At 64.7% G+C, this 57671-nt stretch carries 49 protein-coding genes and 3 pseudogenes (2 of these 52 cut by a window edge); 20 read left to right on the top strand and 32 right to left on the bottom strand.

The window, feature by feature from the left end:
• The 5 genes in view from ACIBVN_RS40875 to ACIBVN_RS40895 are tightly spaced (at most 60 nt apart) and all read left to right on the top strand, a layout consistent with a single transcriptional unit that may run on beyond the window.
• A protein-coding gene (locus ACIBVN_RS40875) for a DUF932 domain-containing protein (RefSeq protein WP_397145664.1) crosses the window boundary here: on the top strand, positions 1-743 show its 3' portion. Its footprint begins 262 nt before the window's first position; 743 of the gene's 1005 nt are visible here — the last part of the coding sequence; the start codon falls outside the window, past its left edge; it ends in the stop codon at positions 741-743.
• Between the two features lie 60 nt (positions 744-803).
• On the top strand, positions 804-1205 hold the full coding sequence (locus ACIBVN_RS40880) for a hypothetical protein (RefSeq protein WP_397145665.1): 402 nt from the start codon (positions 804-806) through the stop codon (positions 1203-1205).
• Positions 1206-1227: 22 nt separating this feature from the next.
• Complete coding sequence (locus tag ACIBVN_RS40885) at positions 1228-1779, top strand: hypothetical protein (RefSeq protein WP_397145666.1); 552 nt, start codon at positions 1228-1230, stop codon at positions 1777-1779.
• Positions 1776-2342, top strand: a complete 567-nt coding sequence (locus ACIBVN_RS40890; protein ID WP_397145667.1) for a hypothetical protein — start codon at positions 1776-1778, stop codon at positions 2340-2342. The genes ACIBVN_RS40885 and ACIBVN_RS40890 overlap by 4 nt, the downstream gene beginning before the upstream one ends.
• Positions 2339-2758, top strand: a complete 420-nt coding sequence (locus tag ACIBVN_RS40895) for a hypothetical protein (protein ID WP_397145668.1) — start codon at positions 2339-2341, stop codon at positions 2756-2758. Before ACIBVN_RS40890 ends, ACIBVN_RS40895 begins: the two co-directional genes overlap by 4 nt.
• Before the next feature lie 150 nt (positions 2759-2908).
• Here ACIBVN_RS40895 and ACIBVN_RS40900 read toward each other — a convergent pair whose 3' ends face one another.
• The 9 genes from ACIBVN_RS40900 to ACIBVN_RS40940 form a co-directional block, all read right to left on the bottom strand.
• The gene (locus tag ACIBVN_RS40900; RefSeq protein WP_397145669.1) at positions 2909-3610 is read right to left on the bottom strand and encodes a hypothetical protein; all 702 of its coding nucleotides are present in this window, start codon (positions 3608-3610) and stop codon (positions 2909-2911) included.
• Between the two features lie 106 nt (positions 3611-3716).
• Positions 3717-4658, bottom strand: coding sequence for a C40 family peptidase (locus ACIBVN_RS40905; RefSeq protein WP_397145670.1), 942 nt, complete (start codon positions 4656-4658; stop codon positions 3717-3719).
• 39 nt (positions 4659-4697) lie between these two features.
• The gene (locus ACIBVN_RS40910) at positions 4698-5588 is read right to left on the bottom strand and encodes a replication-relaxation family protein (RefSeq protein WP_397145671.1); all 891 of its coding nucleotides are present in this window, start codon (positions 5586-5588) and stop codon (positions 4698-4700) included.
• Positions 5589-5646: 58 nt separating this feature from the next.
• Complete coding sequence (locus ACIBVN_RS40915) at positions 5647-8172, bottom strand: type IV secretory system conjugative DNA transfer family protein (RefSeq protein ID WP_397145672.1); 2526 nt, start codon at positions 8170-8172, stop codon at positions 5647-5649.
• Positions 8169-9869 (bottom strand): VirB4 family type IV secretion system protein, encoded by a 1701-nt coding sequence (locus ACIBVN_RS40920; RefSeq protein ID WP_397145673.1) that lies wholly within the window; start codon positions 9867-9869, stop codon positions 8169-8171. The genes ACIBVN_RS40915 and ACIBVN_RS40920 overlap by 4 nt, the downstream gene beginning before the upstream one ends.
• Before the next feature lie 95 nt (positions 9870-9964).
• Complete coding sequence (locus ACIBVN_RS40925) at positions 9965-10918, bottom strand: PrgI family protein (protein ID WP_397145674.1); 954 nt, start codon at positions 10916-10918, stop codon at positions 9965-9967.
• Positions 10915-12372, bottom strand: a complete 1458-nt coding sequence (locus ACIBVN_RS40930) for a hypothetical protein (protein ID WP_397145675.1) — start codon at positions 12370-12372, stop codon at positions 10915-10917. Before ACIBVN_RS40930 ends, ACIBVN_RS40925 begins: the two co-directional genes overlap by 4 nt.
• Positions 12373-12617: 245 nt before the next feature.
• Positions 12618-13016 (bottom strand): pilin, encoded by a 399-nt coding sequence (locus tag ACIBVN_RS40935; RefSeq protein ID WP_397145676.1) that lies wholly within the window; start codon positions 13014-13016, stop codon positions 12618-12620.
• A gap of 306 nt (positions 13017-13322) precedes the next feature.
• Entirely contained in the window at positions 13323-14150 is an 828-nt protein-coding gene (locus ACIBVN_RS40940) for a hypothetical protein (protein WP_397145677.1), read from the bottom strand.
• A 643-nt stretch (positions 14151-14793) separates the two neighbouring features.
• Between ACIBVN_RS40940 and ACIBVN_RS40945 the strand changes: the two genes are divergently transcribed.
• From ACIBVN_RS40945 to ACIBVN_RS40960, 4 genes are all read left to right on the top strand, one after another.
• Positions 14794-15777 carry a hypothetical protein gene (locus ACIBVN_RS40945; RefSeq protein ID WP_397145678.1) on the top strand — a complete coding sequence of 328 codons (984 nt, stop codon included), beginning with the start codon at positions 14794-14796 and terminating at the stop codon, positions 15775-15777.
• Positions 15777-16667, top strand: a complete 891-nt coding sequence (locus ACIBVN_RS40950) for a TRM11 family SAM-dependent methyltransferase (RefSeq protein WP_397145679.1) — start codon at positions 15777-15779, stop codon at positions 16665-16667. The genes ACIBVN_RS40945 and ACIBVN_RS40950 overlap by 1 nt, the downstream gene beginning before the upstream one ends.
• A 311-nt stretch (positions 16668-16978) precedes the next feature.
• Complete coding sequence (locus ACIBVN_RS40955) at positions 16979-17257, top strand: helix-turn-helix transcriptional regulator (RefSeq protein ID WP_397145680.1); 279 nt, start codon at positions 16979-16981, stop codon at positions 17255-17257.
• A gap of 213 nt (positions 17258-17470) precedes the next feature.
• A complete protein-coding gene (locus ACIBVN_RS40960) occupies positions 17471-18880 on the top strand; it encodes a tyrosine-type recombinase/integrase (RefSeq protein WP_397145681.1) in 1410 nt (469 codons plus the stop codon).
• Between the two features lie 118 nt (positions 18881-18998).
• Here ACIBVN_RS40960 and ACIBVN_RS40965 read toward each other — a convergent pair whose 3' ends face one another.
• Together ACIBVN_RS40965 and ACIBVN_RS40970 are read right to left on the bottom strand one after the other, a co-directional pair.
• Entirely contained in the window at positions 18999-19226 is a 228-nt protein-coding gene (locus ACIBVN_RS40965) for a DUF397 domain-containing protein (RefSeq protein WP_355199345.1), read from the bottom strand.
• A complete protein-coding gene (locus ACIBVN_RS40970) occupies positions 19213-20034 on the bottom strand; it encodes a helix-turn-helix transcriptional regulator (RefSeq protein WP_397145682.1) in 822 nt (273 codons plus the stop codon). Before ACIBVN_RS40970 ends, ACIBVN_RS40965 begins: the two co-directional genes overlap by 14 nt.
• Before the next feature lie 240 nt (positions 20035-20274).
• On the opposite strand from ACIBVN_RS40970, the gene ACIBVN_RS40975 reads away from it, so the two are divergent.
• Positions 20275-20871 (top strand): ATP-binding protein, encoded by a 597-nt coding sequence (locus ACIBVN_RS40975; RefSeq protein ID WP_397145683.1) that lies wholly within the window; start codon positions 20275-20277, stop codon positions 20869-20871.
• 415 nt (positions 20872-21286) lie between these two features.
• Positions 21287-21580 (top strand): hypothetical protein, encoded by a 294-nt coding sequence (locus ACIBVN_RS40980; RefSeq protein WP_397145684.1) that lies wholly within the window; start codon positions 21287-21289, stop codon positions 21578-21580.
• Between the two features lie 39 nt (positions 21581-21619).
• Here ACIBVN_RS40980 and ACIBVN_RS40985 read toward each other — a convergent pair whose 3' ends face one another.
• Entirely contained in the window at positions 21620-21979 is a 360-nt protein-coding gene (locus ACIBVN_RS40985; RefSeq protein WP_397145685.1) for a hypothetical protein, read from the bottom strand.
• A gap of 754 nt (positions 21980-22733) precedes the next feature.
• On the opposite strand from ACIBVN_RS40985, the gene ACIBVN_RS40990 reads away from it, so the two are divergent.
• Both ACIBVN_RS40990 and ACIBVN_RS40995 read left to right on the top strand, forming a co-directional pair.
• The gene (locus tag ACIBVN_RS40990; protein WP_397145686.1) at positions 22734-22925 is read left to right on the top strand and encodes a helix-turn-helix transcriptional regulator; all 192 of its coding nucleotides are present in this window, start codon (positions 22734-22736) and stop codon (positions 22923-22925) included.
• The gene (locus ACIBVN_RS40995) at positions 22922-24286 is read left to right on the top strand and encodes a tyrosine-type recombinase/integrase (protein WP_397145687.1); all 1365 of its coding nucleotides are present in this window, start codon (positions 22922-22924) and stop codon (positions 24284-24286) included. The genes ACIBVN_RS40990 and ACIBVN_RS40995 overlap by 4 nt, the downstream gene beginning before the upstream one ends.
• A 199-nt stretch (positions 24287-24485) precedes the next feature.
• On the opposite strand, the gene ACIBVN_RS41000 is transcribed toward ACIBVN_RS40995, so the two are convergent.
• The 11 genes and pseudogenes from ACIBVN_RS41000 to ACIBVN_RS41050 all read right to left on the bottom strand — a co-directional run bounded on the left by ACIBVN_RS41000 (position 24486) and on the right by ACIBVN_RS41050 (position 39106).
• The gene (locus ACIBVN_RS41000; RefSeq protein WP_397145688.1) at positions 24486-25103 is read right to left on the bottom strand and encodes a hypothetical protein; all 618 of its coding nucleotides are present in this window, start codon (positions 25101-25103) and stop codon (positions 24486-24488) included.
• A 16-nt stretch (positions 25104-25119) separates the two neighbouring features.
• Entirely contained in the window at positions 25120-27144 is a 2025-nt protein-coding gene (locus ACIBVN_RS41005; RefSeq protein ID WP_397145689.1) for a DUF6571 family protein, read from the bottom strand.
• Positions 27141-27374 (bottom strand): hypothetical protein, encoded by a 234-nt coding sequence (locus ACIBVN_RS41010; protein ID WP_397145690.1) that lies wholly within the window; start codon positions 27372-27374, stop codon positions 27141-27143. The genes ACIBVN_RS41005 and ACIBVN_RS41010 overlap by 4 nt, the downstream gene beginning before the upstream one ends.
• A 186-nt stretch (positions 27375-27560) precedes the next feature.
• Positions 27561-28058 carry a hypothetical protein gene (locus ACIBVN_RS41015; protein ID WP_397145691.1) on the bottom strand — a complete coding sequence of 166 codons (498 nt, stop codon included), beginning with the start codon at positions 28056-28058 and terminating at the stop codon, positions 27561-27563.
• A 130-nt stretch (positions 28059-28188) separates the two neighbouring features.
• Entirely contained in the window at positions 28189-30069 is a 1881-nt protein-coding gene (drmB, locus tag ACIBVN_RS41020) for a DrmB family protein (protein ID WP_397145692.1), read from the bottom strand.
• Positions 30066-33494: a helicase-related protein gene (locus tag ACIBVN_RS41025; RefSeq protein WP_397145693.1), complete on the bottom strand. Its 3429-nt coding sequence runs from the start codon at positions 33492-33494 to the stop codon at positions 30066-30068. The genes drmB and ACIBVN_RS41025 overlap by 4 nt, the downstream gene beginning before the upstream one ends.
• Positions 33494-34591 (bottom strand): ATP-binding domain-containing protein, encoded by a 1098-nt coding sequence (locus ACIBVN_RS41030; RefSeq protein WP_397145717.1) that lies wholly within the window; start codon positions 34589-34591, stop codon positions 33494-33496. The genes ACIBVN_RS41025 and ACIBVN_RS41030 overlap by 1 nt, the downstream gene beginning before the upstream one ends.
• Before the next feature lie 237 nt (positions 34592-34828).
• Positions 34829-35200 (bottom strand): annotated as a pseudogene (locus ACIBVN_RS41035) (nuclease-related domain-containing protein); the annotation flags it as partial.
• Entirely contained in the window at positions 35188-36723 is a 1536-nt protein-coding gene (locus ACIBVN_RS41040) for a hypothetical protein (protein ID WP_397145694.1), read from the bottom strand. The gene ACIBVN_RS41040 and the pseudogene ACIBVN_RS41035, both read right to left, overlap by 13 nt.
• Positions 36720-37691 carry a hypothetical protein gene (locus ACIBVN_RS41045; protein ID WP_397145695.1) on the bottom strand — a complete coding sequence of 324 codons (972 nt, stop codon included), beginning with the start codon at positions 37689-37691 and terminating at the stop codon, positions 36720-36722. The genes ACIBVN_RS41040 and ACIBVN_RS41045 overlap by 4 nt, the downstream gene beginning before the upstream one ends.
• 140 nt (positions 37692-37831) lie before the next feature.
• On the bottom strand, positions 37832-39106 hold the full coding sequence (locus ACIBVN_RS41050) for a DNA cytosine methyltransferase (protein ID WP_397145696.1): 1275 nt from the start codon (positions 39104-39106) through the stop codon (positions 37832-37834).
• Positions 39107-39143: 37 nt separating this feature from the next.
• On the opposite strand from ACIBVN_RS41050, the gene ACIBVN_RS41055 reads away from it, so the two are divergent.
• On the top strand, positions 39144-39698 hold the full coding sequence (locus tag ACIBVN_RS41055; protein ID WP_397145697.1) for a very short patch repair endonuclease: 555 nt from the start codon (positions 39144-39146) through the stop codon (positions 39696-39698).
• Between the two features lie 68 nt (positions 39699-39766).
• Here the strand turns inward: ACIBVN_RS41055 and ACIBVN_RS41060 are convergent, their stop codons facing one another.
• Complete coding sequence (locus ACIBVN_RS41060) at positions 39767-40957, bottom strand: restriction endonuclease (RefSeq protein WP_397145698.1); 1191 nt, start codon at positions 40955-40957, stop codon at positions 39767-39769.
• Between the two features lie 140 nt (positions 40958-41097).
• Here ACIBVN_RS41060 and ACIBVN_RS41065 point away from each other — a divergent pair, with 140 nt between their 5' ends.
• On the top strand, positions 41098-41931 hold the full coding sequence (locus tag ACIBVN_RS41065) for an IS5 family transposase (protein WP_397145699.1): 834 nt from the start codon (positions 41098-41100) through the stop codon (positions 41929-41931).
• On the top strand, positions 41928-42377 hold the full coding sequence (locus tag ACIBVN_RS41070) for a hypothetical protein (protein WP_397145700.1): 450 nt from the start codon (positions 41928-41930) through the stop codon (positions 42375-42377). Before ACIBVN_RS41065 ends, ACIBVN_RS41070 begins: the two co-directional genes overlap by 4 nt.
• A gap of 119 nt (positions 42378-42496) precedes the next feature.
• Here the strand turns inward: ACIBVN_RS41070 and ACIBVN_RS41075 are convergent, their stop codons facing one another.
• Together ACIBVN_RS41075 and ACIBVN_RS41080 are read right to left on the bottom strand one after the other, a co-directional pair.
• Positions 42497-43480, bottom strand: coding sequence for a NaeI family type II restriction endonuclease (locus tag ACIBVN_RS41075; protein WP_397145701.1), 984 nt, complete (start codon positions 43478-43480; stop codon positions 42497-42499).
• Positions 43477-44205 carry an HNH endonuclease gene (locus ACIBVN_RS41080; protein ID WP_397145702.1) on the bottom strand — a complete coding sequence of 243 codons (729 nt, stop codon included), beginning with the start codon at positions 44203-44205 and terminating at the stop codon, positions 43477-43479. The genes ACIBVN_RS41075 and ACIBVN_RS41080 overlap by 4 nt, the downstream gene beginning before the upstream one ends.
• 212 nt (positions 44206-44417) lie before the next feature.
• On the opposite strand from ACIBVN_RS41080, the gene ACIBVN_RS41085 reads away from it, so the two are divergent.
• Positions 44418-45239, top strand: coding sequence for a hypothetical protein (locus ACIBVN_RS41085; protein ID WP_397145703.1), 822 nt, complete (start codon positions 44418-44420; stop codon positions 45237-45239).
• 66 nt (positions 45240-45305) lie between these two features.
• Here ACIBVN_RS41085 and ACIBVN_RS41090 read toward each other — a convergent pair whose 3' ends face one another.
• The 4 genes from ACIBVN_RS41090 to ACIBVN_RS41105 are packed head-to-tail and all read right to left on the bottom strand — an operon-like array spanning position 45306 to position 52984.
• Positions 45306-49997 (bottom strand): NaeI family type II restriction endonuclease, encoded by a 4692-nt coding sequence (locus ACIBVN_RS41090; protein WP_397145704.1) that lies wholly within the window; start codon positions 49995-49997, stop codon positions 45306-45308.
• Positions 49987-50988 (bottom strand): AAA family ATPase, encoded by a 1002-nt coding sequence (locus ACIBVN_RS41095; RefSeq protein WP_397145705.1) that lies wholly within the window; start codon positions 50986-50988, stop codon positions 49987-49989. The genes ACIBVN_RS41090 and ACIBVN_RS41095 overlap by 11 nt, the downstream gene beginning before the upstream one ends.
• An 8-nt stretch (positions 50989-50996) precedes the next feature.
• Entirely contained in the window at positions 50997-52661 is a 1665-nt protein-coding gene (locus ACIBVN_RS41100; protein WP_397145706.1) for a trypsin-like peptidase domain-containing protein, read from the bottom strand.
• Positions 52662-52663: 2 nt separating this feature from the next.
• The gene (locus ACIBVN_RS41105) at positions 52664-52984 is read right to left on the bottom strand and encodes a CU044_2847 family protein (RefSeq protein WP_397145707.1); all 321 of its coding nucleotides are present in this window, start codon (positions 52982-52984) and stop codon (positions 52664-52666) included.
• Between the two features lie 259 nt (positions 52985-53243).
• Between ACIBVN_RS41105 and ACIBVN_RS41110 the strand changes: the two are divergent.
• Together ACIBVN_RS41110 and ACIBVN_RS41115 are read left to right on the top strand one after the other, a co-directional pair.
• Positions 53244-53716 (top strand): annotated as a pseudogene (locus ACIBVN_RS41110) (transposase family protein); the annotation flags it as partial.
• Positions 53717-54091: 375 nt separating this feature from the next.
• Positions 54092-54241, top strand: a pseudogene (locus ACIBVN_RS41115) (IS256 family transposase); the annotation flags it as partial.
• A 160-nt stretch (positions 54242-54401) separates the two neighbouring features.
• Here the strand turns inward: ACIBVN_RS41115 and ACIBVN_RS41120 are convergent.
• Positions 54402-55178, bottom strand: coding sequence for a DUF4352 domain-containing protein (locus ACIBVN_RS41120; protein ID WP_397145708.1), 777 nt, complete (start codon positions 55176-55178; stop codon positions 54402-54404).
• Between the two features lie 1092 nt (positions 55179-56270).
• On the opposite strand from ACIBVN_RS41120, the gene ACIBVN_RS41125 reads away from it, so the two are divergent.
• Positions 56271-57089: a hypothetical protein gene (locus ACIBVN_RS41125; RefSeq protein ID WP_397145709.1), complete on the top strand. Its 819-nt coding sequence runs from the start codon at positions 56271-56273 to the stop codon at positions 57087-57089.
• A 148-nt stretch (positions 57090-57237) separates the two neighbouring features.
• On the opposite strand, the gene ACIBVN_RS41130 is transcribed toward ACIBVN_RS41125, so the two are convergent.
• Positions 57238-57671, bottom strand: the 3' portion of a protein-coding gene (locus ACIBVN_RS41130) for a hypothetical protein (RefSeq protein ID WP_397145710.1). 220 nt of this gene lie beyond the right edge of the window; the window shows 434 of its 654 coding nt (coding positions 221-654); its start codon lies beyond the right edge, outside the window — the gene reads right to left on this strand; it ends in the stop codon at positions 57238-57240.

Genomic DNA, 57671 nt, shown 5'->3' on the forward strand with positions numbered 1-57671 from the left:
TCGGCATGGTCGGCAAGGACTACAAGGTCGTACAGAACGAGGAGGTCACCGACTTCCTGCAGACCCTGGTGGACGAGTCCGGCGCGGTCTTCGACACCGGCGGTTCGCTGAACGGCGGACGGCGGGTCTTCGTCACCATGCGCCTGCCCGAGCCGCTCATGGTCGGCGGGTTCGACCAGGTCGACCTGTACCTGGCGGCGTTCTCCCGTCACGACGGCTGGGGCGCGTTCACCACCGTCGCGACCCCCGTCCGTGTGGTGTGCGCGAACACCGAACGCGCGGCGTTGCGTAACCACGCGGCCAAGTTCACGGTCCGGCACACCGGTCACATCGCCGGGCGCATCGCGGAGGCACGCGAGGCGCTCAAGCTGACGTGGCGACACGGGCAGGCCTTCGCCGCCGAAGCCGAGAAGCTTCTTTCGGTTCCGATGGACGTCAAGGAGTTCCGGCAGTTCGCCGCCGCCCTCCACCCCATGGACCCCAACGCCAAAGAGCTGCGGCGCAAGAACCACGAGATGACGATGCGCGAGCTGGAGTGGCTGTTCACCAGCGCCCCAACCCAGGAACCCATCAGGAACACCCGCTGGGCCGCATACAACGCCGTTACCGAGCGGCTCGACCACAAGAGCCCCGTCTTCGGCAGCCGTGACATCGGCACGGTGCGAGCCGAACGTGCCCTGCTCGACGACCACGACAACACCAAGATCAAGATCCGCGCGTTCAAGCTCCTCACCACCGCCTGAGCGTCCGACCGACCCGGTACGGCCCGCTCAGGGCCGTACCACAACCTCAAGGAGAAGATCATGGGACAGCTCGAGACCATGGCCGAGACGCATTACACCCGCACCTCGATCGAGGCGTGTGAGGCGATCGACAAGCTCACCTACGCCGCCGAGTTCGGCAAGGGCCTCGCCTCCGAGGACCTGGCCCGGCTCGCCGTCACCCAGTTCGTCTTCGGCTGGTGGCAGCAGGTCATGGACCTGATCAACAGTGAGGGGCTCGACGGGGCCGAGGCCGTCATGCGCACCCGCCACCAGGCCGAACAGCACCTCCTGAACGGCAGCCCGCTCCTTTACGCAGACCTGTTCGCGCAGGCGATGGCCCAGGCCCGCCGCCAGGCCGCGCAGGGGTTCCTGGCCACCACCCGGTCGTTGGCCGATGCCCTTGCCGGGCCTGTCATCCCGGCAAGCCACTTCGCGAAATAGCCCTCCAACCAAGGAACCCAGCATGACGAACATGCCCCCTGACCGCCGTCAGCCGTATGAGAAAGGCGGTGCGGACGTATCCGGCGCGCTCGATCAGCAACCCACGGTCACGCCCGACGCGCCACCCACCGAGACAGAAGACCAGCTCACACGGATCGAGTGGCGGGTAAAGCAGGTGCTCGCCGCTACCCAGCACGCCGCCTACGCCGCTGCCGCCGAAGTGGCGTACCTGTTGCAGCGCGGGCTCCGGCTGACGGGCGAGCCGCTCTACCAGGCCAGCTTCACCCACGCACTGCGCATGTGGTGGGAACTGGTGGACAAGCAGCTCAACCAGCACCACCTCGAAGCCGACCACGCGGTACGCCGGGTCCGCTCGTGGGCCCGTACGTACCTGACCGCCGAGCCCACCTCCACCAAGCCGGGAACCCTCTTGGACCACGGCCTCGCGCACGCATCCCGCGCCGCAGCCCGCCGGTTCCTGGCCGCCACCGGTGAACTGCTCGCCGAACACGCCACGCGCCAGGGACACACCCCGGCCCCGAACATCGAATCGACGCAGAGGAGCACCTCATGACCAGCCATCCCTCGAGCCCGAACCCGGCCGCGCCCGCCTCCCGAACGGAGTCGCTGCGCGCGGTGGCCGAGCGGGCGCGGCAGCTACACGAGGAGGTGGCGCGTGACCTGGCGCACCGCTTCGCACAGGGGCAACGCGTGACAGCCCGGCAGGTGACCATCGGGCTTCGCGCGCAGACCCTGCACATCTGGTGGAGCATGGTCCTGCGGCACGACGCCGCCATGAACCCCAGCGGTGGTGGGGACAGCATCCACGGACTGGAACGGTACGCGTCCTGGATCGCCAGCTACCTCACCCACCACCCTGCCGACGGCGCCGCCGCTCCCTCAACTCATGCGGTGGCCGAGCGGGGACTGGCGGAAGAGGACCTGGCCCTCATGCACATCGACTACGGATTTGCTCTCATCCTCCGTTCGTCCGCACGCGAGTTCCTCAAGGTAGCGGCGAGTATCTCGTCGGCCGTTCCGGCGGAGCGTCTCCGCGACCAAGACGGCCGTCGTGGAGACGTTCTCCTACGCGGATCCGCTTCTCCGGCGGCTGCATGGAGGGGGACGAGCCGATGAGCGCCAGCACCATCAGGACCGGTCAGTCCAGCGGCGACGCGGAGGCGGTCACGAACTCGGCCGAAGGCTCGCACAGTGAGATGTTCCAGCTCATGGCATGGCGGTGGAACGTCTCACACGCCAAGAAGCTGACGGCGGACCGTACTCCGGGCGGGCAAGTCGAGGTTGCTGCCTGGGCCGGGCTGCTGCAACTGATCCACATCGACGAAGAGCACGCCCAGCAGGTGGATCTGTCCGAGCCGCTGATCGTCGTACCGGTACCCAACGGTGGCCTCCTGGTCATCGACGGCTGGCACCGCATCCGCAAAGCGCTGACCAGCGGGGTGAAGCACCTGCTGGCTCACGTGCTGAGCGTTGAGGAAGAACTCGCCTGCCGCGTTCACGGCGGGGAGAAGGGTGAGGGCTGGATCCGGTAGTCCGGTCCGGTGGCGTAGGTGGCCTGCCCCGGCCAGCACAGGCGAATTGTGCTGGCCGGGGCAGACCTCCTGCACCACCGGCCCCGACCTCTCGATGGACACCGCCTGGGTGGCCGCAGGAACCGAGATCGTAGTGCTCACTCCCGCGTTCTACTCTGCGGCTTTGGCGCGGGCCCGCTCGATTCTGGCCTGCACCTCGGCAAGCTTCAGCTTCGCAGCGGCATCGGCTTCGCGTAGCTCTCGAGCTTCTGTCTGGTTCGTGTCCTTCTCGGGCTCCGGCTTGATCATCTGAAGAAGTGGTGTCCCGCCGTCGGCGGCCGAGGGAGGGCAGGGATGGAGGGTGTGGCCGAGGAGCCGCAATGTCCATGGAACCACCTGGAGGTATTCGACCAGGCTGGTTTCGTCCTCATCAGAGAGGGTGAGGTCGCGAGGGCGGTTTCGATTGTGCAAGTCGACCTGTGCGGCGTGGGCGAGGCCGTCGTAGAGCTTCCCTTCCAGCCATGCGGCCTCCCCGCTGTGCAACTGGTGGCCGCCTTCGCTCCGGATGAGCAGGGCGCGGTACCAATGATCACGTTGTAGCTGTTCGAGAAGGCGCTTGCGCAAGCCCGGCGTGGTGGCCTTGCCGACGTAGGCTCCCCATCGGCCCGTCGCGTCCGGTCGGTCCATGAGGAGATATACGCCCGGGACGTTCCAGTCTTCCGGCGTGCGGATGGCGTAGTCCCGGTCGACGACGAGCATGCCCGCGACCTTGTGCTTGGGCTGGATCTTCAAGGGGCCATTCAGATCGAGCGGAAGGCTCACGATGAGCGGCGGCGGGGCCAGGCGCAGCGCGTTCGTCTGAATCTCCTCCAATCGCACCTTCGTACGAGGCCTTCCCGGACAGTATTGAAGGTATACCTCAGCGTGACTGGCGAATTGGAGAAGAAGGCCTTGCAGCTCACCCGCTCCACAGCTCTTGTCATCGGGGGTCGGAACGGCTGAGGGGCCGGGTGAATCCGATCAGATCGCGTCGCTGGTAGGAGCTGATTTTGACGACTTCACGGCGGTTGGGTGCATGGATCATCTGACCATTGCCGATGACGAGGCCGACGTGTCCGGGACCGTCGGCTTGCATGTTGAAGAAGGCGAGGTCGCCGGGCTGTTCCTGGCCGATCGGGATGCGCTGACCGTGTCGCCATTGGTCAGCGGCCACGCGTGGGATGGCGATTCCGGCGGCTTGGAAAGCGCGCATGGTCAGCCCGGAGCAGTCGAAGGTATCCGGGCCCTCGGCTCCCCATACGTACGGCTTACCGAGCTGAGCCTGGGCGTAGGCGATGACGGCCGCCGCCTGCTCGCCGGGCATGACCGTGGCGCAGGAGCCGGTGAGGCCGTCCACGGTTCGCTGTGCGAGCGGCTCCCATGAGGCGTACGCGTTTGGGGTGTTGGAGCGTTGGACGGCTTGGGCCGCCTTGGTCAGCGGCAGCTGTACCCAGTCAGGGACGGCGACGAGGTGGGTGTAGAACTGGCGGGCCGCGTAGGTCGGGTTGAGGATCTGCTCGGGCGTTCCCCATCCCTGGCTGGGACGCTGCTGGAACAATCCCAGCGAGTCGAGGTGACCGTAGCGCAGGTTGCGGAGCTTGGATTCTTGGAGGGCGGTCGCTACCGCGATCACAGCTGCTCGGGAGGGAAGGCCAAGTTGGAAGCCGGTCTGCACGATGAGTGCGGCGTTGCTCTGCTGCTCCTCATCCAGACCGTCGAGGGAGGCCACGGCCGGACCGCCTTGCGAGCTGCTGTTCGTGGTCGTGATGACGCAGCCGATCCCTCCGGGCGTTCCGGAGCTGGTGAGGATGCTCGTGATGGCTGCGATGAGCGCGAAGACGATGAGCAGCAGGAGGGCGGCGCCGGCCGCGGCGTACTTCACCTCGTTATGCCTCCTCTCGGTGAGGCGATGTTCGGTGGGCTACGCGTCGATCTCGTCCTGCTTGGTGGCGGTGTGGGCCAGGTCAGGCCAGGCGTCAGCGAGTTCGGCCAGCCGGAGTCGAGGGCCGTCGTGGTTGACGGGTAGCCAGACAGGTCCAGCTGGGCCGTCGCCGAGGCTGGTGTGGATGGCGGTGGCGACCGGCACTTCTACGGTGGCCAAGAGCCTGCGCAGGTTCGTCTCTCGGGCGCGGCTGGGCAGCCATAGCAGCACGGGCGTCGTGATCTGGGTGGCGTCGGCGAGCTCGGCGTAGTCGGGCAGCTTGGCGGCGACCTTGTTCAGGGACTCGGTGCCGGTGTCGTGTTCGAGGAAGAAGTCGATCACTCGGCCGTTCTCGGCCCAGCGGCCGTAGGCGTCAGGGCGGGCCAGATCACCCCAAAGCTTGGCGCAGCGCTTCTCGGACCACCACGCCAGCACCTCCGCGCTGGCTTCGGCTCCAGCATGGCGGGCGTGGTAGTGCAGGTCGGCGAAGAAGTCGTTGACTCCGACCTGGTGGCCGGTCTTGGTCGAGACCGAGATGGACATGGCCAGGTCGGGGTGGTAGCCGAACTCCTTGACCGTCACGCCTTCGCGGATGGCGAGGAGCTCGGCACCGGCGCGGCCGAGGATCCAGTGATTGGGTGCGGAGCCGCCGTACGGGGTCCAGGGTCGGAATCGGGTGACGGTGTGCAGCTTGTGCAAGATCCCCATACGGCGGCGCGTGGACTGCGGGATAGCGAAGAAGATGCGTTGGATCTGATGGGTGGTCAGGACACGGTGCTCGTGCAGATGGGCGAGGATGTCGTAGTCGCGGGGCGTCAGGCGGGCGGCGAGTTCGGCCATGGCGGCGGCATCGAAGCGGGGCAGGCCGCGCGGGATGCGGGTGGTTGGCATGGGCTTCTCCTTGAGGTGAGAGCGGGGCGCGGATTGGAGCGGGTGGTGATGTGTTGAGTCATGACTCCGGTGCTTTGACCGGTGGCGCCACGGCGGTCTGAGCGCGGGGGCGTGGGTCGGTGCCGGAGGCGCTCGCGCGTCGCCTGTGTCCCGCTCTGGGCGTCGCAGGGTCGGTGGATGGCGAGGTGAAGCGTTCACGGGATGCCTCTCGGATGGCTTCCTCGCGCCCTGCTGTTACGGGTGGCAGCGGTCGGGTGCGCAGGGTGAAGGCGGGTGCCTGCTGGCCGTCGATGATGAGGCGGGCGGCGGCTTGGTAGGCGCCGAGGTGGGTGAGGTCGTGCGGGGTGATCAGTGGCGAGGTGTGGTGTTTGAGGTCATTGGCGTCTTTAGGCGAAGCGGTGAAGTAGATCTTGTTGCGGGCGTCCGCTGAGAGCGCTTCGCGGAGGTCCGCTGGAAGCTGGTCGAGATGCTGGTGGGCCAGAACGAGGGAAAGCCGGTAGCCGCGCGCCTCGGCCAGGACGTCGTTGATGTGGCCTGGCAGGTTGAGGAAGTTGTGGCATTCGTCGATGACCAGCGAGGCGTCAGGGCGGCTGGCTTCGGCAAGGTGGGCGCGGCGAGTGGCGGCCTGCCAGGTGTGAGCGAGCAGGATCGAGCCGAACAGGCGGGCGGCGTCATCGCCGAGGATGCCTTTCGGCAGGCGGGCGAGGACGAGGCCGCCGTCGCTAAGGAGCTGGCCGATGGGAACCGTGGTGTTCGGGCTGGCCAGGGCCTGCCGGACGAACGGGCGCAGGAGCACGGCGCGCAGCTTGTTCATGACGGGGCCGATGACCGTGGCTTGTCCGGCTGGGGTGAGTGCTTGGTAGGAGTCCCAGAAGCCGGCCAGAAGTTCGTCGTCGAGCCGTTTGGTGACACGGGCTCGGAAAGCGGAGTCAGTCAGCAGCCGGGGAACCTCGCCCAGAGTCGCCTTCTGACCGAGCACCTTCGTCAACGTCAGGCAGGTCGAACGGAGGAGGTCATCCACGCGTGGTCCCCAGGCCGAGGAGAAGCAGCGGTGGAAGATGGTGACGACCGAATCGACGGCGAAGGCGGGATCGTGTCCGGCCAAGATGTTGATGGAGGGCGGCCGGGCCGGGTCTTGCGGGTCGAACACGACCGTCTTGCCGATCGCCCGACGGGGCAGGCGGGCGAGAATGTCGGTGATGAGGTCGCCTTTGGGGTCGATGACCAGGGAGCCTCGACCGGCCTGTGCGTCGGCGAGGACGAGGTTGGCGAGCAGGGTGGATTTGCCGACACCGGTGCCGCCGAGGACGTGGGTGTGGTGGCGGCCGTCGGCGATGGGCATGGCGACGGGCCGCGTGTGGCCGCTGTCGCTGTCGCCCAGCACGCGGACCGGCCCGGAATCCGACCCTCGTGGTACGTCCGGTGGCGGGGCTATGGGGCGCGCCCCGGCGCGGGTGATGCCGGGAGCGTCAACGTCCCAGGGCAGGTGGGCGAGCGCGGCCAGCTCGCCGACGGAGAGCAGGTAGCCGGTATCGAACCGGCGGGAGCTGGTCCGGGCGTGGGGCCGGAAGAGTCGGGCTCTGCGCAGGTACTGGTGACCGGAGGTGAACAGGGCGAAGACGCCGGCGAGGGTGTGTGCTTGGCCTCGCAGCCAGCCGCGGACCGAGTCCGGGTGGGGATGGGAGCCGTTGGCACGGCTTGTGGCCACGGCGTAGTGGATGGCGACGGTGTAGCGGGGCTGGCCTGCCTTGGCGAGAACAGCACGTACCTGCTCGGCTCGTTCGGGGAACATACGGGCCAGTTCGCCGAATCGATGATGGCTGGAGACAGGCGCGAGTTCGTCGAGGACGTGGCCGAGCGTGGTCTGAGTGCGAGCGCCGCGCAGGGCGGCTGCCGCTCGATAGGCGTGACGCAGGCGTTTGCCAGTGGTGGGGCGCGCCAGAACCTGGACAAGCGCGTGTTCGCCCTCGCGGAGAGTGCTCATGGAGGTGAGCAGCGAGCGGATCGGGTCGCTGTTGTGGTCGGTTTTGAGCGGGTAGTGCTCGGGCCTTCCCAGGACGAGCCTCCCGCCAGCGGCCCTGGCATCCGAGGGTAGCGGTGGAGAGGCAGCATGGGTGGTGGTGGTCGCGCCAGGCCAGGCGGCCTGGACGGCCTTCTCCACGGTGCCGGGCGGGATGACGCCGGGCACCCACAAGCGGATCCGTACACCGGATTCGCTGGCGAGGTATTCCCAGGCCAGGTGCGGTTGGCCGATGAAGAGGCGCTTCCATGCGGGTCGGAGAAGTCCGATCAGCTGGCTCCACAGCACGACCGCGCCCTGTGGGTCGCTGGTGGGCGGTGAAGAGATTTCGATCAAGCGAGCGTTCGGAACGAGTTCGGCGTGGTGGAGCCAGCCCAGCAGGTAGCGAACGACGTCTGTCGCCACGCACAGCACTAGAACGTAGAGAGCCAGACGAGGTCCGTAGGCGAGCAGAAACTCAGGCAGCCGCGCAGGTAGCTCGCGCAGGAAGTCCAGGATGGTCTGCACGTCGTGGTCGTCGATGTCGCAGAGCAGGCACGGCGCAGCAGAAGCGGTTGACGTCATAGCGGGTCGCCTTCGTCGTCGTGGTGATGATCGGCCGCAGGCTCGGGAGCCTGTGGCGTACGGCGGTCGATCTCGGCCAGCTCGGCGGGGTCGGTCGTGATCAAGTCGTTTTCAGCGGGCGACGCCACGATGCTCAGCGCTGCTCGATTCGCGGGCCCGGCGATGAGCAGGGCTTCGCCCCGGTCTGCTGTGAGCAGGAACTGGCGTTCACCGTCGGTGAGGTCGAAGGCGTCACCGACGGCGCCGATGGCCTGCGGCGCTTGGCGGAGCAGGATCTGGCTGGCGGCATTGGCGACGATCGCCTGCCCCAGCTCCGAGCCGAGCAAGTCGGCGGCATCCTGAGTGACGACCGCCAGCCCAGCCCAGTGCTTCCGCGCGGCCTTGGCCATCCGGAACAGGAAACGGGCGCCCTTAGGCTCCTTCATCAGCAGCCAGGCTTCGTCAACGACGACCAGGCGTTTCCTGCGGTCGCGGGGGTTGGCGACCCGCCGCCAGACCGCATCCAGTGCCAGGAGGGTGCCGACCGCTTTCATCTCTTCGGGGAGGTCGCGCAGGGAGAAGACGATCAGGTGTCCGGCTGGGCTGGTCGTGGTCGGACCGTCGAACAGTTCGCGGTAGGAGCCGGACACGTACGGCGCCAGCTGCGCGGCCAGCTCAGCCCCTTGTTCCGAGGACTTCAGGGTGGTGACGACGTCGGCCAGTAGGGGTGCGGGCTTGGTCCAGGTCACCGGGTTGTGGGTGATCCCGGCCTCCTGGTAGGTGGCTATGACGGCCGCGTCCAGCGCCGCGCGTGCCTGTGCGGTGAGTTGGCCGCCGAGCATGGTGGCGGTCAGGGTTTGCAGGAACATGGCTCGCCGGGCGAGCACGTCGTCTTGTGGGCCGTGGCTGGCGGGCAGGTCGAGGGGGTTCCAGCGCACTCCGGCGGCACCGAGGTGGAGGCAGGTGCCTCCGACGGCGCGGGCCAGGCGGGCGTACTCGTCTTCGGGGTCGACGACAGCTACATCGACGCCTTGATACAGCAGGCGCAGGGCTTCGAGTTTGGTGAAGAAGCTTTTGCCGGCGCCGGAGCGGGCCAGGACGACGGAATTGTGGTTGTCCTGGTTGTAACGGTCCCACACGATGACGCCGGAACCGGTGGCGCTCAGTCCGTACAGCACTCCCGTATCGCCGACCGGAGCCGCGAGGTCAGATGAGGTGAACGGGAAAGCGGCGGCCAGGGCGGTGGTGTCGAAGCTGCGCGTCATGCGCAGCGAGTCGACCGCCAACGGCAGGCTCGTTGTCCACGCTTGCAGGGCCCGGAAAGTGGTTGGCTGGGTGTCCAGCAGGAGGGATGAGGCCAAGGCGCGGACCAGCTCCACCTCTGATGCCAGCTCGGGTTCGGTGGAGGCGTTGATGGTGAGGTAGAGACCGACTTTGAACAAGCGGCCGTGTCCCCGGGCAAGGCTGTCGGCCAGGTTGGTGGCGTCGTCGGCGGCTGCTTCCGCCGCGAAATCTTGAAGACGGCCATGTTGGGCGTCGGTTCGGCTGGTTGATTCCAGGCGGGCGAGCTGGCGGCGCAGCCGCATCGCCGCCACGGCTTGGGGAATCGGCTCGACATACAGGGACACGTCCAGACGCCCCGGATAGGTGAGCAACGGCTCCAGCCAGCCCGCGCCGACTTCACGGGGGTAGCCGGTCACGGCGAAGGACGCGGTCATCCCGTTGGGCAAGGTGAGCTTTCGAGCGCCGACCTCTAGGGAGCCTGGCTCGGTGAGGGCGCTGGCCTCCGTTGGCTGCGTTCGGCGGCGTAGTTTCATGCGGGCTCCGCACCGGTGATAAAGGCGTCAGGGAGGGCCTGGCTGGCGGGATGCCAGCCGCCGGGATCGAGGCACTCGGTCAGCACCTGGTGCGCTGCGGAGGCGTCGAGGACACGGGTGGTGACGCCGAGCGCGGCCAGGCTGCGCTCTGCTTCTGCGGCTCGACGCAGCGCCACGGCGGCGGAAGCCTCTCGCCGTACCGAGCGCCGTCCTCGCCCGGCGGCGTGGTTGTCGCGCAGCACGATGAGGACCTGACGGGCCAGCAGCTCGCGCGAGCTGTTCAGCTCCTCGAGGAAGGCAACGTGCTGGCTGGCGGCGTCGGCGAGTGCTGGATGTGGCGAGCTCTCGGCCCGCCGCTCAACACTCTCGATCAGATTGCCGAGATCAACCGGCCGGGCGCGGACGAGGATTTGAACTGGTGATTCGAGGGAGTTGAGCCAGCGGCCGAACGCGCCGGCCAACGCGGCCTGCTCGCCTGCGGTGCGCAGGTGGAAGGACAAGGTGCCGGTTTCGACGAGTACGGCGACACCGCCATCCGCCAGATCCAGGGCTCCGTCAGTACGGATGGCCCGCACCGGCAGCCGCAGCGGCGTGGGCAACTTGCCACGCAGACGGCACCAATGCGGCGGCTTAACGACACCCTCCGGGGCGGCCACCAATCTCTTCGGCGTACGGGCGAACCGCAGCGCGGCGAAAACGAACTGGTCCAGGCTCAGGCCGTCACGGCGACCGAGTGCGATGGCCATGCCGAGTGCCGCCAGCGGAAGCAGGACGGCGGCGAGGATGACGATGGGTAGGAGCTGGTGGAACAGGTAATAGATGGCGGCGGCGACGCCGCCGGTGGCGACGATGATGAGGATTTGGCGGACGGTGAGCCCGTAGGCGATCTTGTCTGGGCGGTCGATGTCGGACGGAATCTGGGCGATCAACAACTGATCCGTCTCGTTCATCGGTCGTCCATTCTCGGGATACGCCTGCTTCTCGGGACGCGCCGTGGTGGCGGGTCCAGCCGCAAACGGAGCTGGCCAAGTCGGGGGGCGCGGATGGGCATGCCGGGCAGCCGGTCTTGGATCCAGGGCGGGCGCGGACGGATCCACGGCCCGGTGGCGGGCGCGGGTGCTCTTGGTGGTGTCGGCGGGCGTGGGACCTGGGTGACAGGGAACGGCAATGCCAGCTGCCGACCCTGCCGAGCTCGCCGCGCGGTCGCCGAAGAAGCTACGGGAGCGGGCGCCGAGGTGGTGGTGGCGTTGGGAGGCAGGCCGAGGGGTAGCTGAAGTTGCTGCCAGGTGGGTGTGCGGGTGGGCACGGGTGACGCTCCTGTAGGTGTGGCGGACGGGCCGGGGCCGTTGGGGCCGCGTCCTCGTGGTCCACGGGGACCGCGCTGCGGGCCGCCGCTGGGCGGCCGTCCGCCATGCCGCTGGGCGGCGGTGGTTGTGACCTTGCGCTGGGCCGCGCGCTGTCCGGCCTTGCCGAGAGCCCGAGCGGCGCCGAGGGTCTTGTAGACGATCACGGCCTTGATCAGCCGTTTGAGCATGTGGGGCTGGCCCTGCTGCCAGATGGAGCGCGCAACCCAGCCGGGAATCGTGATCAGCACATAGAGAATGCCGATCACGATGAGAGCGTCCAGGGTTCGGTTCACCGTCGGGCGCACCGCTGTGAGGGCGGCTTCCCCGATACCTGGATCGGCAGGCGGAGGCAGGTAGGTGTCGGGCGAGTCAGTGAGGAACAGCTTGAACGCCAAGATCAGACCCAGTGCCTGGAGGATCTGGATGGCGAGCAGCCCGATGAAGCATCGCCACCACAACCGCGCGATGCCTTCGGTCTGCGGCAGTGCGTGGCACAGCAGCGCCAGCGGTGCGGCGATGATGACGAACAGCAACAAGGTGACACGGATGATGGCGATGAAGGCCAGCACGAAGCCCATCAGGACAGCGGCGCCGATCAGCAGCACGAGGAACAGCGCCGTCCCCTTCGGGTCCTTGATCAGCGCATCGACCTTGGCCGCGATCAGGTTCCCGGCACGCTGACCGTTCACCCCATCGCCGAGCAGAGCCGCGACGAGAGAGTTGGCGAGTTCGATGGCGTACTGGCACACGATGAGTGAGGAGTTCAAGGCGATCACGGCGATCACCAGGCGTGGGATGACCTCACTGGGCGTGGTGGAGGTTTGTGCGCTGCCGTAGGCCATGACGATCACACCTGCGGCGAGCACCATGAGGGCGAGCAGTGCGTTGGCCACCAGGCGTACATGCTGGGACAGCTCCTGCACGCGGGCGAACATCGATGGCGGAGGCGCGGACAGCAGCGCTTGGCCGACAAGAATGAAGGCGGGGTTGATGGCGTCGCTGACCAGAGTGGTGAACCAGCCGTTCATCGCCTGGTTGATCTTGCAGCCGATGTCCATCCACGCGCACCCGTCCACACCTGTGGATGGTGTGGAAGCGGGTGGAGAGATCCAGCTGACTTGCGGCGACGACTGTGGGGTCGGACCGGAGCTGGGTATTGGGCTGGGCGTTGGTGTGGGCACCGCGGAGGCCGTAACCGCAGGGAGGGCGAGCAGGGCAACGACCGTCACCATGACCGTGAGCGCCTTACGCAGCCACCGAGTGAGCGAGCGCGGCAGATCTGGTGGGTGCTGGCGAGTCACTGTCAGGCTCCCACGATGCCTTGGAGGATCGAGACCAGGAGCGGGGCCAGGATGGCAATGCCGTAGCCGAGGGCGGCGTAGCGGAGTGTCTTCTTGGCGGCTTCGACTTCGCCGGGATCGCCGCCGGCCAGGATGTATCGGACCCCCCCGACAGTGAGGAAAAGTGTCGCCAAGGCGACGAGCAGACCCACGATGACGTTGCGCAGGTTGTCGATCACCGTGCTCAGCGAGGTAGGCGCCTGCTCCGGTTTGGCCAGGGCGTTCGCGGCCGTGCTGATGTGAACGGCGAGGGCGTATTCGAGCAGTGTGCCCAGGACGATGGAACCGAGGATGAAGCCGGCGATGAGCAGAACTTTGAGGGCGAAGCGGGGTATGGCGGTACGACGCGGGCGGGATGTCATGTGGTGCCTCCCGACGGATGCGAGGCTGGCTTGGGTGGGTGGGTGAGGCTGACCTCATGGGGAGGGCGGCGCGGAGGCACCGAACCCGGCGCGGGGCCGAGTGGGCGTCCTCCTTCAAGCGGCGGATGGCGGTGGACCGGGGCGACAGGGACCGGTGACCAGGTGCGGCCCCGGGCCGGGTCGATGTTCTCCGCGCTGCCTCTCTACCTGGACAAAGACCAGGTCGAAGAGCCGAGTTAGGACATCAGCGCCAGCGGAGTTTGCTCACTCTTTGCTGCGAGCCACCGCGGGAGCCGATGGCGATCGCTACAGGCCGCCGTCGAGGAGCACCTGGTAGAGAGCGTTCTCGGCACGCTGGCGGCGCTTGAGAGCGGTGCAGTAGAGCCACCCGCGGTGGCGGCAATAGGAACTGAGCGGGATGCCCTCCAGCCGGGTGAAGCCGATCATCTGCGCGTTCTCAGCGGTGATGACACGCTGGCGGACGGCTTGGGCTAGGAGCAGGTCGGGGTGGCCAGCCGGATAAGTGAGCGCCTGCTGCTCGCCGTCGTTCCGATCGGGGTCGGCCAGCAGTTCTGGCCGTTCGGGGGCGTAGGCGCGTAGGACGGCGAACTGGGTCAGCCGCGACAGCCGCAGCACCGGATGGGACCAGGCCAGGTTCACCCGGCAGACGGCTTCCATGTAGCAGGCCAGTACTTCGGCCTCCAGCTCTTCCCGATCGACGGAGATCCTGTCGGCGAGAGCTGCGGTGAGGCGATGCAGCATCGGGATAGCCAGCACGACGGTGGCGACCATCCACTCGCCTCGCTGGGTGCGCGCCTGGCCGATGAGGTGGCGCCATACGTGATCGCGGGTGGTACGCGAGCAACTCGGGTGCAACAGCATCGCGCGCAGGTCGTCCAGCGCGATCATCCGGGCGGGCAGGCCGTGGCCGAGCTGGCCGCCGTCGACTGAGAGCGGTTGTGGGCCGCACATCAGCAGCTCGAAGGAGCGCTCGGCCACGTCCAGCGGCAGCGAGTTGCCCCGACGGCTGGAGTCGTCCGCGTGGCAGGTCGTCTCGCAAGCCGTCGTGTCGGTGGGGTCGAGGGCAGGGGCGGTGGTGGTGTCCGTGGAGGGACGGGCCGAGGTGTGGAACATTGCAGCTCCCGAAGACGTGATCGGTTCGGACGCTGCTCATGCCGCCAGAAGGCCTGGACAGGAACCGTGCAAAAAGCGTGCAGACATCGGGCGAGGAAAAGATCTCTTCAAGAACAAGTCATTCCGCCGAACCGCCTCTGACCTGCGAAAACGTCGAGAGTTGCGCTGCGCCAACCCGAAGAGAAGCTATGGTCGAACGTCGCTCGAAAGGCCGCTGACCAGCGGAATCGGTCAGGCCCTAAGATTCCCGGGTCAAAGATCGTTCAAGTTCGCGACGGCCTTGAGATCCGCTCGCCCGCTTCCCGAGTCTTCCCGTTGAACACGGCGCCCGAGATGGCTGCGTTCGTGGCTGGGTCAGTTCGCCGAGATCGTCCGCCGCCTCCCCGCTGAGAATGAACGGGCGAACGCCGACTTCCGGCCGGTGTCCGCTTCTTGCACGAGAACGCTATGAACTGCGAAAACACGTCAATGGGCCGAGGGGAGGCTGGGGCGCTGGTCGAACAGAGCGGTGGCCAGGCCGACAGGCCGTCACCACCAGGCATTACCGATCCTTTGCGTGATGGGCTGTCCTAACTCGTGCCTGGCAGCAGGTATTTGGATAGGTGACAGGATCCGGTGGCCCGAGTGATGGGGCCACACCCGCATGACAGCACGCACCACCTGCTCCACCCGTTCCAACGATCGTTCCGACTCCGCTCACCGGGCCGCCCGCGAAACTCAGGAAGCGGCTCGGCGGCATCTACCGCTGAGCGTCTGGCCGGCCGCAGCCGATGCCGAGTCCATCTCCACCTGCGAGCGTGGGTGCTGCGTCCCGGTGAGCGGGCCGCTGGCCCGTCACCTCCTCTCGGCGTGCACCCGGCTCGGCGATACCGTCATCCACCTCGGCGCCACCGACCACCAGCTCGTCTCTGCCGCCTTGTTGATGGGCTGCCGAGCGACCGCCACGTTCGCCGATCCCGCCCTGGCCGGGGTCGCCTGGACCCGGCTGACCCGTACTCACCTTGAGCACGACCTCCAGGTCGCCGACCTACGCGTCATCCGGCCCGAGAACTCCACCCGGGCGGTGGAGGACTTGTCAGGCACCGCTGTGCTGGTCGTAGTCCAGCAGTCGTGCACGCCGTCACCTGGAGACGCCAGCCGTCCCGCTGCCGAGGCGGCTGCTTCGGACGTCCGGCTGAATGACGTGTCCGCCGCGGCGGCACTGCTGAAGCCGGGCGGGCATCTCGCGGTAGTCACTGGCCTGCACGGCGCAGAAGATCGTGTGGTTGACCCGGTGCCAGAGATCATTACGCGGGCACGGGGGGTCGGCCTGAGGTACCTGCAGCACATCATCGCGTTGCGTCTCCCGGTGCGGGGCGAGCTGATCGACCCGGCGATGTCGCATCGCGAGGTCGCAGCGGCGCAGGCGCTGCCGCCGTGCGCCGGGCTGCCGGTCAGCGCCCGCGTTCACTCCGACGTGCTGCTGTTCACTAAGGTCACGGGGCTCTCGGATGGCTCTTGCGAGCTGAGGGAGTCTCGGCACAGGGCCAAGGTCGGAGAATTTACCAGCTCGGCCCTGGCAGCAGATTCGTCCCCACCAGCTGGGTCAGAGCAGGGCGACACGACTCCGGCCGGTGGTGGCCGTTGATGATGGTCGAGGTGACGACGTCGGTGTGGACGACCGGGCAGCGGCAGTCGCGGGTGCAACGGCGGGGCCGGTACGTGCCGGAGTCGATGCGGCATCCGGGCAAGATGCTCCCGTCCATCGCCTCCAAGGTGATCGAGACGTACACGCGGCCCGGCGAGCTGGTGGTCGACCCGATGTGCGGGATCGGTACCACCCTTGTCGAGGCCGTTCACCTGGGGCGGCTTGCGGCCGGGGTGGAGTACGAGGAGGGGTGGGCGCGGCTGGCGGTCGCCAACCTTGCCCACGCTCAGCGGCAGGGTGCGTCCGGGGTGGGCCGGGTGGTCGCCGGGGATGCGCGTAATATCGCCGCTCTGCTGCCCGATCTGCTTGGGCGAGCAGCGCTGGTGCTGACCTCGCCGCCGTACGGGGCGGCCACCCATGGTCACATCCGTTCCAGCCGCGACAGCGGCCAGCCCGGCGTGCGCAAGTGGAACCACCACTACTCCAGCAACCGCGCCAATCTCGCCCACCAGAGCCTCCCCACGCTGCTGGAAGGGTTCGGCAGGATCCTGTCCGGCAGCGCGCGACTGCTGCGGACGGGCGGCGTCGTGGCGATCACCGTGCGCCCGTATCGCGTAAAGGGTGAGCTGATCGATCTGCCCGGCCACGTGCAGGAGATTGCCAGCCAGGCAGGGCTGGTGTTCGCTGACCGGCTGGTGTGCCTGCTGTGCGGACTCGGTGACGGCAAGCTCATCAACCGCTCCTCCTTCTTTCAACTTCACGAAGCCCGCAAAGGTTGGGCACGCGGGCTGCCCATCCACGCCAGCGCGCACGAGGATCTGCTGATCTTCCGCCATCAGACTCGGCAACCGTCCGGACTGGCGGACTCAGGGGTCTGCGAGCAGGAATGACCCGGGATGCGTCCCGGACCCGGCCGGGCCCTGGGGTGGGCCGGGTGACCAGCGGATTTCGCTTGACGTGGGCCATGAAGGTGGGCGTCGATACCGCCCGCACCGGTCACACCCGCACCGGCACCTCACGGCCCGCTGTGCCCGCCCGTCCATGAACGACACGCACAAACAGGCCCGGTGTGCCGGACGGTCGCGGCCGGGGCGTAGCGCCCGTACAGCCCATCACCGGCCCTGCCTTTCGGACGCGCGTCGCGCACCGCGGCACGTGCCGGACGGGAAATCACACAAATCTTCATTCGCGGAGGTGATCAGTGAAGTACTCGAACCGACTGGAGCTCCTGCATGGAGACGCGGACCTTGCTCCGTCTGCTGATGGGCCCGAAGTGATCGGGCTGGTGGCGGCGGGCCGCCTGCTCGGGATGGGTCGCACCAAGGCATACCGGCTCGCCCGAGCAGGGCAGTTCCCGTGCCGGGTGCTGCGGATCGGCGGCAGGTACGTGGTGCCGGTACGCGGCGTGCGGGCGCTGCTCGGCTACATCAACGACCGCGATGGCGAAGGCCGTCTCGGCAGCGAGCACGAGAAGGGATAGCCCTGGTGGCGAACGGATCCACCTACAAGACCTGCGTCTGCAAGGACGAACATCGGCAAGAAGCTCGGCAACAAATGTCCGAAGCTACGCCGGGTCGGCGGCAATGGCGCGCGCTGGAGCAGCACCCACGGCAAGTGGGCCTATCAGCTGGAGTTGCCCGCCCACGCTGACGGGCGTCGGCGTAGCCCACTCCGGAGAAGCGGCTTCGCCTCCTTGGAGGACGCCGAGGCCGAACTCGACCACGCCCGCGGCCTGCTGGCTCTCGATGATGACGCGCGAGTGCGGCGGCAGATCACCGAACTGATGCTGTCGGTGCTCAAAGACACCAAGAGTCTGCCCGACATTGAAGAAGTGCGGCGTAAGGTCCGTAGGCACCAAGATCTCAACCGGCAGGTCACGGTGGCCGAGTGGCTGGAGGAGTTCATGAAGCGCAAGCGGGACCTGGATGACGCCACCCGCCGCGCCTATGAGTCGCATGTCCGCCTCTACCTCAACCCGTACCTGGGAGACATCCGGCTGGATCGGCTGCGGGTCTCCGACATCGCGGGCATGTTCGACGCGATCGAGGAGTTCAACGAGGTCATCGCCACCGAGCGGGACAGCGGTGAGCCGGTCCGCCAGGCCAGGGTTCGTTACCGGCGTCCGGTCGGACCGTCGACGATGCATCGCATTCGCGCCACCTTGCGCCATGCGCTGAACGTGGCGATCAAGCAGGACTGGCTGCTGGACTTCAACCCCGCCGCCGCGGTCGAACTCCCGCCCGCCATACGGCCCAAGCCAGTGGTGTGGACTGAAGGAAGGGTCGCACAATGGCGCCTGGATCACGAAGCACACCTGGACAGAACCCGGCGTCTGCGCGGCGGCAAGCGGGTCGACCCGATCGCGGTCTATGTCGGGGCGCCCCGGCCCTCACGAGTGATGGTGTGGACCGCCGCACAAACCTCGTCCTTCCTCGCCTTCGCCCGGCGAGACCGGCTGTTCGCTCTCTACCGGCTGATCACTTTGCGCGGGCTGCGCCGTGGCGAGGCGGCGGGGCTGCGCTGGAGCGACGTCAACTTCCGCGAGGCGACGATTGGCGTGCACTGGCAGATCACCCAGCTTGGCTGGCGGCCGGTGCAGGGCAAGCCGAAGACCGAGGCCAGCGACCGCACGATCGCGGTCGACGCCGAGACCATGGCGATCCTCAAGGAGCACAAGAAGCGCCAAGCCAAAGAGCGGCTGGCCGCAGGCGAGACGTGGGTCGATAGCGGCTTCGTCTTCACCGACAGTTTCGGCCGGCCGCTGCATCCGCAGCACCTGACCGATGCCTTCTACTGGCTGGCCTACCAGGCAGGACTCCCACCCGTTCGCCTCCACGACCTCCGCCATGGGGCGGCCACGATGATGCTGGCCGCGGGAGTCGAGCTGAAAGCCGTCCAGGAAACGCTCGGGCATGTGTCGTCCACCTTTACCCGTGACACCTACACCAGCGTTTATCCCGAGGTCGCAGCCGCCGCCGCTGAGTCAGTCGCAGCTCTGATCGCGACCCATCCAGTGCTGCCCGGCCCGTCCCGGCCCGGCCGCACTCAACGAGCATCGGCCGGTGACGGAGGTGGAGCGCTCATTGACCTACCCGCCACATAGCCGCAAGGCTGGTCCACCGGACTGAGGTTCCTCCGTAGCACGAACGCGGCTTTGACCAAGCGCCTGTCCGGAGGTGGGAGAGGAGGGTGAGGTGATCTCGCCCTCCTACTCGATGGGGCTAGAAGTCGAATTCGCCGGCTTTGGCGCCGGCCACAAAGGCGCGCAAGACACTCCCGCGTACGATCCACGGCTGCACGTCGTCGGGCTGTTCAGTGTCTCGGATGCCGAAGTGGTCGCCGCTCAGCTGGGCCACCTCGATGCAGTCGCCTCCATTGGCGCCGCTGAAGGAGGACTTACGCCACTGCGCCGTCTCCAGCTCGGCCGCCAGCTCGTCAGTCACGTTCATACATCACCATCTTCTCGCGTATCGCGTCTGCGGTCTCATTGACCGGTCGGGCATATGACCGGATGGCGTCGAATCTGACACTAACGGTGCGCACGCGGTCCACGCGATCTGTTACCTCGCCGTCTGCGGCTGAGTCCAAGTACACGGTGTCTGGTCCCTGGAGGAGCTGGGCGATGACGAATCCGCCCAGCAGACCGATCGTGGGTACGGCGGCTATCGGAACGATCTGCAGGGTGATGCAGGGGTGAGCCAGCAGTTTGAGGAGGTGGTCGAGTTGCTGTCGCATCACCTCGGCTCCTCCGATAGGGCGCAGAAGGACTCCTTCGTCGATGACCGCCGCGTACATGGGTGGCTCGGGACGGTCGAACACCACCTGTCTGGCGAGGCGGGCCTCAGCTTCTTCGTCGACGCGTTCGTTGCTGATGCCCGGCTGTCCGCTCAGGATCGCGCGAGCGTAGTTGCGCGTCTGAAGCAGCCCGGGAACCACGAGGGGTTGCCACGTCCGCAGGGTATGAGCATTGGCCTCGATCTTCGGCCATTGGCGGAACCATGTCGGGCCTGTTTTGATCACTAGGGGCAAGAGGCGGAGCAGATCGCCCTTGAGGCCGAGAAGCCTCTCTACCTGCTCGGTGAAGTCTCGCTGTGGTGTGCGCTTGGCGTTCTCGATCTGGCTGACCAGGCTCTTGCTGACGTGGGTGTAGTCCGCGATCTCTTCTTGGGTTACGCCTCTTTCGTCCCGCAGCCTCCTCAGTTCGGCCCCGAAGAGAGCGAGAGGACTGGCTCCTGGGTCGAGTTCGCTTGCGGCCATGGACGCATCACCCTCATGTTCACAAGTACACACACATCCGTGAACCAGATGTGTGTAGCAACTGTGTCGCCTGTTGACTACTCAAAGTAACTGGCGAGGGACAGTCTGGGGAGTGTCTTTAGCGAACCAGGCGAGCTCGGGTTCACAAGAAAAGTCGATCTTGTGGACCTTGAGGGCCAGCCCCCTAGATGGTCGGTGATATCCATGCCAACGGAAACCGCATCCGTGCCCGTGAGACCCGTGCCGGTGCAGGAATGTCGCCCGCCAGCAGCGTTGATCCTGATTTCGCAGATCAGCCTGTCTCGCAACGCGAGGGCACCTCGCCAGGGGCGGCATGTCCTCACCCAGTGGATTGGCAAGGACGATCCGTTGCTCCCCTCGGTCCTCCAGGTGGCCAGCGAACTGCTCACCAACGCCGTCATCCACCCGGCACACGGCTTGGGTCGTGAGTCGGTAGTGCTACGCGTAAGCCGAGGCCGCCGCTTCCTCCTGCTGGAGGTCATCGATCCCGGCGCTCTGGACATGTCCCCCTTGCCGCAGCCGCATTCGCCGGCCTTCACCTCGGAGACAGGTCGCGGCCTGGGCATCGTGGCGGAGTACGCCGCTGCGTGGGGCACCTACACCTGCGATGCCGGACGCCGCAATGTGTGGGCTGTCCTGGGGGAAGATGCGCCTGCGACAGGCGACGCGAGAGTCGATGTTCCGGTTGAGCCTTCCCAGCGCCCCGAGGAGGGTATCGCGGTCGGCGGGTGGGGGGCTGCAGGCTGTCAGGCCCTTCACGGTCTGACAGACCAACCTCACAGGTCTACCGGCAGGGACATCACCCATGGTCAATGACCACGGCAAGAGGATCAATGGTCCGCACACCGACGGGTTCGGAGGGTCTCCCGTAAGTCGACGGCACCATCCTGGCGTACGCATCTATCAGCGATGTGGAGGACGCCGCTGCGGTGCGGGACATGAGCAACCTCAACGCGGGCACGCTACTCGTGCCGTGCCGTGCCGTGCGATGCGCCGCGCAAGCTGGGCGTGGCGGTCTAGGGCACAACGAACCCTCGGACCGGAGATGCGCCTACTTTGACCTCGGGCCCGTGGCAGGCGCGGCAGTGACACAGCCCGCACGCCCCCAAATGCTGCCGCCGCACCCCTCCATGAGGCGGTCTGTCTTTCATCTGTCGGGAGCGCACTCCACACACGCTGGTAACGCGATATGAGCGCCGGACGAGCGTACTGCCGCGAGTGCGGCCGGGACGTGATCAAGGCGCGCCTGTTCGATCACAATGGTCTCCACATCGATCTCGATCCCGAGGCGGTCATTGGAGGCGACTACACGTATTGGAACCCCACCTATGAGCATGACCCGCAGATCTGGCGTGCCTCCTACCGGCCGGTCAAAGTGGCGCCGCCTCTCAATATCTCAAACAAAGACCTCAAGAGGTGGGACGGCCGGAAAGCCGCAAACGGCCGCCGGTGGTACGTAGAGCACGTATGCGGACTGACGGCCGCGCAGATCGTGGAAGAGCGGCGCCGAAGAAAGAGCGCATAGGCCGCCCCGCCGTCTCGCAAGATCGCCAACTGGCCCGGCTTACCCAAGGCCCGACCGTGAGATCCAAGTGGAGGGGCGGCAGGAGCCGTACTTACGACCTTCGCAGAGCTTGAAGACGGTGATCCGGCTGAAGAAGGTGGAGTCCGTTTCACAGCCCCCGTAGGCGCCGTTGGAGTCCACTATGGTCCACGTCTGCAGGTAGGAGGTGGCGTACTCGACCCGGACGGCACGGCCGTCGTCGCTCAGGTCGCAGACTGTGATGCGGTGGCGGTCGGCCGAGACGGTGACTGAGCCCCAGCCGGCGTCATCATGCCAGCCGTCCGAGGTCTGGGCCGTAGCGGGTGAGGGAGCCAGCATGACGGTGAGAGCGGCGGCTGACAGGGCGATGCGACGGATCATGCTATCCGTTCCGGGTGAGGAGATAAGAACGGAGCCACTGTGAACCTCCTGCGCGTCTAGACTCCGCAGGTCAGCATCCCTGGTGACATAGCTTGATCAACATTTGGGCGTTGCTTCACAAGGCCGTCGATCCAGCGTCATTGCGAGCCGCTCCGGGCTGGGGAGAGTTTGTCGGCTGCTCAGGTCGACCGATCCTGGCGGTGGAGTGCATTCACGAGAACTGCTCCTGGTCTCGCTTCGTCCGCTCGGCGTTTCGGCCCACGCTGAGCTGCCGCGATACGTGAGCGCGACAAGCCGTTGGACTTGACGACGCGGCCAGAGGTGAGCGTCCATAGCCCATGCCTCAGCCGGGTCCGCCGATCACCCACCATGCGGATGATCTCCGGGCCGTGCGTCCGTCAGGACGCCGGACGGGTCGAGGCCAGATCAGATCACTGGAGAGGAAAGACGTACATCTTGGATAAGCTTGCCCATTCCCGCACCACTGGGACGACCGCCTGGCTGAACGCCCGGACTGACGACTGCGAGGCCAGTCAGATCTGCAGAACCAGCGAGCCTCGTCGACGCGTCCACCTACAAGACAGTGTGAACCGCCCAAACCGCACCTCGAGCGGGCTCCTGCACGACGACAACACCACCCATGAGCCGGACAGTGTCCGCCGCGTCCACCGCAAGATCCGACGTGCCGTACGCCATCCGGTTCCCGCAAAGAGCGGTCGCGCCAGTACCTGCGTTCCAACACGGGTGTTGGTCGATGACCAGGCATGACGAGCTGCTGACCGTTCCTCAGGTCCTCAAAGAGCTGGGCGGCGTGTCTCGCCGCACTTTCTACCGCTGGCGTCAGCTTGGCCGCGCACCAGTCTGCGTACAACTGCCCAACCTCGAACTTCGCGTCTGGCGGAGCGATCTCATGGCCTGGCTCGACTCACGGCGGGAGTCGAGTTGAGCACCACGTACGACGTGAAGCTGGGCCATGTCCAGCAGCGCCCCAATGGCAGTACGCCCACCTACGTCGCCCGCTGGCGCGTGGCCGGCAAGGAGAGGTCGAAGAGCTTCCGGACCAAGGGCCTGGCCAACGCCTTCATGTCCGACTTGCGGCAGGCAACCAAGACAGGGGAGGAGTTCGACCTCGCCACCGGTCTCCCGGTGTCGAAGCGTGCGCGGCAATGCTCCGGCCCGTCCTTCCTGAAGTTCGCTCAGGCGTACATCCTTCGGCGCTGGAACTCGACAGCGCCTCGAACCCGAGAGACAGACGCGTACGCACTGCTGTCTCTCGTCCCCGCGCTGGTCCCCGACGCACCGCACCGTCCCACCGCTGAGGAACTCAGGGAGGTTCTCCGGATCCACGCGCTGCTCCCGGAGAAGCGGCGGGCCGACCTGACAACGGCACAAGCCGTGGCTTTGAGCTGGTTGGAGAGGACCTCTCTACCGCTGACGGCCTTCGAAGAAGCGCAGGTCCTTCGCAAGGCCCTCGACGCCATCTCGATCACCTTCTCCGGCACACCGGCGGCAGCGACCACAGTGCGACGCAAGCGCGCCATCCTGCATCACCTGCTGGAGCATGCAGTCGAGGAGCAACTGTTCAACAGCAACCCGCTGGACAGGATCAAATGGAGGGCACCAAAGCCTGTAACACTTGTTGATCCTCGCACGGTGGTCAATCCCGCCCAAGCACGGCAACTCCTCGACGCGGTGCCCAAAGTAGGCCGCAAGCGCGGTCCTCGGCTTAAGACCCTGTTCGCATGCGTCTACTACGCCGCGCTTCGGCCGGAGGAGGCTGCGGACCTGCGGCTGACCAACTGCACCTTGCCGGACGCGGGCTGGGGCCTGATCGTCTTGGAGAAGGCGCGGCCTCAGGGAACGAAGCGCTGGACCGACTCGGGCGAGACCCATGAGTCGCGCAGCCTGAAGCACCGCGCGGACAAGGAAACACGAGAGATCCCCATCCCGCCCGTCCTGGTCGCCATGCTTCGCGAGCACATCACCGAGTACGGCACCGCCGTGGACGGCAGAGTCTTCCACACGGGCACCGGGGGCACGTACTCCAGTTCGGCGCATTCCTACGTCTGGCAGGAAGCTCGCAAACTCGCGCTCACACCGGCACAGTTCGCCTCCTCTTTGGCTGCTCGACCGTACGACCTGCGGCACGCGGCAGTTTCGCTTTGGTTGAACGCGGGCGTCCCGGCCGTCGAAGTCGCCAAGCGCGCCGGCCATAGCGTGGACGTCCTGCTGCGGGTTTACGCGAAATGCATGGACGGCCAGCAAGAGCACATCAATGGCAAGATCAACGACGCTCTGAACAAATAGCCTGATGTATCTGCTTTCGGCCCCGGTCTGACCGGGGCCGTTTCACTTCTTGATCCAGGCTATGTCGCGGCGTTCCCGCCACGGGACGCCACGCTCGGCCTGCTCGGAGATTCGATCTGTCGGCTCCTTGCTGAGTCACCGCAACAGTAATGGGCAGCCGGCGGCCCGACCTTCGGCCGGCTGCGTACGCGTGAACCGGTCAATTGCGTCGGCCGGAACTCCGGGTCGACGCTCCGTCTCCGTCGAGAAGGATGGGTCTGAGCTGACGAATGAACTCGGCGGCGTCCTTTTGAGGATCCCTGTTCGAAGGCGTGTCGTCGAGCGACACGCTGAGCATACGACTGCCGTCTCGAGCCCATGCCCAGCCGGCGGTCTGGTATTTCACCCCGGACTCCGCGATGGTGAAGGTGAATCCGGGCCCGGCGTCGGCAGGCAGGCCGACTCCGTCTCTGGCTGCTTTGGTTCCCTCTATCTCGCTCAGTGAGAGCACGGACGGATCATCGATCTCGATTTTGAGGCGATAGGCGCTGCTGGCGGGGGGATTGGTATAGACGGAACAGGACTCGAGGTGCTTGCCATCGTTGGACATGTACTTTTTAACGGTGAAGTCGCTTAGGCCGGTGGCGCGTTCGATGGACTGTCTCGAGATCAAGTCGCACTCTTTGGGCGCGGCGGTGACGTCGCCAAGCGGCCGCGTGTCTGGAGCGGGTGACGGGGGCGGTGATGGAGAGGCCGAGCAGGCAGTCAGCAGGCCTGCCGCGAGTAGTAACGCCGTGGTTGGTAACAGGATTCTCATGCGGAAGGAGGTCTCACTCATGGGCCTTTATCATCGGTCAAGAGTTCCGATCTATCGCGGAATCTGCGCCGTAAAAGACGCGCTTCGTCGCTCTGTTCAGATAGAGCCACTCATTATAAGCCTTCATTTCTGTCGCGGTCATCTCATCCTTTGGTTTGATCTTGTCATTTACTAGGAAGTCGCCGTCAGAGCCTTTCGGGTACTGCTTGGAAGCGTGTGGATGAGTGCGTGCGGGTACCGATCCATCACCGAAAAGACCGTGCCGCATCATGGCTGCCGCGGTGGCATCGCGGAACATGATCTTGGCGTCCTCCATCGCGTTCCCGGCCGCTACTCTTGCCTTGTCCTCTGATTTGGACGTGAATTTTCCGTAGATGTGATCCTTTGCTTGGTCCACCAGTAGGCCGACGAACTTGCCCTGCGGCCCCGGAGCCAGATCAATGATCTTTGTCGCCATGTTCTTGAACGCCGCGTATCGCTCGTCGTTCTTCTTGGCTTCCTCGATCTTGGCGATGTTCGCGGCATCCGTGATCGCGTACGTCGTCTCGCTGAGGTCGTTCACCGCGCCCTGGAACTCAAAAGCTCCGCCGCCGCCTCCCATTTTCTTCTCGAGGATGTCTTGCCGCTCCTCGTCGACCTGTTTCTTGGTCGCGTCGGGATGCGACTTGTGCCACGCTGCGAACTCGGCTCTGACCTCTGCGGCCAGCCCAGATGCCGTCTCGTCCAGGACCTTCACCGAGTACTGCCCGTGGGCCGCCGCCACGGTCATGAACGCGTCGTTGTCCTTGAATGCCCACGTCATGGCCTTCTTCAGTTCGTCCTTGTTGAAGACGGCGCCGTAGGGCTGCACGCCGGACAGGGACTTGTCTGGATCGTAGGCGGCGTCTACGCCTATTTCCGTGGTCGGCGGCGCCTGGTAGGCCCGGTGAACGTCACTGATGTAGTTGGCGTGGATGGAAGCCGCCCAGATCCGGGTGTTCGGCAGGTTCTGCTGCACCTTCTCATCGGCCCAGTAATGGCTCGCCCATGAGGCGATGAGCGCGGCCTTGTATCCGCTCGACTGCTCCCGGGGCATGCCATGGTCCCGGAACTTCGTTGCCGCCTCGTACAGGGCCGCGCCGAGCAAGTTGTCGCTTTCCGGTCCCCACCGCCGCTCGCGCATCAGGTAGGCCAGCGGCCTCCGCTTGGGGTCAGTGAAGAAATCCTGGGCCACCTTCGGATGATGGATCAGAGCACTCAGCACCGTGCTCATGGGGCTCACGTCGGGGGCGTGCCGAATCTTGTCCTGGCCAGGAAACGGCAACTCCAGTTCTATTGCCCGCGCCTGCGGGTGAGCCACGTCGTAGTCATAGACCCGCTTCACCACGTCGAGCATGAACGCGTGGTCGAACTTCCCCTTGCCGAGGAGTTTGCCGATGGCGAAGGCACTCTGCGGATCTCCAAGATCTTTGAGCAGTTCGTCGGCGTATTTATCGGGCAGCTTCCCGGCCCGAGAAGCCGTGCCCAGGATGGTGCTGAACAGGTCGGAGACCTTCTTCACCGTGCCCAGGTCCTTCTCATCCGGGCGGCCGGCGGGAGGAAGATCGGTTCTGAACATGCGGGAGATCAATCGCTTGAGCTCATCAGGCGGAATCTCCTTGGCGAACGCGGCCGCGAAGAGAGGATCGTTCTTGTGCTTCTCGAGTTCAGCGATCGTCTGGGCGTCGAAAGTCCCAGATTTGGCCTGCGCCCGGACTTTCGCCGCCACCGCCTGGGCTGCGGCAGCGCCTTCCGTGGTGCTGGACTGCCAGTCCGCCCCATCCGCCCATATGATGCCGTCGCGGCCGAGCTCCGCGTCAGGGGTGGCGAGGATCAGGTCCAGGCGACCTTGAAGGTCCGGTGGCCTTGCGCTCATTTGGTCGGCGACCCTGCGCAGCGCGGGCGAGGTCCAGAACTCGACGCCGAGACGGCCGAGTGCGCTTTCGATCTGGCGGCTGGATTCCCGGAACTCTGGGCCCGTGCGCTTGAGCATGGCTATGATCTTGGTCATGAGTTCAGGGTTGATGCCCACTTGAGGACTCATGGAGACACCTCGGACACGGGGAGGTTGTGGAGAGTGTCAAGGGCCGCCCGGAAGTAGTTCTTGGTGTCGCGCTCCCATTGGCGCATATCGGCGGAGAGTTTGTCTCCCTCCGGCCCTTTCAGCGCGCCACCTTCGGCGAGGCGGATGAGCTCGCGTAAATCCGCCTCGCACTGATCGGAGAGACGCTCGATCTGTCGGCGAGCGGTCTCTACCTCATCTTTCGTCGGCATGACGGCCTGACCCGGGAAAGACGACTGGACGCTTGAATGGTAACCATGGGTGGAACATCTGGGACGAGTCCGACCAAGTGGATATCGCTCGAACCTAGAAGCTCCGTCCGTACGTACAACGTGGGAAGTGGCAATGGCATGAGCAGGCTGCGGATGGAGCGCCTGCCGAAACTCCGTCCGTGCAGTTCAAGTAGCATGCGAGTATTCGCGAAGGACTCCGCCTATCCGGTCTCGTCGGCGTCGCTCGCCGAGGTAGGTCAGGAGATTGCGGGCCTGCTGAGTGGTCCAGGCGCCGGTCGGGTGGCAGGTCACGCCCAGGCCGTGGACCCGTCGCGTGCGGATCTTCATGACGAACAACATGTACAAGCGCTTCAGAAAGATCGTGTCAACGTGGAAGAAGTCGCAAGCCAGGAGGCCTTTGGCCTGCGATCGTAAGAAGGTCCGCCAGGAGGTGTCGAGAAGCCTGGGCGCTGGGCCGAAATGGTGGGAACGCAGGAAGGGCCGCACGGTCGCCTCGCTGACCTGGAAGCCGAGCCGCGGAAGCTGCCCGTGCACCCGTCGATGGCCCCAGCCGGGGTTTTCACGCGCAGGCGAATGATCAGATCCCGGATCTCTCTGCTCGCTGCTGGACTCCCGGGCCGATGCGGGTAGGTCTAGGCCCGTCGCAGCAGACGACGATGCCATGCCAGCAACGTTGCCGGAGTGACCAGTCGATGAGCGCGCAGGACCGTCGACAACGATCGGGCCCGCGCCGCGAGAACGGGGTCAAGACGCCCCCGGTTCATCAAGCAACTTGCGGGAAGTCGCTGTCCCTTCAGGAATTGAAGAACCCTAGCTCAGGCTCCTTCAAGGAGCCGATAACGAGCCCGCGGTCGAGGAACCGGTTGAACTCCTCGCATGCGGTCTCGGGCAACAAAGCACACGAGTGACATGCCGCGAGGTTGCAGGAGTCTGGGCCCTGGCCTCCTTCTCCGGCCTCCATGCAGAGGGGATCAGTCGAGCACCATTCCGCGCTGGCGAGAGCAGCGCTCCAGGCACGCTCGAGATGCCCTGGCTTCCCCATCCTGACAAGACCGCCCATTGTGCCCTCAGCATCACCAGCCGCGGTATAGATCAACAGTCCGGCCATAGTGGATCCCCGTTCGTCGGCAACGTACAGCCGCTCCCTGAGGGAGGCCGTGCTGTAGCCGCATTCGAAGATCAGCTGGTTGATGAGCAAGTGGGCGACTGTATGAATCAGGATGAAGCGGGGAGTAACTTCCCTAGGCGCCAGGAGGCGGTCTCTTACCACACTCATGTAACGGCGTGCGATGAGCTGTGCGCGCCGCTGCACCTCCTCGCGCCTTTCCCAGGACTGGAGCTGCTGCTCGTCGAGCTCCAGATAGATGCCCTCGCCCGATACTGTGTATGCCGGCAGCCAATCTCGCGCCGGAGAGGGTTGCTCCTTCCAGAGTTGGCTCTTTCCATCTTTGAGCTTGTGCCCCGATGACGTGAGGCGCGTAAATCCCCAGAGGGCACGGGTCTCGCGGAGCGACTCTACGAGCCGCACACGTGAGAAAGCTTCTGTGATCGCATCGCCGTATGGTGAAGTGGCGGTCGTGACGACCAGGTTGGGGTGGTCGATCCCGTGGCGCAGCATATCGTATTCGGGTCTTCTCCATTCGGTGGGGGAAAGCTCATCGAAATCGTAGACGTGCTCCGCCTTCTCGCCGCCGGAAACCTCATCAAGGGCCGCTTGGATGTCGGCGTCGGTGAATGGCGTGAGAATGTCGTACTCATCGATGATTCGGATGGTTTTGGAAGTTACCTCGCCGGTTTTCCGTGCGAACTGGAGTGCTGTCACGAAGTCCGGTCTGTTGAGAATCTCTAGGAGCTTCGGCGGGGTGCTACTTGCGCTCTGCGGGAGGTAGATGGAGCTCTCCACTAGAGGAAAATATACGTTTGAGGCACCGCGCAGACTGCCGCGCAAGGGCTGGCCGCAAGGCTGGGTTGCCTCGCCGAGCCACGGTCGCCAACCGCGGCAGGAGTAGTCGGCTCCCTTCTCGAGCCTGCTCGTAAGGACTGTGGTTGGCTCGCCGTCCACGCTGGTGGCAGTGGTAACTCCCTCCAGGGAGCGGGACTTGTCGCATCCTTCACAGCGGATGAGTTGACCCGAGAGAGATCCTGTGCCAACTGCGTGCAGCCGGAGGGTGCCCCGGCACGTGGGTTGGATGCTTCGATGGACCCATTCCCGCCAGGGAAAATCCCCGATATGTCCCTTTTCGCAGATCACGACAAAGGGTACTTGGGACATCGCAGGCCCCTTGATTGCGGGCTTGCCAGAATGCTGGTGCCTCGAGTCCGGACAGCGAGCTTTGCCCTGGAGGGCCAGCGGCTGCTGTTCCAGGCGTTTGCAATAAGGGCAGAAGCTCCAGGTAGGGAACCGCAGGAATGGGATGGCCAGCCTGAGGTTAGGGGTCTTTGGCATTCCCTGGTACGGGGTGCGATGGTCCGGTGGCAGTCGGAAATGGTTAACGCGCAGGCGCCGTTGGAGGCGCCATTCGTCAATGCGATACGCGCCGACATCGACGTCCTCGCCCTCGAACCAGTGGTCGAGCCCGCACGTGATGACGGAACTGCCGTCGACGAGCACGGTCATCGCGCCCACACCGAATGGAGAGATGAGCTGAGCTCGGCGAATGCTGCCGTTCGTCATGGCATCTCCTCAGGACTGCGTGGCGGCTGATTGTAGGCGGTTGTAATCTCAGCGCGGCATTCGACATCGACGTTGCGCATGGAGGAGGGGACCTCCCACGAGGGCACCTTGGTCCCGGCTGGTGTCCCGGAATACCTCATGAGCCCGTTGAGAGGGTCACCCGTTCCAGGGTTGGCGTCCCACTCGGCTCTGTCCCAGGCATCCCACTCCTGCAGAGCAAGCGTGATCTCTCGCTCGGCCGCGTCTATCTCTTCGGGGTCAACCAATTCAGCACGGGCGATGAGTGTGCCCGCGGCCTGCTCGGCGAGGCCCTGCGGAACAGGCCACGGTACAAGATCCATTGGCCCGGTGGTGCGGACATGGGCGATCAGCGCCCCCCGCAAGGCACGCTTGAGCACGGGGCGTGCGAACGGCGTCACGCTGGTCGGCTCTACCTGCGCGTAGAGCCGCTCGTGATAACTGCGGAACCGCTCATAGTGTGACCGGTCGCGCGGCTTGGCGGCACCGTACAACGTGATCACAAGGCCGGGGCGTTCGTCCCACCTTCGGCCAACTCGGCCGGAGACCTGAATGTATTGAGAGGTGGTTTTCGGCTGGCCAACGATGGCCATGAGCGAGAGCCGGTCGATGTCGACGCCCACCTCGATGATGTTGGATGACAGGCAGACATCGACAGCCTTCTTTGAGCCATACTCCGCGGAGAGCTCGTCGATTGCGCGGGGGATCTCGTCGTTGCGGCGTCGGCTGGTGAGCTCCATGGTGTTTCGTGGGAATCGGACGTCTTCCAGACCCTCTCGACGCCGTAAACCGACGATGTAGTCCGGGATGTCTGCTTGGAGTAGAGAAAGGGTGTTGCCGAGCTCGCGCAGGCTGTTGAAGAACCAGAGGCAGGTCCACCAGGGGTCCTTCTGGTCATCGGTCAGCGAGACTGGGGCTTGCAAGAGCGCAGCAGCAGTTCTGACCTGGACGCTCTGGATGGAGCCGAGTCCAGGCGCGTGTACACCCACGTAGAGACGGCCAGGGAGGAGTTTCTTGTGCTCGTCGCGTGCCCATACGGCGAAGAAAGAGTCTTCCGCTGTCAGCCCTGGTGGAGGGAAGAGGGCTACGCTTTCCCTTCCATACACCGCTTTCGTCTGCTCTGCGTAGCGGCGGATGGTAGCGGTGGAGGCGATGATCTTTGGCTTGATCGGCTTATCTCCTCGCCGGTCTGTGCACAAGTCATCGATGACCGCCTCGTACATCCCTACCATCGACCCGAGCGGACCGGAGATGAGGTGGAACTCGTCCTGGATGATCAAGCCTGGCGGTGAAGCCGTCTGATTGCCGGCGGTGTCGCGCCCGAAAATAGCTCTCGCCTCTGGCCGCCATGGGATCATCGCGAACTTGTCCACGGTGCCGATCACCATTGATGGCGGCTTCTCGTAGATATCCTGATCCACGACCAGTAGGGGCAGCCCGCGATTGAAGGGACAGCGGTGGTCGGGGCATTCCAGGGCGACGCGGTCCCGGTGCCGCCGGTATCCGGGGATGACCGAGTTCTGCGTCTTCTTGCCTTGTGCCCGCAACTGTTCGGCCGTTGGTCCGAGCCGCGCGGCACACCATGGACAGCGAAGCAGAAGGAATTGATTGGCTGCCTGGGCAGGATCTTTGGCCAGCTTCTTCCACGCCTCCACCGCCTTCTCCCGGCGATTTGGCGTAGTGGCACTGCCGAGCCAGATGCCGATTGTGTATGGCTCGCGCCCAAGGTCAGTCCGTCCTTCTCGGAGCCGCTCCATGGCGCAGATGAGGGAGGCCGCGCGAAGGAACTGCTGGGCGGTCAGGAGGCGCAGTGTGTAGCGCATGATGACCTCGGTGCCGACATCCTCATGGTTCCGTAGCCTTCTTAGGAACATCGAGAAAGCTGCTACGGCGAGGTACGCCTCGGTTTTTCCGCCACCAGTAGGGAAGAATATCAACTCGACATTTTCGCGGTCGTCGCTGGACGGGTGGGCGATCGACTCGAGGACTGCCAGGAAGAAGGCGATCTGGAAGGGGCGCCAGTCACCACGTCCTTTCGGGAGGACTCCCGTTGGAGGCTCACCTTCGACTTTGACGAAGCTCTGCTCGTCGAGAACGGTTTCTCTAGGAGCCACACTGGAGCGAGCCTGCTGATCCAGCATCGCCTGGTTGGCCAGATGGAATGCAGTTGCTACCTTCTCGTTTTCGAGAACGAGCTGCCATCCCCTACGCATCCGCTTGAGGGCCGCTTCACACTGCTGAAGGTGATCCCTGGCTGCTTCCTGATGTTCCACGGCAAGAGTGGGGATCTTCTGGTGTTGCTTTGCAATCCACTGCTGATATCGAAAGATAACCTCCTCCACCTGGGCAGCCGCTTCTTCCCTGCGCTCGGGCTTTGCCAGCACAGTCATGCTGACACTGAGTTTGCTGCCGTCCTCGCGGAGGATCACAGGCGTTACGCTCGGTGTTTCGAAAGCAGGAAGGCAGACTGCGTCGATGCGGGTTGTGGTTTCACCAGGCTCGCGCGCCCAGTCGGCAGCACAACCATGACCGAGAGCAAAGGTCTGGTGATGCCGATAGAGCAGGGCAATAGACTGCTCCTCTGGGTCGAGCTGCCTTCGGCCGCGCTCCTCGGGGTAAGGCAGAAAGGCTCCGCCGCCTTCCACCATGGCCGAGAACTGTGCCTGAAAGAGTGTGGCTTTGTCCCCGGTTCCTGAGGTCCGGTTTGTAACCGTAATTGTGACGATGTGCTTGCCATCGATACATCTGCTGAATGCCAGCACCTGAATTTCGAGGCCGTCCGCTCCCTCAATGAACATTTCATCGGGGAGCACCAATCGGCGGGCGCCCGTGGGGGCAAGACTCTTTGCAGTGAAGGTGGCCTGTACTGATACTGGGCTCCTGACCCACCACGGATCACGCGTTGAACCCGCTACCTCCGCCTGGAAGCTCCGATACCTTCCGAATGATGCAGAGACAATAATTCGGGCGTCGTCGGGTAGTTGGCAGTGGACGGAGATGCCGATCGTGCTCTGTTTACGAGTGTTCGCCAGTGAAAGGTCGAGGTCGTCGTCTAGCTCATCTTTGATGCGGGAGATGCCGGCCTGGCGCTTCTCAATGATCTGATCATTGATCAGCGGCTCCGGCAGCTCGTCGGAGCTAGTACCTAGCTCCGGTGCTGAGTTCTCCAGGTCCTCCTCTTCCCCTGCCGGAGCGAGGGTGGCCATGCCGTACCGCCGCAGAGGTTTGAAGTCGTGCAGAATCTCCTCGCCGGTAGCGGCGTCCCGCCATGGACCGCGAGCATCCTCCTTGGTTGGGAAGCTAATAATCTTCGAGAGGTCAAGGGGTTTACCCAGCGGTTTAGGGCCGACGAGCTCTGACTGCAGATCTTTGAGAACCTTCTCCCGCGAGCCCAGGAACTTAGCCATCACTGGTACCCCCTGCCGAGGTTGCGAGCCATCTGACGCATGGCTTGATCGTTTGCGAGGACAATTAGCCGATCGGCACCCCTGCTTAGCGCCACGTACAGCAGAGCCTCTGCCTCCGCCCCTTCCGCGGACTCGATGTCAGTGACAATCACGGCAGGTGCGTCGAGCCCTTTAAAAGCGTGGATGGTCGTGTAACCGGTCTGCTTGGCCGAGGCGATCTCATACGGCTTGAGTCGTTCGCGTAGTGCCGGGTTGGCGCACTCAGATGCTGCCCCCTTCGCGCGAGGGGAGAGAACGACGATCTGCTCAGGGGGATAGTGATCTTTCTTCAGAAGATCCAGCGCCTGGGCAAGCTTCAGTTCCTGCTCGTCGGGTGAGGTGTACTTGACGTACTCAACGTTGATGCCGTCGTCGGGTCGGCGGAACTTCTTGTACACGTTGCCTAGCCCGGTGAGCTGGGCTGCAGCCTGTCCTATTCGAGGAGTGTTGCGGCAGTTGTGATGAAGGACTGGCTGGAAGAACGATGGCACGCGAGCGGACAGTACATCTCGCCCATCACCGACCTCATAGATTGCTTGCCGCTGGAAGTCTCCGAACATCAGCCATCGGCCAGCAGCGAGGCCACCCTTGAGCATCAGGTCCATAACGTCGAGGTATTCCGGCGTGCACAGGTCTTGGGCTTCATCGATGATCAAAACGTCGACTTGGTGATCCGTATCGAGCAGCGCTTCAAGCGCGAGATCAGGCAGCTCATTCCGCCACCACGTAGGGCTAGCCATCTCTGGTGGCTCGACTTCGGCCAGCGACAGCATGGCCTTGTGCAGAGTGCCGGCTCTTGATTCGGGAAGCTCCTTGAGCTGTGCAGCGAGCAATCCTCCGAGCAGGCGGTTGAAGCACAGCAGCCTGACCGACTGGCCTTTAAGGCTGGCACGTCGTGCGGCTTCGAGAGCCAGGAAGGTCTTGCCGGTGCCTGCTGCCCCGGTGAAGAGAACCCTCGGTTCGGCGTCGATGAGGTCAAGCGCTTCGTACTGTTCCTCGAGGAAGGACAGCCGCTCGTCGTCTCGCAGCCGCCTCACGTCCGACGGGGAAATCGCCATCTCGAACCGCGGACGGAGTCTGGTAGCAAGCTCTCTGCACTGCACCTCCGTAGGCTCGTTCAGCGAAGGGTCGAAGTTAGGTCGCGTGCTGGAGAGGTGACGGCGCGCCTGAATCAGGACAGAGGTGAGGGCTCTCGATACGGGCTGACGTATGAGGTCATCTCGGTCAAGAAGTTGCCAATGGTGCCATTCGGGTGATGGTGGTACGGCTGCTGCGCTGGCGTCAGTGAACCAAACCATCGACCAGAATGGGATGTGTGTCAGGTCCAGGCGTCCCTGCCCGAGAAACTTTCGCAGGCTGTGCATTGCCTCGGACGCCTGGACGAACGGACTGCGCCCGGTCGGGGCGCTAGTACCTAGGTGCCATTTACCTGCGCCATCCCGGCGAACTGCCCGATGGGACTTAACCTCGACGCACAGTATCCCTAAACCGGGGATGATGACGACAAAGTCTACTTCGCCTTCCACCTGTCTAAGGTGCTGAGCGATATGAAGCGAATGCAGAACGATCCAATCATCCGTCCCAGGGTCACTCCGCAGCCGTTCGAAGAGGCGTCGCTCGCCAGGCGGCGCACTTCTATCGATTACTGGGGGGATCATTCGAGCCATTCCACTCCTTGCGTCGCAAAAGGGCGTCGGCAGTCGTGTAGTGCGACCTTCGTGAGCTCCTCTCGGATAGCCAGCACCTGATATGCCGTCATGGGTGCAGCGCCAGGAAGCTCGTCCAGATGGAGCTCCAAAACTCCGCCAACTTCTAACTGCCGGAGATCGCAGCTGTCGGCTTTACGCTCCAATGCTTCGGTAAGCCGATGTCCAGCTGTCGCCACAGCTCTGCGCAGCTTCCGGCCTGCTTCGATGTACGGGGCAGGTTCGCTAATTCCGAGTATGTGCAGAAGAAGGACTTTGAAGTACTCGATTTTGCGCGGTTGGATCAGCTCATCACTAGCCCAGTGGGCAATATTGTGCACATTCACACCGAACGACTGTAGCCTTCTACCGACTTCGGTGGGGCCATGCTCGTCCAGGATGGTGCGCAGCCGACGTTTCCACTCTTCCTGGAACCTCTGGATCTTGGCCGCGTCTTTGTCGCCGAGCAGAGCGTAGGCAACGCTTCGAGTAGTCGCAGCCTCACTGATGCCGGATCGCAGGACAAGGATCGAGCCCTGAGCCACCGTAGACATGGGCATGGAGAATACGCGTTCCCCAGGTGGTGCTGAAGGATCGAGCCCGCGGATTCGCTCTCCCTCGCTCGGCAGCCAGATCGCGTGCCTCCCGCTCAGAACAGCGAGACGGGCATGGACGGTCTCGGTATTTGCAGCCGCCGTGTGCGGTGCGGAGGCTATAACCGCATCCCAATCTGGGTTGATCACTAGTTCCGATGCCTTGGTGCCACTCCAAGGCTGCCAGTTTTTGGCCGGCTGCGCAGGCTCGCGGATGTGGGCGGTAAGGGCAACTGTGGCGAACTGTCCGAATATGCCGGGAATCGTGTCATCGTCACGTACCCAGTGGTGATGGACAAGGCGGACTGCGGAAGCGCGGGGAGTTGTCAATATTTGGGCGGGAAATACGAAGCTAGGGCCGCATAGGACCGCAAGCGTGCCGACCTCGCTCCGCGAATACTCGCCGGGCACCAGTACGCACTCCGCAACGCCTGCGTTGCTCCGCATCCATTGCTCCACCGCGATGGCCGTCCTGCGGTTTCGCACCACCACGTAGCGTTGATGTCGATCACTTATGCTGAGGGTATCCGTGAGGGCCATCGCGAACGGCTCGTTGCCACTTGCGAGATAGGCTTCGGCGGCCGAGCGCAGATTGGCGACCAGTGATTGGATGTGAGCGGGAGCGCTCGCCGAAAGACGCTTTGCAGCCTGCATCAGCTCCCTGAGAAGGGGTGCAGTCGTGGATGTTTTGCTGGCAAAAGGAATCGGATCGTAGAGTCCGTGCCACCGAGCTGAATTGGCCACTTGCGCAAGCAATCCCCAAGCTGGGTAGTCCGCCTCGCCCTTCGATGCCTGTATGAGAGTGCGCACCTCTCTCGAGAAGCGGTGAGCAGCAGAGTCATCGACGTGAACCCGTTGCGCGGCTTCTACCGCGCTCAGATAGCAGGCGTCCGCGGCGGCGATCAAGCTCACAGAGATCTCCGGAATGCGAGTACTTCGCAACCCTGGGGGGGCTGCCATGAGAGTTCGTGGTCGTAGACCGGAGCTGCATAGGAACGTTCCTGCATTAACGCTGCCACCGCAGCCTCCACGCCCAGCTCAGTTCGCTCCACGACTGCGATTATCACCGGGGCCTGGCACTCGGACAGCCATCGGCTGATTGCATAAGCCCCATCGAGGATTACTGTCTGCGGTGCAGACGGAAACTTCTCCCAGGCTGGCGCGTCTGCACGGGCGGACATGATCGAGCTCCGCCACCCGACCGGAGCGGTGTGCTCAAATGGCCTGACCACCGTGCCGATGGACCCGAAGTAGGGCGATGTGGAGCTCATCGAAATGCGCTCGGCGAGATCAGCCCGAAGTTGCGTTGGAGACCCGACTAGAATCAGACTCCAGTCCCAGGACGATAGAAAATCTTCGGGGTCACTGTTAGGCAGAAGAGATCTAACGAATGCCCGATCCTCATCGGAGCTCAACTCCAGGGACGCGTCGCGGATTGCCATCCCATGCGGAAGGGTTCTAATTGCGCGCACTGCCTGTGCCTGGAACGCTCCAGTTTTTGGGGTGCTTAAATGGATGCGGTCCGGAAGTCCCCCTAGGTAGTCGCCCACGATGATCCGCTTGGGAGCTCTCACCCAGATCCTCATGCCTGGCGCAACAGCGTGGGGGGCGATGGACAGGTTGGTAGACGCTGATGCTCCGCCGGTATGGGTGTACCGCTGGCACGTATAGCCCAGAGCGACGGCAGCGGTGGCAAGCTTCTTTGTCGGCGTTGAGACGGCCAGAATCGTCTGCTGTCCGGGGACAGGGGGATCTTTGGCTACTTTAATCCCTAGTCGCATCCAGGCGATGAGCCAGTCGGGAATCCTTGCGACGTCCTCGCCCGCCGAGTACAGATAGATGGACTGCCTTCCCTCCCGGAGAATGGTGAGCGCAGTCATCACATCCCCCTCATAGCCAAGGCAAAGGGTGGAGATGGGCGGCTACCCTACCCTGTCTGCTGCCATTTAATAGCGCGGGAAGTCCGAGATGCTAGAGGGGGATGTGATGTTATGAAGATGTTTCCTGCCGGTTGCACTGGTTAGCTGATGCGAGACCGGTACTTTTCGAACTGATCGTGACGAATGTGGTCATCCTGGCCCATAAATGCCTTAAATGCTCCAAGCTTGTACGCTGCGGGCTCGGTCCCGTTGCGGACCTCGATCTGGAAGTCCCGCCCTAGGAGATTGATCCGACGTTCCAGCTCCTTGAGCTCCAGCTCCAACATGGCAGCAAGGTCGGTGGCGGTCATGAAGTCGCCGTGGTTGCGAAGCGCAAGATAGATCGGATCTTGAGGCTCACGGAAGGTCTGCTCTCTCCGCTGGGTTCTCTTATGGAGCGCGGCGGCGATGGCTTCTCCGAGTACCTTGGCCACAGGTGGAGGGAAGGCGTTTCCAATCTGGCGATAGCTCGAGGTCTTCTTGCCCTTGAACTCCCACTTGAAGTCGCCGTCGTCCCACCCCTGGAGGTACTTGACCATCTCCACCGTGAGCTTCGGTCCGCGGTCGACGATTATGTCGTCATCTGTATAAGGTGCATGATCCGCCAGCCCGTGGCCATCAACCCACATCTCGCTCCATGCACGCTTTGCGCGGGTTGGGCCGAGGTCCGCGCCGCCGTGCTTCTTGGACCCGCCCACGATCGTAGGGGCGATGTCGTTGGCGCGGTCGCGCCACTCTTCGGCTCTTGCCCAGCCGTTCGCCTTCATAAGGTGGTACAGGGTCTCGCCCACCGTGGAAGGATCGCCCGTCGGCTCAGGCCAGTGAAAGTGCTCGAAGTCGTCAGGAGCCATCGCGATGAGCACGAACCGAGGGCGAAGCTGGGGAACCCCGTAGTCAGACGCCTGGAGGAGTTTCCATTCGGCGGCGTAACCGAACTTCTTGAGCCGGTCCAAGACATGCTGCCGGTAACCTGCAAAGCGAGGCATGCTCAGCCCGCGAACGTTCTCCAGCATGAGGGCTCGAGGGCGGAGGGTGCGGACCTGCTCAATGGCCCAGGCGAATAGATCTCGCTCGTCATTCGCGCCCAGTTGCCGACCTGCGATGGAGAAGGGTGGGCACGGAACCCCCCCAGCGAACAAGTCGATCGGCTCGCCGCCTCGCTTGTCGGGCTCGTAGTCCTCTGGGTCCCACACACGAGGATCCGCCACATCCCCATGGGCCACCTGCCAGTCAGGCCGGTTGTGCTTCAGTGTGTTAACTGCGTTATCGTCCAGCTCGATGGCGAGCTCATGATCGAAGCCTGCTTTCTCCAGCCCAAGGGACTGGCCGCCGGCTCCAGCGCAGATCTCAATGACCCGAAGTTGCTTTTCGGTCACAGGGACCCCTTTCATAGTCTGGATACGGCACGGACCGGTGGGCAGCTGTATCTTCTCGGAGAAGACAGGGAGCGATGAGCCCATCGGAACGATTGTGTCTGACCGGAAGAGACTTCAAGCCAGAGAGCAGGCCCATGAACGCGGGCTGTACCCAGCGCCGCTCAACGAGGGCCGATCGCGGAACATGCAGGCCAACCGCCGGGCGAACACCAAGCCGGAGGTAGTGCTGCGCAGCGCGCTGCACCGGCTGGGGTATCGATACCGTAAGGATCTTCGCCTCGATCTTGGGAAGCTGAAGGTCCGTCCGGACATCGTCTTCACGGCGCGGAAGGTTGCTGTCTTCGTGGACGGCTGTTTCTGGCACGTCTGCCCGGAGCACGGTCGGCAACCCACGACGAATGAGTGGTACTGGACGCCCAAGCTTCGCCGGAACATGGAACGCGACCAGGCGGTTAACGAGGCGCTGAGATCTGCTGGATGGCGAGTTGTCCGCCTCTGGGAGCACGAAGCGCTGACCGCCGCCGTTGAGGCGGTGATCGCTGCACTCGAACCCAGTCCCGAACATGCGAGCGACTCTAGCGCCACTGGCTGACAATTTCCCGAGGTTGGGAAGGTGTATGCGGACAGCGTGAAGGTAAAGCTTCCCGGAAGCCAGGCCGATCATGCCGATGCCGCGAACCGGTGCTCGAGCCATGCTTGTACGGCTTCTGCGTCTCCGTACCCATGACGCCGGAGGACATCGACGATGTCGCGGGCACAGATCATGACGATGGGATGCGCATCGCCGCGAACTTCCTTATAGACCTGGCTGTTGAAGTGCGAGGTTGTCACGAACACGCCGAACTGGCGGTGTCGGATCCTGGAGATCAGCCGGGCCACGTCCTCGACGCTCACGGAGTTGCTCGGGGCATAGCACTTAGCTTCGAGAGCGAACTCGACGGCTACCCGATCGCTCTCAGGCCCCAGAAGATACTCGCCAACAGCATCGCGACCGCCATCGCGGCTATGCCGGGTGACCTCACAGGCGCCCGTCGAAGGGGCTAGCATCCGCCAGATTTCGACGGCGCAGGCTTCGAAGTCATGGGGACGGCCGGCAAAGTGTCTGTGGATGGCTTCCACCATCAGCTTGCCACCCGCGTCCGGTTGCTGCTCCGCCGTACTCCGAATGATCGTGGTGGACGGCGCGAGGAGCGTTTGGTAGGTGCGGGCTTCAACCCAATTACGCCATGGCGGAGGACAGTTCGGGCCGAGTGGGTCTCCGCTGACGAGATCCGTGATCCACGCTCGCGGGATCTTCGGGACGTCGAGAACCGTGAACCGTGCACGGTAGTTCTGGAACCGAATGCCGCGGGTCGAACGCCAGATCGCTTGCAGCTCATCGTCGGACGTCAGTGCGGCGCCGCCCGGCGCAAGAAGGCCACGGAATCGGATATCACGGCCAGCAGGGGCTGCCTTCTCGAACAGGAAGAATGGTGGCACATGCACTCGAGCGTCGCTGTGGCTCCAATTGAAGGCATCGCGGAGCAGGAGATTGCCGCGACGCGAAGTCTTGTGGAGTTCCGTGCCAGGACGACGGTTGTCTCCGTAGAAGGTGAAGAGGCCGGTCTGAGCGTCTAGTTCGTCCGGCCAGTCAGGCTCGGCGCCTGTGGTGAAGAGGACCGCGAATCGGACGCTTTGTCGCGTGGGGGAACCGTTGCAACGGAAACCGCCCCGGTTGCCGACTCCAGGGAGGAGCCGGGCCAAGGGATCGTCGGACGTGTTGCCCGCACTGCCGCCCGCAAAGACGGCATCCACCACGAGATCAGCCGTCGCCAGATCAGCAAACGGCACTGTCTGATCTTCATCGCCCACACGGGAAGATTACTCAATATGCCCGGATTCGCGGTATTAGAGGGTGTTGTGTGAGTTGATGTCCATGATGTCGCAGTGTGATCGAGTGGATTTGTAGCGTTACCGCCGGTTGGTGGGCTCGGATGTGCTGGGATGGCCGGGTGAGTGAGCGCAAGCCGTACCCGAGCGACTTATCCGACGAGCAATGGGCGTTGATCGAGCCGATCATCACGGCGTGGAAGGCCACGCATCGCTCTGTCAGCGGCCACCAGGGCAAATACGAGATGCGCGAGATCGTGAACGCGATCCTCTACCAGGGGCGGACCGGCGTCCAGTGGGACTACCTGCCACACGACCTGCCGCCCGGCAGCGCGACCTACTACTACTTCGCCAAGTGGCGTGACGACGGCACCGCCCAGAAGATCCATGACCTGCTGCGCTGGCACATGCGGGAGCAGAAGGGACGATTAGCCGATCCGAGTCTGGTGGTGCTGGACACCCAGAGTGTCCACGTCGCGGCCGGGGTCCCCGCCACCACGACGGGCAGGGACGCGGCCAAGAAGGTGCCGGGCCGCAAGAGAGGGCTGGCCGTGGACGTGTTCGGCCTGGTCATCGCGGTGGTGGTGCTGGCCGCCTCCGCGCACGAGAACACTGCCGGGACCGCTCTGCTGGACCGCGTCGCAGCCCAGACCTCCGGCACGGTGACCAAAGCCCTGGTCGATCAGGGGTTCAAGAACACGGTCGTCGACCATGGGGCCGGGCTCGGGATCGACGTGGAGATCGTCGAACGCAACCCCGCCGACCAGGGGTTCGTCCCCCAGCCGAAACGATGGATCGTCGAGCAGACGTACGGCACCTTGATGCTGCACCGGCGCCTGGTCCGCGACTATGAACACCTGCCGGCCAGCTCCGAATCACGGGTGTACTGGGCGATGAGCGACGTGATGTCCCGCCGGTTGACCCGCGCCCCCGCACCGTCGTGGCGGTCGACATGACCAGGTCAGATGCACAGGAACCGGACCCCGACACGTGGCTGTTGAACAAGATCGACGCCCGCGAGCGCGCCCTGACCGGCCAGATCGAGCAGACCCAGGCGGAGATTGACGCCATGGCCGCGCACCTCGGCGAACTGCACGAAGCGATCGAGCACCTGCGGATCACCCGTAAGACCCTGCTGTCCCTCGCCGACGAATCCGGACCCGAGCCGGCCCCACCGCCTCCCGTGGTCCCGGACCACCCCGCCTACCGGCAGATTCTGGACGCCTTCGCCGACCTCGGCCGCCCACTACGAGCTCGTGACCTCTGCGAGGCGCTGGACCTGCCCATCGTGAAGAAGAACACCGAGAACATCCGCGCCAAGCTCAAGCGCCTGGTCAACCAGGGCATTCTCGTCGAGACCGAGCCAGGATTGTTCGCTCAGCCACGCCCCCGGCCCAGCTGATGACGCTCTGACCAGCCCGCCTTCCCAAGGCAAAGGACGAAAGGGGCATCAACTCGCGCAACGCCCACTTAGAGCCCGCTTGCCCGCAACATCGGGTGGCCCGCCGCTCCTCTGAAGAGCTACTCCTGCGCTGAGGGGGATCGCTTGATCTCTGGCAGGGTAGGAGCGGGTTCTACTGGATCATCAGGTCCTGCGACTACCCATCGCTTCCCTTCGAGAAGGATGTACGGCAGGTCGCCATGCTCGGGGCCGCGCTCCGCGAGCCGGACACTGATGGACTCACCCGCGCCAGGGACTGGAATCCCAAGCTGACGAGCAAGGTCCCTGTGGCTGTCATACTGGCCGAAGATCACGATGCCCTCAGGCTGGAGCCTGGAGCGAGCGCCGCCATTTCCGCGGATCCGCTTCATGTAGTCTTCTTGCTGCGCCACGGTTGCCACAGCCGTCCTGCTGACCAGCCGACCCTGTGCTCTGCGAAAGAGTTCGTCTACGCGTTTGCTCCCATGACCTTTGCACTTGTGTCCCGCAGGCCCACAGGCGAAGACAGCAGCAACATCTTCCTCTGGTATGCGGAGCAGCACATTCTCCGGGAGTGGGGCGTTCCGGAACAGCCAGCGAATGGTCTTCTTGCCTTCCTTTGTCAGGCGGCGCTTGAGATCACGGTTTCCCTTGGCCGACGTCAGAAGGCGCGGATGCGCACGAACCAGGCCCGCAGACCATTGACCAAGCTGATCATTCCCCCAGAGACCTAAGAGTAATTGCCCGACTGCCTCCGGCGGGATCATCCAATCCCCGAGATCCTGGGAGTACTTACAGTCCACCTCAACTCCGACGATCGAGTAGTCCAGTAGGTGACCATCGTCGAAGTCGAACTCCCGCTGAAGGTTGATCTCGACCAGAGTCCCGCAGTGGGTCTTCTCAGTCTTGTGCAACTGCTCCCAGCGGAAACGGCCGGTGTGCTGACCATCCAGGAGCATGTCGAACGTCCTCCGGAGTGACTTTGCGATTCTCGCGCCATCCTCGTCGAGGCCCATGAGATGGGAGAAGACCGCTTCCAGCTCCGAGTCGTTCACAGGCTGGGTGACGTCGCTGCTGATGCTCAACTGCCGCTCCCTAGCACGATGCCGAGCTGCTTCTTGAGGGCGTCCCGATGCGCGGCGGGAAGCTGGCGGTAACGCGCCCACATCAGTTCGGTTTCCGTCGCGGCCCTTCGATCGGCCACCATCCAGGTCAACAGCTTCGTCTTTTCCCTTCTGGGCAGTTCCTGTATACGGTCCCATATCTGCTCGGCGGAGAGCTGGGCTCCCGTCAGGTGCCTGGCGGTCTCGTTGCATCGCGCGCACTCCGTAACAAGATCCTCGAGCCGGGCAGCCGAACCGTGCTTGTGTGGCGTGATGTGCCCAAGGGTGAGCCTTGCGTGGCTGCCGGAATCGTCGGGGTATTCCTCGCCGGCGCTTATGCCGCAGCGGACACAGCGATGGTTGTCCCGCTCCATGACCTCGCGGCGAAGCTTGCCGCTGATCGTTCGCAGCCCAACCGAGCGCTGCCCAGGCTCCCAAATGTGGGTACCGACCTTCTCGAGGTACAGCTCATCTGGGCCCAGGCTGGCCATGTCGCGGTAGGTCTTGATGACCCAGCCGGCCGGCCGGAGGTCTCGCATCCGCCGGTCCACCTGCTCAATGCCGGGGATTGCTTTCCTCAGCTGCTGCTTGTTGAACCGGTTTCCTTCGCCAACTTCACTATGTAGCCATAGGGCAACGCGAATCCGCGTTCCCAGCTTGTCGTTCGTCCAGACGACGTCTACCAAGAGGCCCTCGCTCCCGGTCATGGATCGCAATGAGGCCAACTCCCCATCAAGATCTCTCCTCTCGAGACTAGCCTCTGCGGCAGGATCCGGCAAGTTGTCGGCAGATAACGGCATCTAGCTAGGTAGATCCAGCCATGCCCGCTTTGATTCCATATTTGTCGGTGGCGCCGCGTATCTTCGCCTATAGAACGGTTCGATGTCCCTGCAGGCCGCAACCCTCGGATGGGGCCACTGTGATCTTTCGCACCACCGCTCAAGATGTGCTCGACCTGTTCAACGTGACCAGCCTCACCGAGGCCGTACTCCAACGATGGCTTGACGACCCAGCCAAGAAGGACACGGTCGTCCCACAGGTGCTCGCACATCAAACCTCCACCATCTACCGTCTGACTCCTGAAGATGTGGAGCGCGTCTGCATGTCGACCGAGCATGCCCTCGGCGAGGTGAAGCGCGCCACGGCTGAGAGCGTCAAGGCGATCGTCGACTGGCATCCGGACTTCGCTTTCACCCATACTTTCCATCTCGCAGTGGAGTCATTGGAAACGCTGCCCACCTGGCAGCAGTTCCGGGCGTTCGTCCATGACGATCCTCGGGGAAACGAGATGCTGTGGCGTCCCGCTCAGGACAAGATCACCCAGGTATCGTCAGCGCCGGGCGGGCCCAGCAGGGCTGTAGCCACAGATTCCATGCGCTGGAGGGTTGGGAACGCCTACTACTCCTTCCTCCGGGAGATCTTCGTGGTCGTGCATCTCCGCAACGCCGGGCTCGACGTACGGATGCACCCGCTCGCGGACGCGCTTTTTCGAGTCGACTTCTGGTGCGGTCGTACGGTATGTAGCCTGCTTGTGAAGAACGCTAAGTTCCACAAGGACGGTCAGGGACGCAAGATTCCAACGAGCGAACTTCTGGCCGACGCTGTTCCGCCCTTTCACTTCCACCCGATTCAACTGGAACGGGCGTCTAGGTTCGGAGTGGTGCATCTCCCAAGCCTGGAGCAGGTCCGCGTCGCAGCGAGCCGTTTGCGCACGGCCCTCCATGCCTCCGCAGCTTCCTGAGTACGCCATGCGCAGAGACTCGTCCGGGGACTGATTGACGGGAGCCCTCCGGCGGCACCAAGGTCTTTACAGCAGGGGTGGAGCGGGCTGAACGGGATCCTCCTCCTGGGCGACAACCCATTGTTCGCCGCGAATCTCCACCCAGGGTGCCTCATGGTGGTGCGGCGCGCGGCGCGCGAGCCGGATACTCATGAGTTCGCCCTGGCTGGGCACTGGGAGCGCCAGGGCCTCGGCGATCTGGCAATGCTCACGGTGGTTGCCGAGGATGACGATGCCTTCGAGGCCAAGTGGGCCGCGGACATCTCTGACGCGTCTCGTCCCTAACTCCGTCATGGCGACGGTGGCCACGGCGGTACTGCTGACGATCCGGCCTTGCGCCCGCAAAAACAGCTCTCTAAGGCGTTGGTGGACGCTGCCCGCACGGAAGATCGCGTCGATGTCCTCGGAGGGAAGACTGAGTAGCACGTTTCGGGGGAGCGGAGCGTGGTCGTGGATCCAGCGGATGGCGGCGTGCCCGAGCTTGTTGAGCCGACGTCTTCCATCCCGGTTGCCTCCCTTCGCAAGGAAGCGGGGCTGGACGCGGAGCACGCCCATGCCCCAGACAGAGCCTTCGTCATTCGCCCAGAGCAGCACGCGCACGCCGCCGATCCGGCTCGGCGCGAACATCCAGCCCCCGCTGCTGGTGCTGAACGAGCAGCCCACCTCCACCCCGTCGATCTCGTAATCCTGATCCACGCCGTCAGGCAGGCCGAACTCACGGCCTAACCACATCGCCACCCAGCTCGCCATGCCGGTCTTCTCGGTTTTCGTAAGCTGATCCCATCGGAAGCGGCCAGTGCGCACGCCATCGAGCACCTGGTCGAACGACCGCCTCAACACCCCGGCGACACGGTCCCCCACGGGATCGAGCTCGGAGAGCGTACTAAAGACGCTCTCAAGTTCCGGGTCGAGCTCGCCAGACGGGAGCCTGCGATCTCCATCGCGGGCCGGGACTCGGCGGGCGACGCCCGAGCGCCTGACCCGGTTGGCCTGCTCGATGACCTCCTCTGCCCAGGCGATGTCGCCGTTCCTGGCCATCCTGTCCGCGAGCACCGCCACCTCGTTCAGCGCGGCGTCGCGCTCGACGGCGCCTCCCCAGGCCGCCTGGAGGAAGGCCAGCTGGGTCAGAGCTTGTGCCAGGACGAGCAGTTGGGGGCCGGCCTGTTCCTCCAGAAGGATCCGCAGCCGCTCGACGCCCTGTCGGCACACCGCGATGGCCGCCTCGAGGTCACCCGCCCGCTCGTGAGCTAACACGAGCGCGGTGCGTGACGCCACCGTGTCTGGATGGTCCGCGCCCAACAGATCTTCCCTGGTCGCCAGCACGTCTTGGAAGAGCGTGATCGCTTCTGGCAGCAGGCCGACCCGCTGGTAGACGTCCGCGAGATTGTGCAGCGAGATGAGAGTATCCGGGTGTTTCTCCCCCAGTGTTAGCGTCCTGCGGTCTACCACCAGACGGTGCAGGTCGACGGCCTCGTCCTCCCGATCGAGCCGCGCGTAGGCCAATGCGAGGTTGTCCAGCGTGATGAGCGTGGTCTGATGGCTCTCCCCGATCGCTCTGGCGCCGGTCTCCGCCGCCGTCTCCAGCAGCGTCACGGCCTCGTCCGCTCGATCGACGCTGAGATAGGAGAGCGCGAGATTGTTGTACGCCATGAGCGTCTTGGCATCGTCGAGGCCATGCGTTCGCTGCCGATCGGTCAGCAGTTGTTCCTGCAGGTCGATGGCGTCCCAGTAGCGCTCGGCGCCGAGATACGCCAACGCCAGGCCGTCTCTGGCGTCCTGCGTGTCGGGGTGGTCGGAGCCCAGCGTGCGGAGCCTGGCGTCTCGGACCTCTTCGTGCAGGTTGATGGCCTGGTCGTGGCGGCCGGTCATTTCGTAGGCAGTCGCCAGGTGGCTGCGGACGCGGGTCAGTCCCGGATGGTCCTGCGGCAGCAGGGGCGTCGCGTGTTCCAAGACTTGTTGCGCGATGGAGATCGCGCCAGAGAAGTCCCTGACTGTGTTGAGCAAGCCCAGCGCATGGCCGTGCAGGTCGAGGATGTCTGACAGTGCGGTGTGGAGGCGGTGCGGCTCGTTGTCGCGGTCGGCCAGCCGGATCGTGTGCTCCAGAAGGGCCGTCGCGTGATCAATGAGTACATTCAGGAATTCCAGGTCCCGCCACGCGTCCGCCGCCTCGATGCCGTAGATCAGCTCGCAGCGGCGGATGGCGTTCGCCAGCGCGTCCCAGATCCTTCTCCCGGCTCGGTCCCGTACGGCTTCCTGGATGATGTCGTGAATAAATACGACCCATCCGTCCCTGAAGCCAACCAGAGCGGATTCGGTCAGGGCTTCGAGCACGGCCCGCTCTCCCTCGGCCGAAAACATCCTGACCGAGATGCCCCGCGGGTCGAGCAGAGCCAGCTCCTCCAGCAGCCGGACCTGCTCCCTGGGCAGCTTGTCGAGCAGGAGGTCGAAGAGGTGGGACCCTGAGGAGCCCAGCCCCTGGGCTGCCCATCTTTCCAGAGCCTCGAGCCCGTTGGGAAAATGGCGAATGACCGACTCGACCCCTAGCGACAGGATGGCCGGCACTCGTCCCAGCATGGGCAGGAGGATCTCCGCGTGCTCCTCGCCGACGGTCTCGCGGAGGTAGGACAGCGCCTCCTGATCGGTGAACCTGGTGACCTCGATCAAGTGGCCTAGGGCGTCGAACTGTCGGTCCCGGGTGGTTAAGATCACCTTGTCCGTCTGGTAGGACCGCAGTGTCCTGGCCACCAGTTCAGGGTTCGCCGCGTCGTCCAGAATGAGCAGATGCCGACGGAGTGAGGGGTTCCCGCGCTCGGCGGTGAGGGGTGGATCCTCGTGATCTTCCGGCGGGCCGAGCGCGGTGGCCATGGCGTTCAGCCCGTCCAGCAAGTGGTGGATGGTGGCCGCGTTCACCCAGAAGACCGGCGTTCCGGCGGCGGCGTGGTCGCGTGCGCACGCGGCCGCGAGTTGGCTTTTTCCCGTGCCAGAACCTCCGCGGAGGATCACCGTCCCTGAGCCGAGTTGCTCCTCGATCAACGCCCGTAGGTGCGCCCTCGGCTGGAACGCCCGCGCCATCTCCGGCACCGGTCCGGAGAGCAGGGCCGCCTCTGAACCGGACACCGGTCCAGAGCTCAAGGGCCCTCCTATTAGATCGGGCGCGAGCTCCAGGCCGAAGAACGACGCGGCGCGCGCGCTGATGACGGCGTAGGGCGGCGACCCTTCGCCCAGCGCCACGTTTCCCCGGCCCGGCTCCACTCGCAGGAGCGAGGTGAAACCGGCTGCGCCCGACCTCAGCCCGGCCTCGATCTCTGCCGAGATTTCCGCTGTGACGGTGTGTTCCTGCAGCATGTCGATGGCGTGCCAGGCGGCCGAGTTCGTCAGCGTCTCCAGCAGTGCCTCCTGGGCTCCGGGCACGAACGTGTACAGCCCCTGGCCCGTATCGTCAGGCCTCAGCAAACCGCTTAGGATGAGCTCCGCCAAATGGGCGGGCCGGGAGCCCGGGATCAACCGGCGCAGCACGATCTTCATGATCGGCAACCACGGGGTGGTGAGCGCGACGTATCCGGCCAGCCTGTAAGCCTGCGGAGAGGCGATCGCCCGGAACCGGGCCACCCGATCCTCGACGGGCAGCGCGTGCTCGTCCTCGACCCACACCTCCCGCGGTGGTGACGCGCCAGTCAGGCAGGCGACGGCCGCGGGGACGCCGTCGCCGGCTGTTCCCGCGACTAGATGGGACCAATTCCTGAGCCAGTTCGGGGCGATCTCCATCACAGGCACGGGCAGCGCGCCGCCCGGTACGTCGTCGGCGCCATCGACCGGGGACCAGCGCAACATCCCGTTCGGCGCGTACGGTCGGGACGAAGTCGCCAGCGCGGCCGCCGTGGTGATCGCGGTGCGGTACCACATACGTTCGGGGAGCGGTTGCAGGATGGCGGTCGGCCCGTGCGCTGCCCACCGATGCAGCACCCGCCCGGCCCGGCCGTCCCACCAGTGAGGCCCAGCGCAGTCGCTCAGCACCAGCACAGCCCGGCGGCCCGACGGGTCTACCAACATGCCGGGACTCGTGATGGCGCCGGAGTCGAGCGCGGGTCCGACGAAGAGTTCGTCGCGGGACGGCACGAGGTTCCAGAGCCGTACGTCCCTGAACGCGCCCACGCGGGCGAACAGCTCAGCCAGCTCGTGGGCGAGCGGTTGCCACATCGGCATGGATGCGCTCGCGTCAAAAACGAGGGCGAGCTCCAGCCGGCGTTCCCACCCGGGCGCGAGCACCGGAGCCCAGCGACGTCTGCCTCGGGGCTGCTCGGCGATGTGGGCGGCGGTGGCCTCCTCATCCAGGATCTCTGGACGGCCCGTGGGCACCTTACGTTTGAGCGGCCGCAGCGCCCGGGACAGGTCGAGCGGCCTGCTCAGCATGGGGGCGCCCGGTGTCAGCACGGCCACCGCGTTTCCACCCCGCTCGCTTCGCTGCGGTACGTGCAGTTCCCGGCTGGCACGCCGTCCGGCCACCGAGCGCCCAACGGCGGGGCCGTCGGCCGTGCCGCGTGCCGCATGATCGGGGGAGGCCACTCGAGCAGCGGCGGGCGGGGGCGCCGGCGGCGAGGAGGCTGCAGCGGCATCGCCGGCCGCCGTGTGACAGGCCAGCCACAGCGTCTCGGCGAGCTCCCGGGGGGTCAGGTCCGCGCCGAGCTCGCCGAGGATTGCGTGGAAGCGGTCAATCGACATCGCTCGGCTCGGCCATCCCATCCTCGCTCCGGCCCAGATACGGCATGATCTTGTCGGCGAGCATGACGCGGTCCTCCGCGGTCGCGGCGGCGTGATGGATCAGATGGACGGCGTTGAGCAGTTGGTCGGTGGCTAGTTCGCCCGCGTTCTTTCGGGCGAGAAAACGCTCGATCAGGTCCTCACTCTGGTCGGCCAGCTCGCCGAGGTGTGCGCGGACGATCTCCGTGAGCGTGTCCCGGTCCGGCTGCGGCAGCCGGGCGACCATGCATCGGCGCAGGAACGCCGGGGGAAACTCGCGCTCACCGTTGCTGGTCATGATGACGAGTGGGAACGCGTTGCACCGCACTAGCCCGCTGGTCACGGTCGCGCGCTCCACGCTGTCTGCCGTCATGACATTCACTTCGGGCCGGGCCAGCCGGGCCAGCTCGGGGATCTCGTACTCGCCCTTCTCGAAGATCGTGAGCAGGTCGTTGGGCAGATCGATGTCGCTCTTGTCGATCTCATCAATGAGTAAGACCCGCGGCCGTGCGGACGGAAGAAGCGCGGTGCCCAACGGACCAAGGCGGATGTACCGCCCGATGTCCTCTTCGGATTCCATCGTGCTGCCGTCGTGGCTGCCGACTTGGTAGAGCCGGGTGAGAGGATCGTACTGATACAGGCCGTCGCGCAGCGTTGTCCGGCTGGTGATCGGCCAGTGCAGCACCGGGCCGAGTCTGAGCTCGTGGGCGACGGAGTAGGCCAAGCTGGACTTCCCCGTTCCTGGACGGCCCGTCACCAGCAGCGGGCGGCGCAGGTAGAGTGCCGCGTTCACCTGTTCGATGGCCTCGGGCGCCGGGCGGTAGCTCTGCGCTTGATGCGTGGCGGTCGGCTCGCTCGGAGCGGACGGCACCAAGGGGCTGCCATCGAAGGTCCGCCAGGGAGGCGGCGGAGGCAGCCGGTCGATGCCGTCGTGCGGTGGCCGGTTCCCTGTGTAGATCAGCCAGTCGGTCATCGTCCCTCTCACCGTGCCATCGCCAGCGGCGGGTCCGCCAAGCGCTGCGGATCGTCCCAGAAGAGTGCGATCTTCCTGTCCCCAGCCGCGTCCCCGGATCGGAGCCGCCGGACATGCCGGGGTAAGTCGTCTGGGTGAATCTCACTGATTATCCGGACCACGTCCTCCAGGAAGAGCTCCTCTGCGCAGGCTCCGTGCTCATGGCCGGTGCAGGACCCGCGGGACCAGACCATGACGGGGACGCCGTACTTGAGCGCCATCATGCGCAGCGGCTTGTGCAGAGCGGCGTGCACGATCACCGAGCGTTCGTCGCGCGCCATCCATCTCCTGAGCGCCCCATTGTCGCGCGCGTCGCGGCAGCCGACGAGATCAGGTTGCAGCGCCCCGACCTTGCGCAGCCTGGACCAGCGGGTTAGCGCCATGGCCCGCCGCGGCCCCGGCCGCAGGCGCTTGACGTCCCGGACGACCACGGGGTAGAGCAGGCCGAGTGGCTCGCGGTCATCCGGGTCGCTGCCCCACTCCTCGACGGGCTTGTCCAGCCAGGTCTCCGGCAGCACGAACTCGACGAGGAACTCCTGTCCCTCCACACACCCGAGGAAGGCCGGGAGCTCCTGCTCCACCAGGGCGCGTACCCGCCTAGTGGGCACCCGCTCGTGGTGCCGGAACAGCGGGCGTACCCCTGCACCCCAGGTCGAAAACGTGACCTGGTTCCCTCCTCCGCCGCTCGCCTCGATCTTGATGATGATCGACGGAGGTCCAGTGGCCGTGTGCCTGCTTGGGGGGCGTGCTAAAACTCGCCTGCGCCAGGCCAGCAGACGCTCGAACGCGTGCTGCCTGGGCAGGTGAGCGGCCATCGAGTCGAGCAGTGCCGCCAGTTCTTCGCCCTGCCGCCAGTCGCCATCCGCCGGATGTTCCTCCACGACGAACCGGACAGCATCCCACGCTGAGCCAAACTCCTTGTCGAGCGGACGCCCGGCAAAGGCGCTGAGGTAGGCGCGTGCGGCGGCCTCTGGCGCCACCAGCTCTCGCACCAGTCGGCGCAGCTCACGCCAGTCCTCCTGGGTCGCCCATGCGGGCGCGAGCCAGTCGTCGAGATCCTCCCAGTGCTCGCGGAGCGCCCGGCAGGAAAGCATCAATCCGGTACGGCGCGAGGGGTCCTGGTCCGCGTCGGTCACCATGCCGACCACCAGGCCGGAGCGAGGCGAGTAGACGGCGGCGCCGCTGAAGCCCCGCTCCAGTCGCTCGCCGTGCCCCGTGACGCTGGTGAGCTGCGTCCACTCACCCAACAGTGAGTGCGTCCAGTCCGCTGTCACTGTCGCGATTGACCCCGTCACCTCATTGCCCTTGCGGAACCCGTATGCCTTCAGCTCCCCGGCTCCGGCCACGCGCAACTGGTCCGGCCTGGCCAGCACGGCGGGTTCGATGTCGACGGGCCCATCGAGCCGCAGGACGGCGACATCCCCGTGGTCGTGCGGCTTGGCCCAGGGGCCACGGTGCACGACGGAGGCCGACAGACCGGCGTGCCTGCCGGCGGTTGCGGGGAAGGAGACCACGGCCTGCTCCATCCCCGGGACGACGTGAGCACAGGTCACGACATGGCGCTCGTCCAGGAGGAAACCTGCGCCCAGCTGTTTTCCCGCCCGGATCTGGGCCTGCCACCGCGGCTCACCCATGGTCAGCCACGGGACCAGGTCAGCTTGACCTTCAAGTGCGCCTCCCCTGCCGTCTTGGCGATGATGGCCCCGGCGGCGGCGTTGAACTTCACCCCGAACTCGATCTCCACCTCGTCGGGGTTCAGCGCCTTGTCCCTGAAAGTGCGCAAGGCTGAGGCCGCTGCGGTGCGGACGTTCTGCAAGGCGTCCTCGAAACGATCCTTCACCTCATAGACGATGCCGTCGGGGGAGACGGACGCCGACTGGAAGCCACCTGCATCCTCGTCGGCGACCTCCACCACAACCGAACCCTCTTCCAACTCCCACCGCAGTAGCTCGCTCATGTCGATTCCCCACGCCGATTCCGTTCACCGCCGGGCTTAATGTAACAAGATCGGCTGGTAGGAGAGGGATATCCGCCGAGGAATGATTGACCGTTCCATTGCCTGACCCTGTTTCCCGACGGCATGTTGCGTCACGCCTCAGGGGCTGTGCCTGCCGAAAAGGGGAGTGTCAACTTAACGGCTCTGTCCCGTAATCGGTGGTAGCGCTGAGCGATCACCCGCCAGGCTGGGTCGGCTCAAGATCGACGATCTTGCGGATGTGGTGTTTGCAGAGCTGTCTGCTGGTCATCGAGGATGTAGGGACGAGGACGACCTCATTCGGGTCATGCCCCGTACTCGCGACAAGCCGGTACTGTGCCCGGTGTGCGGGGCACTGACCGGTCGGGTGCACGGCTACGGCAGCCGGGCGGTCACGGATGTCCCGGTCGGCGGGCGGCGGGTGGTGGTGTCGGTACAGGTACGGCGTCTGCTCTGCCCGGCGTGGGGATGCACGCGGCAGACGTTTCGCGGGCAGGTTCCGGGCTGCTCGAGCGCTACCAGCGTCGAACCAGCAGGCTCACCGGCCAATTGGGCGCAGTGGTCAAAGAGCTGGCGAGCCGGGCGGGGGCTCAGCTCTCGGCGGTCCTGGCCTTTGCGGTCTCGACATCCACGGCACTGCGACTACTCATACGGCTGCCGCTGCCATCGCTGCCGATCCCGCGCGTGCTGCGTGTCGATGGCTTCACTCTCAAGAGCCTGTGCTGTGCCAAAAAGGCGGATACGGTTGCTGAGCTGGGCGTTTGCCGGCGATCAGGCTGCTCTGCGGTACTCGTTGATCAGTCCAGTGACGGTGCGCCTGCCGAAAATTACGTCCGCCCAGGTCACGCCCTTTGCTAGGGCTACGTGCGGCATGCACGAGTTCCGGCGATCAGGAGAGGGAGGCGGGGTGCGGCATGATGATCGGCCGTGCTCCTTCGCCTGGCCTACCTCACCGTCACGAACGCTTGGTTACGTCCCGTCGAGTGGTGTAGAACCGGCCTCGAACGGCGCGTCGCCTTCAACGACAGCGGGCCATCGCGTGAGTCTCTGTGTGAAACCGCCAAGTGACACGCAGAGGAGAAACACACGATGGCCCTGGACCAGTCTGCCCTGTTAGAGGTGCTGAAGGTACTCAAGACCTCCGAGGCGAGCGAACGGATCCGGCAAGCAGCTGAGACCATCTACCAAGCTCTCATCGAGGCGGAGCTGACCGCAGTGATCGGCGCTGCACCCAACGAGGCCCCTTCTCCCCCTGATCATCCTGACCGAGGAGGCGGGATCGGCTGGTCGGGCACCAGCCCCGCCAGCGTGGTCCGGATGGCGGCCCGGCTTACCCCCCGTGCCTACGCGCGAGAGCCGCGATCGAGGCGCCCCTGGCCTAAATGATCCACGGGACACCCTAGGACAGCGTCCATTCGCCTTTCTGATCAGCGAACCCACTGTTCAACGCGAACTGGAGCTTGGCCAACTTCGCCCCCTCAGGCACCTCGAACACGATCATCCCCTTGCGGGAATCCCCCGTGTTGATCGTCACCATGCCGCTAAGCGACTGCCCCTCACGCACGTCATGGAACGACGAACGATACTGCTGACCCTCACCATCAATCAGCAGAGCACCGTTCGTCGGAGCATCGCTGTACACCGCCCGGCCTACGTTCGCGAGCGTCACCTGCACCGCAACGATCTTGCTACCGGTCTTCGGCTTCATGAAGTCCTGAGCAGGGTTGGCGGGGTTCACCAGTTGGTTCACTGTGACCGATACCTGCAGCCCCGGGTCGCTCCCCTGAAGGGTGATCGAGCCGCCGACCGTTGCCGTGGATGACTCCTGCTTTGGCTGCTCCTGCGGCTGCTGCTGGGCGGGTTCCGTTGCGGGTGGCTGGTTCTCCTCTGGCTGCTTGGATGGCATCCTGGCGACCGGCGAGTCGGCCTCGGTCACCACCCTGTCCTTGCTGCTGTCAAACAGGGCTAATCCGACGGCGGCACAGCCCCCAAGGAGAAGCAGGGGAATGCCGACCGCCAGGAGGATGATCAGGCCAGTGTTGCGTCGCGGCGGCTGGGGTGCCGGGCTGGTGGGCGGCTGGTATCCGTACCCGTGCGTCGGTTGGGGGCCGCTGTAGCCGTAGGGCTGGGGCGGCTGCTGGCCGTACGGGTCTTGCGGCTGGGACGGGTAGCCCATGTTGCGTCTCCTGAGACGTAGGGAAGGCGCTGTGGGACGTTCCAAGGATGCCGCTGGGTGACAAGAATCGCCTGTCCACATTCGGACACCTTGTCGTGTCGCCCGCCGTGTCGAGGGTGCTCCAGCGGGCGGCACCCACCCTTAACAACATCAGTTGGAAGGCGGTGGCCACCTGGCCGTGTTCGTGGTCACCGTGGACCAGGCGCCGACCTCGTCTCGGAGTCGCCCCAAAACCCGCATGATCAGCTAATCTGAACTGCACAGGCCTGTGGTCCCGTTTCTCACACGAAGAAGACCCCAACCGGATCACCGACCGGTTGGGGCTTTCTTGCTGCGAGCTGTACCCGTGGCCCGCAGCGGACGCCATGCCATGGCGGGGCTATTCCGATTCCCTTGCCAGGCCCCCTATCGAAGTACCTGCGCTCACCGCACGGAGCAGTTCTGCCAACAGCGCACGCTCCGCGTCAGTCAGTTCTTGGCGGCTCTTATTTAGCGACTCAGCCGCCCGAAAGTCCAGTCCGTGGCCCACAGGGACACACCTCCACTCCTTGAGCCGGAGACTCGCTAGATTCCCTCTGACGTCTAGGACGAACCCAATGAATGGTGTTGCTGCCCTCAAAAGACATTCAATGGCAGCATTATGCACCCGGTTCGGGTGGGGTTACGCTCAAGCGCCTATCGGCCGCTGCTGGTCCCGCAGTGCCCGCCTCCTCTACTGCAGTGGGAGGGGCAGCGCCTCTTTCTCACCATCCGATGTACCATTTCACATGTGATACCGATGGCCTGCCGAACGCCAAGGAACGGCGACGCGAGAAGCGGGCAGTAGGCCGCTGACGCGTTCGCAGTCAGACATGATGGCATCACGCTGGGTGTTGCCGATACGTGTCCAGCCTACCTACGCAAACCGCAGTCGAACACCAAAGGAAAGGAGCGTTTAGCAAAGCCTTAGTATGCCAATCCGCGAGTTTCTGCCAGCGGATATTTTAGACCGCCCAAAAAGCATCACTGGCGCCTAAACTGGCATCCAGTTGCAAACAAAGTAATGCAAGAACCGTATTTAGCGCGCGTCAATACGGTTGATATCCTGTGAGTATGTTCGATGTCCCGAAGCTCGAGACCTCTAAGGTTGCCAGGCCAATGCGCCTCAAGTCTTTCGGTCCGCGCGTGCATCAGATCATGGCGACGCTGCTGTCAGTGATGATGGGCCTAACGATCTTGGTGATCGTGCTGGCTATCATAGACCTGGCCAAAGGTGCCCCCACTAATCCAGTGAAGTGGTGGCTGGTCGGGCCTGCGGCCCTTCTAATAGTGATATTGGCCGCGATCGCGACACGACAGCACCACAAGAAGGTTCAACGCAGAGAAACGGCACTCCAGGCGCTTCACGATGCCGAAGAGAGATTGGCAGAAAGGCAGCACCTCAAACTTGTGGAGCTGTGGACAATAACGCAATCACGACTGAACTATTACCACGAGCTTGCCACTGCTCATGCACAGCAAAGTTTCCACAACGCTCAGCTCGCGATGGGTGCAGGATTCCTCCTACTGCTGGTGTTTGCCGTGCTGGGAGTAAACGCCTCGAATCCTCGTGCGACACTTGTCGCCGGGGTGCTGGGCGTAATTTCGGCGGCGCTTGCAGGCTACATTGGCCGCACCTTCATCCGCTCTCAAGAGAGTGCATCCGGCCATCTGCACACGTATTTCGACCAGCCGGTAAAATTTTCTCGCTATCTCGCCGCCGAACGGCTTATCGAGGCGATGAGTGGGCTTGGACCCGAGCAGCGTGACGCGATTAGCGGTGAACTCCTGCGTACCATCATCGCGCCTGATCTAGCACCCTCAGGCGCGTCGAGGGAGCCAGACAACGGTAGCCGTCGCCGATGGTTTGGTCTATTTGCGAGGCGTCGGTGAGAGGTCGCCCATCCACTTGCCTTCGCGTCTTCCAAGAACGACCTTGTTGCGCGATCCTAAGTAGAGGAGATTCGTCTCTACCTAGGATCGCGTCCGGCTCCCGCTCTGGTCTCAAGGTCTTGCCACAGGAGCCGGGCCGTATGAGGGGCTAGAAGATCGGGTACCCGACCTGCTGCATGCCGTACAGTTCAACCACCTGGGCCACGGCAAGCGCATGCCGATGGTGCTCGTACCAGCCCCAGCCGACGAACACGTTCTTCTCCGTGCGGACCATCTTCTGGGCGATCCCTGTCCGGTACATGTCGGCGAGCACTCCGACGCTCTTGAAGGCGGCCACGGTGTAGACGCTGAAGTCCTCTTTGAGCTGGGGGCATTCCTCCAGCGCCAGGGGGATGCAGGTCGAGCACGTCGGCGGGGCGTTGGTCCGTCCGCTGTCCAGGCCAGTGCGCTCGAACACCGTCTTCGTCAAAGCCCACGAGATCAGGCCCGTCTCCGGATCTGTGGCCGCTTCGCCGCACACCTGGCATAGCCGCTTGTCCATGCACCGCCACTGACGGCGGGTGTTGAGCTTCCGCATCCGCT

Origin of the sequence: Nonomuraea sp. NPDC049400, assembly GCF_044466425.1 — a bacterium.
In the GTDB taxonomy this organism is placed as follows: domain Bacteria; phylum Actinomycetota; class Actinomycetes; order Streptosporangiales; family Streptosporangiaceae; genus Nonomuraea.

Coding starts and splice junctions, on each gene's coding strand:
- ACIBVN_RS40880 (WP_397145665.1), top strand. CDS start 804: ATGGGACAGCTCGAGACCATGGCCGAGACGCATTACACCCGCACCTCG.
- ACIBVN_RS40885 (WP_397145666.1), top strand. CDS start 1,228: ATGACGAACATGCCCCCTGACCGCCGTCAGCCGTATGAGAAAGGCGGT.
- ACIBVN_RS40890 (WP_397145667.1), top strand. CDS start 1,776: ATGACCAGCCATCCCTCGAGCCCGAACCCGGCCGCGCCCGCCTCCCGA.
- ACIBVN_RS40895 (WP_397145668.1), top strand. CDS start 2,339: ATGAGCGCCAGCACCATCAGGACCGGTCAGTCCAGCGGCGACGCGGAG.
- ACIBVN_RS40910 (WP_397145671.1), bottom strand. CDS start 5,588: ATGCCAACCACCCGCATCCCGCGCGGCCTGCCCCGCTTCGATGCCGCC.
- ACIBVN_RS40915 (WP_397145672.1), bottom strand. CDS start 8,172: ATGACGTCAACCGCTTCTGCTGCGCCGTGCCTGCTCTGCGACATCGAC.
- ACIBVN_RS40920 (WP_397145673.1), bottom strand. CDS start 9,869: ATGACCGCGTCCTTCGCCGTGACCGGCTACCCCCGTGAAGTCGGCGCG.
- ACIBVN_RS40925 (WP_397145674.1), bottom strand. CDS start 10,918: ATGAACGAGACGGATCAGTTGTTGATCGCCCAGATTCCGTCCGACATC.
- ACIBVN_RS40930 (WP_397145675.1), bottom strand. CDS start 12,372: ATGGACATCGGCTGCAAGATCAACCAGGCGATGAACGGCTGGTTCACC.
- ACIBVN_RS40935 (WP_397145676.1), bottom strand. CDS start 13,016: ATGACATCCCGCCCGCGTCGTACCGCCATACCCCGCTTCGCCCTCAAA.
- ACIBVN_RS40940 (WP_397145677.1), bottom strand. CDS start 14,150: ATGTTCCACACCTCGGCCCGTCCCTCCACGGACACCACCACCGCCCCT.
- ACIBVN_RS40945 (WP_397145678.1), top strand. CDS start 14,794: ATGACAGCACGCACCACCTGCTCCACCCGTTCCAACGATCGTTCCGAC.
- ACIBVN_RS40950 (WP_397145679.1), top strand. CDS start 15,777: ATGATGGTCGAGGTGACGACGTCGGTGTGGACGACCGGGCAGCGGCAG.
- ACIBVN_RS40965 (WP_355199345.1), bottom strand. CDS start 19,226: ATGAACGTGACTGACGAGCTGGCGGCCGAGCTGGAGACGGCGCAGTGG.
- ACIBVN_RS40970 (WP_397145682.1), bottom strand. CDS start 20,034: ATGGCCGCAAGCGAACTCGACCCAGGAGCCAGTCCTCTCGCTCTCTTC.
- ACIBVN_RS40985 (WP_397145685.1), bottom strand. CDS start 21,979: ATGATCCGTCGCATCGCCCTGTCAGCCGCCGCTCTCACCGTCATGCTG.
- ACIBVN_RS40990 (WP_397145686.1), top strand. CDS start 22,734: ATGACCAGGCATGACGAGCTGCTGACCGTTCCTCAGGTCCTCAAAGAG.
- ACIBVN_RS41000 (WP_397145688.1), bottom strand. CDS start 25,103: ATGAGTGAGACCTCCTTCCGCATGAGAATCCTGTTACCAACCACGGCG.
- ACIBVN_RS41005 (WP_397145689.1), bottom strand. CDS start 27,144: ATGAGTCCTCAAGTGGGCATCAACCCTGAACTCATGACCAAGATCATA.
- ACIBVN_RS41010 (WP_397145690.1), bottom strand. CDS start 27,374: ATGCCGACGAAAGATGAGGTAGAGACCGCTCGCCGACAGATCGAGCGT.
- ACIBVN_RS41015 (WP_397145691.1), bottom strand. CDS start 28,058: ATGGCATCGTCGTCTGCTGCGACGGGCCTAGACCTACCCGCATCGGCC.
- drmB (WP_397145692.1), bottom strand. CDS start 30,069: ATGACGAACGGCAGCATTCGCCGAGCTCAGCTCATCTCTCCATTCGGT.
- ACIBVN_RS41025 (WP_397145693.1), bottom strand. CDS start 33,494: ATGGCTAAGTTCCTGGGCTCGCGGGAGAAGGTTCTCAAAGATCTGCAG.
- ACIBVN_RS41030 (WP_397145717.1), bottom strand. CDS start 34,591: ATGGCGATTTCCCCGTCGGACGTGAGGCGGCTGCGAGACGACGAGCGG.
- ACIBVN_RS41045 (WP_397145695.1), bottom strand. CDS start 37,691: ATGACTGCGCTCACCATTCTCCGGGAGGGAAGGCAGTCCATCTATCTG.
- ACIBVN_RS41070 (WP_397145700.1), top strand. CDS start 41,928: ATGACCAGGTCAGATGCACAGGAACCGGACCCCGACACGTGGCTGTTG.
- ACIBVN_RS41080 (WP_397145702.1), bottom strand. CDS start 44,205: ATGACCGGGAGCGAGGGCCTCTTGGTAGACGTCGTCTGGACGAACGAC.
- ACIBVN_RS41090 (WP_397145704.1), bottom strand. CDS start 49,997: ATGTCGATTGACCGCTTCCACGCAATCCTCGGCGAGCTCGGCGCGGAC.
- ACIBVN_RS41095 (WP_397145705.1), bottom strand. CDS start 50,988: ATGACCGACTGGCTGATCTACACAGGGAACCGGCCACCGCACGACGGC.
- ACIBVN_RS41100 (WP_397145706.1), bottom strand. CDS start 52,661: ATGGGTGAGCCGCGGTGGCAGGCCCAGATCCGGGCGGGAAAACAGCTG.
- ACIBVN_RS41105 (WP_397145707.1), bottom strand. CDS start 52,984: ATGAGCGAGCTACTGCGGTGGGAGTTGGAAGAGGGTTCGGTTGTGGTG.
- ACIBVN_RS41120 (WP_397145708.1), bottom strand. CDS start 55,178: ATGGGCTACCCGTCCCAGCCGCAAGACCCGTACGGCCAGCAGCCGCCC.
- ACIBVN_RS41125 (WP_397145709.1), top strand. CDS start 56,271: ATGTTCGATGTCCCGAAGCTCGAGACCTCTAAGGTTGCCAGGCCAATG.